Origin of the sequence: Bradyrhizobium sp. URHD0069, assembly GCF_000701345.1 — a bacterium.
Taxonomy (GTDB): domain Bacteria; phylum Pseudomonadota; class Alphaproteobacteria; order Rhizobiales; family Xanthobacteraceae; genus Bradyrhizobium.
This window is the reverse complement of sequence record NZ_JNIJ01000020.1, coordinates 1-57,671: the sequence shown is the minus strand read 5'-3', so window position 1 is coordinate 57,671 and position 57,671 is coordinate 1. Positions and strand designations below refer to the sequence as shown.

Here is a 57,671-nt window from a genome sequence, read left to right as displayed (position 1 = left end):
TGCTGCTGGCGTCGGATCGCACCGATCAGAGCACCGAATTGACCAGCATTCTGCAGTCGGTGAGCGAGGTGAACACCATCTCGACATCGGACCTTCCCGATAATCCCGCCGGTCATTTCTCAGGGATAGTCGTCGATATCAATCTGCGGTCGGCCGAGAGCGTGCAGCGGGTCCGGAACAAGCTTAGGACTGAAGCTTACCGCTCGATGCCGCGGTTGTTCGTTCTTGCCGACGCCCTTCATCATGGGTCGATGCAAGCATGGGCGTTGGGTGCAACGGATACGATATCGCGGCCGTTTGATGCCGAGGGTATTCTGCAGCGCATCCGCGCCGCATTTCCGGACACCATCAGTTTCGACACAACCGCAAGCGGCAAGGCCTTGAACAGCGGCATCGAGGCCGCGCACGCGGTGATGGTCAAGATTTTTGAAGGGCTTCCGGCGGGAGTTCCGCTGACATTTCAGGACGTCCTGCAAGCTGAAAAAAAGATTCTCAAGGCTATCAGAAAATCTTCGTTGCGTGAGTGGCTGGCGACCGTAGGCCGCCATCACACCGGCAGCTATCGCCATTGCCTCTTTGTGACCGGCTTCGCCGTTGCGTTCGCGCAGCATCTCGATATGCGCGAGGACGATCAGCGCCGCCTGGCGCGCGCCGCGCTTCTGCATGATGTCGGCAAGGCGTTCATCCCGGTGGCGATCCTGGACAAGCCGGGAAAGCTGACTGACGAGGAAACGACCATCGTCCGCAAACACCCGCGTCTGGGCTATGACGCGCTCGCGGCCGAAGGCGGCTTTCCGCCGGAAATGCTGGATGTGGTCCTGCACCATCATGAACTTCTTGACGGTACCGGATATCCCAATGGCCTGCGCGCCAGTCAGATCAGCGACATCGTGCGCCTGACAACGATCGTGGATATCCACGCGGCGCTGGTAGAGAAGCGCGCCTACCGGCTGCCATTTACGCACGCCAAGGCGTTTGCGGTGATGGAACAGATGGGCGGCAAGCTCGACCAGCATTTGCTGCAGGCGTTCCGTTCGGTGGCCTTGGGATCCTGTTGACGGTTCAGTTAGTGCGTAGGGCGGGCAAAGGCGCTTTTTGCGCCGTGCCCACCATCTTTCTCACATAGCTGTCATTGAATGGTGGGTGCCCGGAGTTATCATCGGGCGCGCATCCGCGCGACCCGGTGGCTTTGCCCACCCCACCGCACTTCGCCGCTCGGATACCGAGCGCAAGCTATACCAAAAGCTTGCGCAACTCGGCCTTGGCCACTTTTTCCAGCGTCGAGCGCGGCAGCTCGTCGACGAAGCGGATCTCGTGCGGGACTTTGAAGTCCGCCAGCGAACCGCGGCAGGCGGTCATGACGGCGTCATGCAAATCCGGCGGCGCACGTTCGACGCCCGCTTGCGGGATGATGAACACCACCGGCACTTCATCGAGCATCGGATGCTTTTTCGCGACCACCGCGGCCTCGCGCACGCCGGGCACAATGGCGACCACCTGCTCGATCTCGGAGGCCGCGACATTCTCGCCGCCGACCTTCAGCATGTCCTTGGCGCGGTCGCCGAACCGGATGAAACCGTTCTCCAACAGCGTAACGCGGTCGCCGGTGATGAAATAACCGTGCTCGTCAAAACTTTCGCGGGTGGCTTTCTCGTTGTGCAGGTATTCGCTGAATAGCGACAGCCCGGGAACGCCCTTGATCAAGAGATTGCCGGTGCCGCCGACCGCAGTCGGGGAGCCGTCGTCATTGGTGATGCGAATGGCGTATTCTGGCGCCGCGCGGCCGATCGACATTGGCGTGTTGGGCTGGTCGACCTCGCCGATGATGCCGTGGGTGATGGTTTCGGTCATGCCCCACCAGCCGATGATCTTGATGCCAAACGCGGAAAATGCCGGCGGCTCGCACACCGCCGTGCCCCAGAGCCGGAATTGATGCTGCTTCGGGATCTCGTGCTCCAGCAGGGCCTTCATGCAGAACGGGATCGTCGAGGTCCAGGTGCAGCCGTGCTCCAGCGCGACGTTCCAGAACCGGCTTGCGGAAAACCGCGGTTGAATCACGCAGGTCGAGCCCACCCACAGGCTTGCCAGCATTGAATAGGCCAGTGCATTGGTGTGAAACAGCGGCAGATATGTCTGGTGGACGTCGCCTTCGTGCAGATCTTCGTGCGCCGCGTTGATCTTGGCGCCCCACAGCGCATTGGCGTGGCTCCACAGCACCGCCTTCGGCCGCGACGTGGTGCCGGAGGTATATTGCACGCTGCACGGCGCCAGCGGGTCGGTCGCGCGGCGCGGCCGGTCGGCACTGTCGGCGAACAGCGCTTCAAATGCGTCGGCGCGCTGCGGCCGGGCGCTTTGCGCGGGCGCAGCACCGGCGTCGTGCGAAATCACCGCGAGCCACCGCAAGTTCCGGCAATGCGCCGAGATCATCTCGGCATAGCCGGGCTGGGTGATCGCGGCCACCGCGCCGCAATGATCGGCGAAATATTCCATCTCCGCCGGCGCGGAGCGGGTGTTGGTGGTGACGGCAATGGCGCCGAGTTCGACGCAGGCGAACCAGGCCAGCATCGCCTCGACGCAATTGTCCAGGTGGATCAGCACGAATTCGCCTGATTTGATCCCGCGCGCGGCGAGGCCCGCGGCAAGCGCGCCGACCCGTTCGTGAAATTCGCCGTAAGCCCAGCTCCGCGCCGGCGCTTCGAACGGCGCCCAGATCAGGAACGGATGGTCGCGGCGGGTTTCAGCCCGCATCCGCAATAGCCACGGCACGTCGAGCCCCGCGAATGGTCCCACCATGCCCGGCGCTGCCTGTGAAATCGACATTCGTCCTCCCATGCAGCCTTGGCCGGCTGCTTTGGTGCTTTTCTTGAGGGCATTACTGCCATTGGACGGCACAGCGGGCAAATCGTGTTTCGTCGCTTTCAGGTGCGGGCCGCTTCGGTGAGCCTCGAAGGATGACGGAAGGTGCAAGCGCCATCCATCGAGACGCCGCGCAAGAGCGCCTCAGGATGACGCCGGAGTACGCCTTAAGCCGCATCCTCCTCGTACGACGAAATCTCGATCAAACTGCCGTCGGGGTCGCGGCAATAGACCGACCGCAAGGTGCCGCGGGCGCCTTGTTTTGGCGCAGGGCCTTCCTCGATCGCGACGCCGCACGCGTTGAGATGCGCGACTACCTCGTCCGGCGTGACCGAGGTCAGGAAACAGAGATCGTCGCTTCCGGCGGTTTCGTGATCGGCGGTGAACCACTCGACCTTGTCGGCGTCGCGCGGCCGCACATTGATTTTCTGGTTGCCGAAGATCAGCGAGGTCCGGGGCGTCTTGCCCCCGCCCGGATCGAAGATTTTGATCTCCATGCCGAGAGCTTTTCGATACCACTCGGCGGAGCGCGCCACATCCCTGACATTGATCACCAGGTGATCGAGCGCGTGGACTTTGACAGTCATGGATTATCCTTTCGTCGCGGTTTGATGCGCGCATGCGCTACTGGTCGCACCGGAATTTGTTTGTTACAACGTGGTCGTCAACTCAAAAAGAACAACACCAGGGAGAAATTGCATGGTTTCACGTCGCACCGCGATTTGTCTGATCGCGATGGGAATTTCGGCAGTCGCTTCGATCGGCAGCGCCACGGCGCTGGACTATCCGACGCGGCCGGTTCGCTGGGTTGTCGGATATCCGCCCGGTGGTGCCACCGATATTATTGCCCGGCTGATCGGCCAGCGGCTCTCTGAACGGCTGGGCCAGCAATTTGTGATCGAAAACAAGCCCGGCGCCGGCAACAACATCGGCACCGAGGCGGTGGTCAATGCCGAACCCGACGGCTATACGGTGCTGCTGGTCAATCCCGCCAACTACATCAACGCCACGCTCTACACCAACCTGAAATTCAATGTCGTACGCGACATTGCGCCGATTGCCGCGTTCAATCGCGTGCCCAATGTCATGACCGTCGCCAAGGACGTGCCGGCCAAGACCGTCGCGGAGTTCATTGCCTATGTGAAGGCCAATCCCAACAAGGTGAACTTGGCGTCGTCCGGCAACGGCACCTCGGTGCACCTGTCCGGTGAAATGTTCATGATGATGTCGGGCGCCAAAATGCAGCACGTGCCCTACCGAGGCGCCGCGCTTGCGATCACCGACATGCTCGGCGGCCAGGTTCAATTGATTTTCGACAACATGCCGTCGATCATTCAGCACATCCGCGCCGGTTCCCTGCGCGCGCTGGCGGTGACCACGACCGAGCGTTCGGCGCTATTGCCCGATGTGCCGACCGTGGCCGACACCGTGCCGGGATACGAGGCGAGCGCGCTGTTCGGGATGGGGGCGCCGAAGAAAACGCCGAAGGAAATTATCGAGAAGCTGAACAAGGAGATCAACGCGGTGCTCGCGGAACCCGCGATCAAGGCGAAGCTGATCGACCTCGGCGGCGAGCCGCTGATTGGCTCACCCGAAGATTTCGGCAAGATGATCGTCGCCGAAACCGATAAATGGGAGAAGGTCGTCAAGGCCGCCGGCGTGCACGTGGATTAGCGTGCCGCCGGAACATTCCGGAGCCAGCCTCGTTTTGAATGCAAGGCGACGCGGAGGAAACAAGATGATGCGCAATGCGATGTTGGCTGTGTTGGCTTCATTGGCGGCGGGTGCCGCCACGTTGGTCGGCTCCGGTCCCGCGGCCGCGATAGATTATCCCTATTGCATCCAGGGCGGGGGCTGGGGCGTTCCGGGCGACTGCTCTTACCGGTCCTATGCCGAATGCATGGCGTCCGCCTCCGGACGACGGGTCTGGTGCAACATCAACCCGCGCTTCGCCTTCGGCCAGCAGCAGCAGCGCCGCGGCCGGCCCTACCGGTATTATTACTAGACCGGTCGGGGCCGTGTCGTCGGCCTCCACGCGAAAGGCGGCCGGCTGGTCGGCGCGCAAATGACAACGCCATATCGCATTCGAGCGGCGTCAGCTGACCGCTTCGTGACGATGCCGGAGATATCTTCCACACCTATTCCTGCTTCGCGCGAGGTCTCGACATGATGAATGCCGCCTATCACTATCTCGACCTGACGGCGCTCGGCCGCCACGAAGAGGGGCTGCCGTATCCGATGGACTGGGTGCGGCTGCGCGACGCATACAAGCCCGCTTCGAACGCTGCTACATGCTGCCAGACATAATTCATACTCGCGTGCGATCGTCATTGCGAGCCAACGGGTCGCGCGAATGCGCATCCGATGACAGGCTCCGCGAAGCAATCAAGTATTTGAAGTAAGCTGGATTGCTTCGTCGCTTCGCTGCTCGCAATAACGAGGAAAGAGCAAGATCCGACTCTATTTTGCTGCCACTGCGCTAAGACTCTGAATTATCATGAAAGGATGCCCATGGCCTATGTCGATGGATTTATCGTCGCCGTTCCGAAGAAAAACCTCGAGGCCTACCGCCGCATTGCCAAGAAGGCAGGCAAGGTCTGGCGCGAGCATGGCGCGCTGGAGTATCGCGAATGGGTGGCCGAGGACGTCAAGGTCGGAAAGCTGACGTCGTTCCCGCGCAGCGTCAAGCTCAAGCCGGGCGAGACCGTGGTGTTCTCCTGGATCACCTACAAGTCGCGCGCGCAACGCGACCGCGTCAACGCCAAGGTGATGGCCGACAAGCGGCTGGCGGAGATGATGGATCCCAAAGCAATGCCATTTGATGGCAAGCGGATGATCTATGGCGGCTTCGAGAGTCTAGTGATTGCGTGATGGGGCGCTGCGATAGCAGGCATCCTCGTCGCCGCATAGGGCTGATGCATGCGGTCGCGATCTCCGCGCCGTAGCTCTAGCACGCGGGTGGTTGGCGTGAAGGCTCCGAAATCAGCGCTCGCGAAATGCTCGAACGATCTGATCGGATAGAGGTTTGGTGAAATAAGACAGCACGCTGCGATCATGGGTTTTAGCAAATATCTCCGCCGGCATTCCCGGGAGCAGCTTGACGCTACCTAGTTTCGCCAACTCATCCGAATTGATGGATATCCGCGCTGTGTAGAAATTCTGTCCGGTTCGCTGATCCGACGTCACATCGGCGGAAATACGGCTGACCGCCCCTTGAATTTCCGGCGTCGTTCGTTGGTTGAAGGCGGAAAACCGCAGGCTTGCGGCCTGCCCGACGTGGAGCTGGTCGATATCCTGCGGCGAAATCTTCGCTTCCACCGAGAGAAAATCAGACTCGGGCACAATCAACATCACAGGATCGGCCGGACTCACAACGCCACCGATCGTGTGCACCCCCAATTGATGGACGATGCCGTTTTGCGGAGCGCGTATGTCCACTCGCTTGAGCTGGTCTTCGGCGGTGACCTTCCGTTCGATATATTCGCCAATCTTGCCATCTATCTCCCGAAGTTCCTTGGCGACTTCACTGCTTAAATCCTGATCGATCTGGATAATCTGTAGTTCGATTTCGGAGATTTTCCCGCGCACCTGTGCGCTGGCAGCCATCGACTGGGCGAGCTCACCCTTGAGGCGAGCTGCCTCGCGCTCGAGAACCGTAAGCCTGTTGATCTGAATCAGATTTTTTTCCCAAAGAAGCCGGACCCCCACCAATTCGCGCTGGATCAGCTCGATTTCTTCCATCTTGGCTTGCTGCAAAGCACCGTAACCCCGCACTTCATCATCGAGCTGGACGATCCGCTGGCGAAGTTGAGATTTCTGGCCCTGCCGCGCCGTCCGTCGCAGCTCGAACAATTTGCGCTCGCTGTCCATCGCGGCTGTGAAATCCGGCGACGGGGTGCGGCCAACCAACTCTGGAGCAAAAACCAGCTGACTGGCCCCATCGCGTTCGCTGACAAGCCTCGCCTTGCGGGCTCGCATCTCGTCCAGCCCTTTGGTGTAGATCGCGAGCCCGGCCTGCAGCACGGTCTCATCCAGCCGGATGAGGGTGTCGCCGGTCCGAACATGATCGCCCTCGCGAACGAAAAGCTCTCCGACGATCCCGCCGGTAAGATGTTGTACCTTCTTGACATTGGAATCGACAACGACGGAGCCTGAGGCGGTAACCGCTCCCGACACCTCCGTGGTCGACGCCCATCCGCCGATTCCAACGGTTAAAGACAGCGCAATGACCATCCCCCCGACGAGATGATTGCGCAGGGAGCGGTCTTCGCCGTCCGGCAAGCTGCTAACCATGTTTTACACTGCGTTCTGGGGAACGACCTTCAGGGGCGCCAAAGGCGCCGGCTCTCGCCTTGCCAGCCGCGCAAGCACCTCCTCTTTGGGGCCAAACGCCTGCTGTCTGCCTTGAGTCATTGTCATCATGTAGTCCACGGCGACCAGGGCGCTTGAGCGATGTGCAACGACCACAACGATGCCTTCCCTCGCCCGAACCCCGAGAATTGCCTTTGTCAATGCGTCCTCGCCTTCGGCGTCCAGATTCGAATTGGGCTCATCCAGGACCACCAGGAACGGATTGCCATAGAGCGCGCGGGCCAGCGCCACGCGCTGCTTTTGCCCGGCTGAAAGCAACGCGCCCTGCTCACCGATTTGCGTATTGTATCCTTCGGGGAGATTGACGATCAGCTGATGGACACCGGCGGCGTTCGCGGCTGCCAACACCGACTCGGTCGGCGGGTCCGGTGCAAATCGTGCGATATTCTCGGCGATAGAGCCCTCGAAAAGCTCCACGTCCTGCGGCAAGTATCCAATGTGTTCACCCAAAGCGTCAGGCGACCATTGCTCGATGGTCGCCCCATCAAGGCGCACCGCACCGCGCGAGGGACGCCAGGCCCCGACGAGTGCGCGAACAAGAGATGATTTTCCCGACGCACTGGCGCCGATGACGCCAAGCGCGCTGCCGGCCTTCAGGTGAAAGCTGACGTCCGCCACCAATACTTTTTCCGAGGCCGGTGCCGGCACGGAGAGTTTCTCGACCGAAAGTGAATGCACCGGCGCCGGCAGCAGGAGTTGGGCTGCGGGAGCCGGAAGCAGCGCCAGAAGTTTTTCAAGACGCTGCCAGCTTTGTCGAGCAGAGATGAAATTCTTCCAGTTCCCGATCGCAAGATCCACAGGAGCCAAGGCACGGCCGGTCAGGATGGAGCTGGCGATGATGATGCCGCCCGAAGCCTCCTGATGAATAACGAGATACGCGCCGACGGCAAGGACAGCGGACTGCAGCATCATGCGCAATATGCGGCCAGTGACGCCGAACCCTCCCGAGACATCATTGGCGATCTGCTGTTGACCCCGGTAGGCAACGCCAAGCTTTCGCCACCGGGCCAGCAAGCGCGCCGACATCCCCATGGATACCAGCACTTCCGCATTGCGTCGGCTGGAATCTGCCAGCCGGTTGCGGGCGGCGGCATAGCTCGACGCCTTCTGCACCGATTGGCGTGACAGGCGGTCGGTGAGGACAGTCAGCATCACAAGAACGAGGGCCCCGCCGAGGGCGGTCAGCCCGATCAGCGAATGAAAAGCAAAACAGATCGCAAGATAGAATGGCAACCACGGCAAATCGAACAGCGCGGCCGGACCCGAGCCAGACAGTACCGAGCGGATCGTGTCGAGATCACGGACTGGTTGGAGGCCGTCTCCGCTGCCCCGCGCGCGGAGTGGCAGCCGCACTACAAGGTCATAGATGCGGTCGCTCAGGCGCCAGTCTATCTGGTTGCCTATGCGCACCAGCATGCGTCCCCGGGTGATTTCCATGAGGCCCTGGAACAGGAACAGGAGCGCAGTAATAATCGCCAGTCCAACAAGGGTCGGAACGCTGCGGCTCGGCAAGACGCGGTCGTAGACCTCCAGCATGAAAAGCGAGCCGGTCAGGGCGAGCAAATTGATGAGCCCGCTGAAGACGGCGATGCCGACAAAAGCAGAACGGCATGAAGCAAGCGCGCTGGCTAACTCCGATCTTGCCGCGCCGGTTACAGAGGGGCTGGCTGCCGACGCGGCATTGGTCACGAGCGATCGCTCCGCAGGTGAAGTTCTCAAAATACTGCGTTGCCGCAGAAACGAAGTGGTTGGACCAAAACGGCCGTTGGTTGACCGGCCGGGAGCGATATAGCTACAGATCGAAAATGACAATTGTACAACAATGCCCAAACGAATGAAGGTGCCGGGCTGAAAAGCCGGCACCTTCAAACTTCGCTTTAGAAGACTAACAAGTCTATGGCTTCATACCGACCAATGACTGGCGTTACACCAGATACTGGTGGATCAGCTGGAGCTGGCCGCCCTGAACCAGTTCGCCCGGGAGCGGGTAGTGAGCCTGGATATCGGCGAGGTACACGTTCTCGCCGGCACTGCCCAGGATATGCGACACGTCGATGATACCGGACGACTCTTCGTCCTGAGTCAGGAAGTTCGCGCCGCCCGACAGGAAGCGGCTCGGATCGTGCTGCGCAAGCTGAGTGAGCGAATCATTCGACGGATCGTACTGCCAGACCTTGCCGATATGGGCATTGTTGCCAACGTCCTCCTGCAGGATGATCTTGCCCTGAGCATTGACAGTGATGTTGTCAAGCATCTGCTGGCCTTCGGTGCCGTTGAGCAGCAGCTTGATGGTGCCGCCCGCTGCCGGGTTGCTGGAGTCCGTGAAGTCTGCTGCCCACAGCCGGCTCGCTCCGTTGAACTCGTCGGTCGTCACGAAGTAGAAGCGGTTGGGATTGAGCGTGTCCCACGCGCCGTCTTCCGGACGCAGGAACGAGGTCACGCCCGCCTGTTCGCTCGCGGCGTCGATCTGAGCGCCCGTCAGTCCGCTCACGTCGCCGAGATTGACCATCGTGAACGCCGACTTTTCGTCCGAGCCAAGCGGGGGAGCAGCGTTCGACTCATTGTTCGCCAATCCCTCTAACTCCGCAACATGGATCCCGAACAGATTGCCGCCGGTCAGGCCCGCCTGCTCGATGGCGTTGCCGGTCGCCTGCTTGTCGCCGGCATAGAAGTAGACTTGGCCGTTCTGGCCATCGTCCGTCACTGCGACCACGGTCTTGTTGCCCGTGTGCGCGTTGGCGACGACATTTTCGAAGGAAAGATTGCCGAGCCACGCCAATTCGTAGGAATTGCCAGCCTGCGCGCCGGTGGCAATATGCGCGAACGCGCGGCCCTCGGTGCCGGATTCCTCGCCGTTAAGGAACAGACGGCCCCCGTTGTAGCCCAGGCCAGTTGCCGAATTGTGGAACGCACCTTGATCAGCCAGATCGGCCGAGCAGAGACGATTGAGCGCGACGCCGTTTCCGAGGGCGGCGTTGTGTTCGACATAGCTGCTGGTGGCCGCATCGTATGTGAAGACGTTCTGGATAAGATCGTGACCCGACTTCACTTCAAGGGTCGTCTTGTCAAACACCCATTCAGAAACGAATGCGCCTGCCGCGCCATGCGCGCGCTCAACGCCAGCGGTGTTGCCGATTTCGTGATTCATCAGAACGGTGAAGGTGCCGTCGCCATTGTCGAACGCGCCGAGGCCGTCCGGAATGCCCGCCATCTTGTAGCCGCCGACCCCGTCACCCACGGTCAGCAATGATTCGGTGTAGACATGTGAATCGGTGCTGACGAGGTAAGGCGTCTCCGAGCTTGACGGACCCTTGACCTCGTTCGAAATAATGAACTGTTCGGCTTGCAGGTTCGAAACGCGGGTATCCTCGAGCACAATCTTGTCGCCGCCGCCGAGATTGATGACAACGTCGTGCCCAACCTGCTGCGCGGAGTTGAGGAGCGTCTGAAAGGACGCAATATGGAAATCACGAACATCCAGGCGATCGCCGGCGTCGAGATGTTCGACGGTGTCGACGCCCATTCCCTTGCGGAACAGGAACGTGTCGTTGCCTTGGCCGCCATCGAGCTCGTCGCGTCCGGCGCCGCCGAACAGCAGATCCCGCCCCCGGCCGCCGTAAAGGTCGTCGTTGCCATCGCCACCAACAAGGGCGTCGTTGCCATGACCGCCGGCTACCGTGTCATTGCCCCGGCCAGCGAAAATTGCGTCGTCGCCGTGCAATCCGAAGATGGTATCGTTGTGGTTTGACCCAAAGATATCATCGTCTTTCTTGGTGCCCAAGACGAACTTATGAAAATGGCCCGAATGTTGATGGTCGTGTTTTTTTTCGTGATGGTCATGGCGTTGTGACATTTCAATCTCCTTGATGACTGTCAACAGCAGCGGAGGATTAACCAAACGGCTGTGACATCGACACGACGTTTCTATGAAGTGCCGCCCAATTTGCTCCGAGGCCAACAGCGCAGCCGGAGCCTTTTGCCGGGTGCGGCGTCTGCCCGCCGGACGAGCAGCCAAAATAATTCTGAGTCCGAATCGTTATGACCGTGTCGTGAAGCGAGGCAATAAGCCGCTGACATGAAACCGGACGAGGTGGCGATGATGAACGTTCGAAGCTACCGCGCAATGGGCTCGCTGTGCCGTCAGCGTGCGGTATTCGATCCTAAAAACAGCGAGGAATATTTCGGCCAAGCCGAACGGTGGGACCATCTCGCCGAGGCTGAAATCGCGGCCCATTTTGAAGAATGCAATGCCGCTGGATCGAAGGCTTCTTCAAGTCCGCCTTCAGCCACGCAATCCGTTGCGTGATCTAGCCGGGCGGCGGAGGACGGCTTTCGAGCAGCGAATCAGTCCGCGTCGACGCCATCGACCGCGCTGGTGATCGAGCCGGATTTTGATTTGTAGAAATTTTGCGGGTCACCCTTTTGCAAACCCATAGCGCGGACGTAAGCTACCCCGCGCAAGAAATGCGCTGCAATGCAGTAACCGAAGCGGCGCGGGCAGATCGAGGTCGATATCCGAAAGAGCCCCGATGGCTTTTGAAGACCTATATGGCTTACCCATTTCGACCTCGAGCGACGCGGCCGCTGATGCCTATCGCGAGGGCATCGAGCTGATGCTGTCGGCCTGGCCCGGCGCATCGCAGGCGCTGGAGCTTTCGATCGAAGCGGAGCCTGACTTCGCATTGGCTCATGCGGCGCGCTCGCGGATGCATTTGATTTATGCCGAGATGCCGTCAGCTCAGGAAAAAGCCGCGGTGGCGCGCAAGCTCGTCGAACGAAACGGTACCGAACGTGAAAAAAGCCATGTCGAGATATTGGCTCTGACGACCGAAGGCCGGTCCGCCAAGGCGCTGGAAATGACGCTCGTGCATCTCGATCGCTGGCCGCGTGATGCCCTGATCATGTCGCTGCCGCTCGGGGCCTTCGGCCTGTTTGCGTTTTCCGGTATGGCCGACCACGATCAGGCGCGGGTCGATTTGTGCGAGCGGCACGCGAGGCACTGCGGCGAGGATTGGTGGTTCCTGACCTATCTCGGCTGGTCGCACACCGAAAATGGCAGCCTCGATATTGGACGACGGATCACCCAGCGTGCCTTCGACCGAAGACGCGAGAATGCCCACGCGCTCCATGCCTTGGCTCACGCGATGTTCGAAGACGGCTCAACGGCAGATGCCGAGCAGCTGATCGCCGGCTGGCTGCCGATCTATGACCGTTCCGGATTGCTGTACGGCCATGTCGCGTGGCACGAGGCATTGCTGGCATTGGAGAACGGCGACACCGACAAGGCGTTTAATGTCTACGCCGAGCGCATCCAGCCGAAAGTAACCCAGGCCGCGCCGCTGAATGCCATGACCGATGGCGTTTCACTGCTGTGGCGGCTTCACGCGTCCGGCCTTCCGGTGCCGCAGGATGCCTGGCGTGACCTCGCCGATTATGCGGAGCGCCGGTTTCCGAGAACCGGCAATTCGTTCGTCGACGTCCACATGGCGATGCTGGCTGTCATGACGGGAAACTGGGGCGCCCTCGAACAGCGTCTGGCCGATCTTCAAGTCCGGCGCGAAAGCGGACGGCTCCCGGCAGGTTCCGTGGTGGCGGACATTTGTCGTGCGGCACATGCGTTTGCCGACCAGTCCTACCCGGAATGCGTGAAGATACTGGAGCCCGCTTCCGCGGAGGTGGTGCGAATTGGCGGCAGCCACGCACAACGCGAAATGCTCGAAGACACGCTGCTGATCGCGCTGATCAAGAGCGGCGAAGCCGCCAAGGCGCGCGACCTGCTCGATCGCCGCCTGCATCGCCGTCCCTCGTTGCGCGATGCGCGCTGGCGAGCGACGATGTCGCTATGAGGAGAGGTGAAGCCGCACCGCAGAAGTCCGTTGGTCCTGCGCGACAATGCCTCGACAAGGTTTATGCAGCCGGTGATTGATTACTGGCGCACCCGACACGATTCGAACGTGTGACCTTTGCCTTCGGAGGGCAACGCTCTATCCAGCTGAGCTACGGGTGCGTTACGGGTCATTTAGCCGATTGGCGGGGCCTCGGCAACGGCCCTGCGGGGGCTGGGAGGGGACTACGAGCAAGGCCGCAAAAGGCAAGGTAACACGCTCGAATCGTGCCGGGTGCGCCGGAAAAGCATGTGCCGAGGCTGTGGCGGTAAGGGGTCCTGCCTTCCTGGCAGGGGTCGCTGACTCGTTGGTCCCGCCGGAGCCATCCGGCGCGCAATGAACCTGCGCTGGGCGCGACTGCCTGCTTTTAAAAAAATCAGCTAAGCAGTCCGCAGCATTGGGAAGCCTGCGGGGAATGAATCGAGGTTCTCCGGCGAGTGGGATGCGGTGTCATCAACCAGCGGTATTCGCAACTCGCGCTGCAGCGCTTCCATAAAAAGGCATGGCAGCGGCGCGCCGGCGTGCCGACGCTTATACTGCTCGCCGCCAAGGCCGCCCGGCGCTAACATCGGGCCGTGTGTGATCGAACTGGGTCTCGCCCATGAACGAAGCGAGCGCGACGTTTGCGTGGGGAAACGTGTTGGAGGACTTCGCGCTGTTTCGGACGCTCAGTCCGGAACAGCGGCTGAAGGCTTTGCGCGCCATGGGCCGCCAGGACCTCATGCGCGGGCAAATGCTCGTTGCGCAAGGGGAGCCGTCGGACTCGTTGTTCATGGTGTTGCATGGTGCGCTCGCCGTGCGCAGAACCGGCGATCTCGAGCCGCTCGCCGAGCTTCGCGCCGGCGAAATTGTGGGCGAAATCGGTTTCTTCGCAAATGTCCCGCGCACCGCCGATGTGATTGCGATCCGCGACAGCAGCGTGCTGGTGCTGACGCGCGCGGCCTACCAGGCCCTTGCGGAGGACGCCCCGGCCATTGTCGAGGCACTGCTCGCGGCGCTGGCGCGGCGATTCGGCAAGGAGACGGCGCGCCTCACGCCAATTCGCGCGTCGCCAAAGGCAAGAACAGTTGCGCTGATCGACGGCGGATACCAACCGCTACCGAGCGATTTTGATCGCCGAATGCGTGAGGGGCTCTCGGCGATTGATGCCGAAATCGTCGATCCCACCCGCCTCAACGCCATGTTTCCTGGGCGGGCCCTGGATGCACCCGAAGTGGCTGACTGGCTCAATAAACTCGAACACGCCGCGCCACTGGTGGTGTACTTCGGCGGTCGCGAAGCTTCGCCATGGGCGCGCAAGGCCGTCCGCCAGGCCGACATGGTTGTGTTCGCGTGCCGTGGAGACGCGCCCGCGGCAGCTTTGACGGAAGTCGAGGCTTTCGCTTGCGAGGTGCATCCCACGTCAGCGCGCCGCCTTGTTCGCATTCACGACCGACGCAGCCGTGAAGTCAGCGGCACCACGGCCTGGCTTGCCCGGTTGCCGTGCTTCATGCATCACCATGTCGCTTTGGAAGATCAGGTTGATGTCGACAGCCTGATCCGTTTCCTCTGCGGCCGCGCGATTGGATTCGTCGCCGCCGGCGGCGGCAGCCACGGAACGGCGCATGTAGGTATCTACAAGGCCTTTCGCGAGCGCGGCGTGATGTTCGATATCTTTGTCGGCACCAGTGTCGGCTCTGCCATGATGGCCGGATTTGCAAAAAATCTCGAGGCCGAGGATCTCGAGCGCGGTACGCACGAGATCTTCGTCAGGAGTCGCAGCTTCCGGCGGCCCACCTGGCCGCGCTACGCCCTGCTGGATCACAAGGCGTTCGATCGCGCGCTTGCGGATCAGTACGGCCGCGACTGCCGGATCGAGGATTGCTGGCGGCCTTTCGCGGCGGTCGCCACCAATCTTTCGACCCATAATCTCGAATTGATCCGCTCGGGTCTGCTCTGGCAGGCGGTCCGTGCATCGAGCGCGATCCCCGGACTATTGCCGCCGTTCTACACGCCCCAAGGCGCGATGCTTGTCGACGGATGCCTGATCGACAACGTGCCGCTGGCGCCGATGCATCAACTCAAGAGCGGTCCCAATCTGGTGGTGCATTTCGGCGAACCCGCGGCCGAGCTGTTCGACGTCGACTATGCCGCGCTGCCCGGACGGCTCGAGCTGATCGCGGCAATGCTGATGCCGTTCCGCAAGAAGCTGCTTCCCGCCGCACCGAGCGCGGTCAACGTGCTGTGGCGAAGTCTCGTGGCGCATCAGCGTTACGATATTCTGCCGACGGCGCCGCTAGACATGGTACTGCGGCCGCCGCTTCCGCTCGGGGTCGAGGTGACGGACTTCGACCGTCACCCGGAGATTTTTTACGCGTCTTACCTCTGGGCCCGCGACGCCATCGCCGCGCGGGAGGCCGAGGGAAATTTGGCGATTACCGCCATCCTCGACACCGGCAAGCCGGCAGCAAAACGACCACGCCATATCGTCGATCTCTCGAGCGACGCTCTATCCAGCTGAGCTATCGGGGCGTCTGGCCGGCCTTTGGCAACGGCCCAACGAGGGGCGATTGTCCCGCCGGATGCAGGCTGTAAACTAACCTCGCGCGGCAATTGCTACCTCGCCGCGCTTTGAGGAGATCGTCGATGCGTCCGCTCGAATTTGGCTGGTATCTGCCGACGCACGGCGACACCACCGCCTATGGCGTGGTTGAGGCCCAAGTACCGGGATCGCCCGAACTCTGCGAGCGGGTGGTTCAGGCGGCGGAAGCGGCGGGGTTCGAATACCTGCTGATCCCCGTGGGCTCGGTTTGCTGGGAGGCATGGATCACCGGCGCGTTCATGGCGGCGCGCTCGTCGAAGATCAAGCCGCTGATCGCGGCGCGGCCCGGCTATATCAATCCGGTGCTGCTGGCGAAGATGATCTCGACCTTCGACCAGATGTCGGGCGGGCGCATCTGTATCAACCTGATCGCGGGCCAGAACGAAAGCGAAGTCGAAGGCGAGGGCGTGCGCTACGCCAAGGAAGAGCGCTACGCGTTGATGGAGGAGGAGGTTTCGATCCTCAAAGCCTTGTGGACCGCACGCGGTCCGCTGAATTTTCAGGGCAAATTTCACACGCTATCAGGTGCGCATATCAGGCCGCGGCCGCTGCAGCAGCCGTTTCCGAAATTCTATCTCGGCGGCGGCTCGCGTCAGGCCTGGGAAATGTCGGCGAAACATTCCGACGTGCATCTGTTTTGGGGCGATCTGCCGGAACGTATCGCTGCGAACATCGTCGAGATCAGGGAGATGGCGAGGGCGCATGGCCGCGAAAAGGACATCGGCTTTGGCATGCGCCTGCAGGTGATCTGCCGCGAGAATGAAAGCGACGCATGGGAAGCCGCCGACGTTTTGGTGCGCGACGCGACCGAACGGCAGAAGCAGGAGATGAAAACGCTGTACAACAAGTCGGTGGCTAACCAGCGCGTGCAGCAGCTCGCCCGCGAGCATGGCGATCTCCTGCTGCCGCATCTGTGGACCGGCATCACCCGGGTCCGGCCGGGCGCCGGGATCGCCGTCGTCGGCGATCCCTCGCAATGCGCCGCGACCCTCCAGCAATTCATCGACGCCGGCTGCCATTCGTTTTGCCTGTCCGGCTATCTACATGACGAGGAGGCCGAGCGCTTCGGACGGCTTGTCCGCCCCATCCTTGGCAAGAACAATCGCGGCCGGCTGGCGGCGTAACGGGGCGGCGGATCTCTGCACAGCCAGCCTGGCTTGCCGGTTGAGGCCTAATCCCGTAAGAACCAGCGGTAGAGCGCAGTTTCAGTGGATTGCAAGCCGGTACCAAAGCCGGCCAAATTTATTGTGTCAAACCCGCACCGCGTAGCCCCAGCCACTCACTTTCCCATGCCATTTTATTCGCATGCCATTTTACAGATTTCACGTTTGCGATCCGCTTAACCGTATCGACGGTCCCGGCCATGACGGCGCGGCGCTGGCAGACGATATCGATGCCATGCTGTTCGCCGCCGGCATCATTCAAAGACTCGTGCAGGAGCACCCGGCCGTTCCCAGAGACTGGGCGATCAAGATCACCCAGGACTCGCGCCAGGTGGCCGTTCTTCCGTTCGAAGCCGGTTGCAAGGTTTTGCTAAGGCCGAACTGGGCCTGCGATCAACCGAGCGAAGCCCATGAAGGTTGGCGCTAGAGCGTTTTCAAGCGAAGTGGAGCCCGGTTCGCGTCAAGAAAACGCTTCAAATCAAGAATCTAGAGCCCGTTTCGATTCTACCCAAACGGAAAAGGCTCCAGGCTTAAGCGGGAACGATGACCTTGCCGATCGGCCAGAGCGCGATGCCGGCGAGTTTTATGTGTGCCCAGGCAAAGGGAATGCCGATGATGGTCACGGCGAGCGCGAGCGCTGTAATGACGTGACCGAGCGCCAGCCACCAGCCCGCGAGCAATAGCCAGATCAGGTTGCCGATCATGCCGAGTGGTCCGGTGCCGACGTCGGAGCGGCCGGTGAGGCTGTCGCGGCGCACGGCTTTCTGACCGAACGGCAGCAAGGTATAGGCGGCGATATTGAATGCGGCCCTTGCCCAGGGCAGCCCGATGATGGTGATCGCCATGATGATCGCAGCGATCACCCAGCCGGCCGCCATCCACAAGCCGCCGAAAAGTATCCAAAGCAGGTTCAGAATGATCGAAACGGGAGGCATGCGGTTCCCTTCAAAGCCGGAATGATGCGCTTGCGCGTCGTGATTTTGCAGATCCCATTAAGCCACGATATGGACCTCGTTTTCAATTCCGCCGGCCTGCCAAAGGGCAACTCGGCCATACCCACCGCGCTTCGTTCTCAAAGTCCGAGTCGGAGTACAGCAACCGCATAATGTCATACTGCCGTCATTGCGAGGAGCGAAGCCACGAAGCAATCAAGCCCTTGTTTCTTAAACGCGGTGGAAGGCTTGAACGCGGTGGAAGGCTTGGCTGCGCGCGCAATTGCGGTTTCGAGTCAAAACCTAGGCCACGGCTGCCACGATTTCCGGTCGCGTGCCGAACAATTTCCTCACCTCGGCGCCAGGCTTCGCGGCGCTGAACAGATAGCCCTGCATCTCGGTGCAGCCGAGGGTGCGCAGCAATTCCCTTTGCTCAAGCGTTTCGACGCCTTCGGCCGTGGTCGTCATGTTGCGCGCGGCAGCGATGTTCACCACCGCCTGTACGATAGCCGACGAGCCGTCGATTTCCGCGATGTCGCTGACGAAGCCGCGGTCGATCTTGATCTTGTCGAACGGAAAGCTTCAGATAGCTCAGCGAGGAATAGCCGGTGCCGAAATCGTCCAGCGCGATGCGGACGCCGATGGCCCGGAGCTGATGCAGAATCATCAGCGCTGCCTCGTCGTCGCGGATCAGCACCGCCTCGGTGATCTCGAGTTCCAGCCGGCTCGGCGCAAGACCAGAGGCCGCAAGCGCGGCGGTGACCTTCAACGCCAAGGTGTGACATTTCAGCTGAACGGGCGAGACATTGACGGCGAGCCAGATATGATCCGGCCAGGTGGCCGCCTCGGTACAGGCGGTTCGCAACACCCATTCGCCGAGTTCATTGATCAGGCCGGTGTCTTCCGCAACCGGGATGAACTCGGCCGGAGAGATCATGCCGCGTTCGGGATGGCGCCAGCGCAGCAGGGCTTCGCAGCCGGTGACCTCGTTGCGGCGAAGATCGACCACCGGCTGGTAGTGGATTTCGAACCCGCCATCCGCGAGCGCCTGACGCAGATCCTGCTCCATCGCAAGCCGGGCTTTCGCGCTGGCACCCATCCCCGGTTCGAAGAAGCGATGGGTTCGGCGCCCGTCGGCCTTGGCGCCATACATCGCCAGATCGGCATTCTTGATGAGCTGATCCAGATCGGTGCCGTCCTGCGGAGCCAATGCAATGCCGATGCTGGCGTCGGTCGAGAGCTGGTGCCCGAGGCATTGATAAGGTTGCCGGATCGCCTCATGAATTCGGGTCACGAATTCAACGACCTCGGCGGCGTTCCCGACAGCGGTCTGAATGACCGCAAACTCGTCACCACCCAGCCGCGCGACGAGATCGGTTTCCCTGATGCAGCTCCTGATGCGGTTAGCCACGACCTTCAGTAGTTCATCGCCGACATGATGTCCGAGCGAGTCGTTGATGCTCTTGAATTCGTCGATGTCGAAATAAAGCAATGCGAACTGCTCGCCCCGGTTGGCTCTCTGAAATTGGCCTTCGATCTGTTCGTGGAACAGCACCCGGTTGGGCAGCTCGGTCAGCGAATCGTAATGCGCAAGGTGCGCGATCCTCTCGTCGGCGCGCCGGCGGTCGGTAACGTCATCGACAACATTTATGAGATAGCGGGTTTCTCCGGCCTGATCGCGAATTCCGATTCGCGTTGAAGTGAAAAGGCGATTGCCCAAGGTCTGACTTTTCCACGGAAACTCGTCCAGGAACAAGCCGTCGGCTGATTGCAGGGCTTTTTCGTCGTTTGCCGAGATTGTATCGGCTTCCGCCGTCGGCATTATGTCGAGCGCCGTTTTGCCGATGATGACGTCGCCCGACAGGCCGAAGTGTGTCTCGGCCACCCGGTTGACCAGGAGGTAGCGGCGATCGCGCCCATCTTTCACGGTGATCTGCGAGGGAATGTGATCGATGATCTGACGCAAAAATGCATAATTCCGGTCGCGTTCCTGTTCGAGATTTCGGCGCTCGGTTATATCTTCTATGGTCGCGACCCAGCCACCCTGCGCCAGCGGCGTGCTGACGATCAGATGCCAACGCCCCGCAGACTCCATGGGCGTGTGAGTGACTTTGCCTTGTGCAACGTTGCGCATGATGGTTGAACAAAATTCATCGACGTCCCCATCGAAGGTCCCCCGCTCCTTGCGGTGCTGGATGAGGTCGTAAAAGTGGCAACCCGGCTTTACGACCTCGGTCGACAGCCCATACATGCCGATATAGCGCTGATTACAGAGGATGATGCGTGCCGATGCGTCGTACAGCACGAGGCCCTGGGTCATATTGTTCAGGGCGGTCTCGAACTGGTGCTTTTGCAATTCCAGCCGTTGTTGCGATTCCTGATTTTGCCGGGTTATCTGCCGGACGATCAGGAACAGAACGAAGGCGACTACCAATGCTGACAGGACGGCGGCGGCGACCATGAATCTGGTTTGCTCACGCCAGTCGGCCAGCGCGGCCGAGACGGTCGTAGTCGCGACGATTACCATCGGGAAACGGCTCAAGGGCGCCGCCGAGCCGAGCCGGTCCTGGCTATCGACGGGACTTTGTACACGCAGTGTCTGTCGGCCTCCCTCGGTCAGGACCTTGTGTAGCAGCGGCGCGGTTTTGAAGTTTTGCCCGATCATCGAATTGGCGTGAGGGTAACGCGCCAGCATCGTTCCATCGCGATGGAACATGGAAATCGCGGCGCCCTCTCCGAGCGCGACGGATGCGAAGAACTTTTCAAAATTAAGAGGGGCGATCCGCCTCGCCATCACGCCGAGAAAAATTCCGTTCGGCCCGCTCAGCCTATGGGCGATGACAGTGGTCCAGTTGCCGGTGGAATAGCTGTGAACCGGTTCGGCTAAAATAGTTTTCGATTCAGGGTCCGATTTCAGGGCTTCGAAATAGACCCGATCGACGATGTTGATGGCCGGTAGCGGCCAGGTTCCTGATGAGTTGATCAGTTCACCCTCTGCATCAAAGATGCCGACGTCGCCGACATGGGGCACCTTGGATTTCAGCATCAGGTGCGCGTCGAAGCTCGACATCCGGCTCTTGAAAATCTCCGGCGAAGCGCTCCCGGAAAAGTCCATCCTCGAGACTAGGTCGTTTGCGATGATCTCGGCGTCGTCGAACTGCTGGTCGAAATGCCGGGTGAGCAGCAGCACGGTATTTTCAAGTTCGCGCTCGCTGTTGCTGATCGCGCGCTCGCGGAACTCGCCAACCATGGCCACAGTGCCGATGATGATCGCCACGACCAGCAGTCCGCCGCAGAGGATTAGCCAGAGGACCGGACCTCGCCGAATTGGCGTAGCAATATACTTTGACCCGACCATCCCGGTTCGAGGCAGTTCAAGCGCACCCAACATACTGTTAACCAACCTTCGCATTCCCGAACTCCCCGGGGGACACGCTTACGTTGCATAAATGGCGTCCCGGTTAGGAAATCAGGTTACTTAAGGCTTAATCGCGCGGGCTCGGGCTGCAGCAATGCGAAGCCGGGGAAGAGGCCTTCAAGACGGCTTGCGGCCCGCGTTTCGCAGCCGCCCCACGACACCGGTCGGGAAGAAATAGACGCTCGCAATGAACAGCAGTCCGAGCCACAGCAGCCAGCGATCCGGATGCAGCAAGCCCGGAAGCAAGGGCAGTCCTGCGTCGGCTGCGGCATTGGAGGCCGCGCCCATCAGCGCCTGCAGGTAGTTCTGGGCCAGGATGAAGATCGTAGCCCCGATGATTGCACCGTAGATCGTGCCCATGCCGCCGATCACCACCATCAGCAGAATGTCCAGCATGATGGAAAAACTCAGCGAGGTGTCCGGCCCGGCATAACGCAGCCACAGCGCGTTCAGCATACCAGCGCTGGCGGCGACCAGAGCGGCAAGGCAGTTGGCGTAGGTCAGATGGAACACGGTGCGGAAGCCAAGGGCTTCGGCGCGGAAGCGGTTCTCCCGGATCGCCTGCAGCACGCGGCCGAACGGTGAATTCACCACGCGCAACAGCGCCAGGATCATCGCCGCCGACCCGGTGAAAATGAGATAGTAGGTCAGCACGCGGCCGTTGAGTTCGAAGCCCAACACGCCTTTCGAAATCAGCACCGTGCCCGGCCGCAATAGTTCCGGCAGTTGAAAGCTGCGGCCGTCCTCGCCGCCGGTGAGCCACGACAGCTGCGATGCCAGCACCAGAAAGGCGGATGCCACCGCAAGCGTGATCATCGCAAAGAAGATCGCCTCGACCCGCAGCGAGAACAGTCCGATTACGAGCGCCAGCAACATCGCCAGTGGCAAGCCGACCGCGACGCCTGTCGCGACCGCCGCCCAGGTCGGCCCCATCGAGTAAAGCGCAATGGCGATGGCATAGCTGCCGATGCCGTAAAACATCGTGTGCGCGAACGACACCGAGCCGGTGTAGCCCAGCAACAGGTCATAAGACGCCACCAACGCTGCGAAAATGCAGATCTTGGTGGCGACGTTCATCGCCTTGGCGCCGGGAAAGATCAATGGCGTAATTGCCAGCGCCGCAATGATCACGACGAGCAGGACAGAGAGCACGCGGCTGCGCGGCGGATCGCCTGACAGGATCATCATCGGCAAACCTTCATCGACTTGTCACCGCATACAGCCCGCGCGGGCGCCACATCAGGATCGCGACCATCAGCAGGATATTGGAAACCAGCGCCAGCTTCGGCACCAGAAAGCCGCCGTAGTTCGCCACCATGGCGACCAGCAGCGCGCCGATGAAACAGCCGCCGATCGAGCCGAGGCCGCCGATGATCACGACGATGAAAACCAGTACCGTGAGGTCGTTGCCCATCGAGGCGTGCACCTGCTCGCGATACAGCGCCCACATCACGCCGCCCAAGCCGGCGAGACCGGAGCCCACCATGAACACCCCGAGGAACAGCCGCCGGATGCGATAGCCGAGCGCTTCCACCATCTCGCGGTTTTCGACGCCGGCGCGGATCAAAAGTCCGATCTTGGTCCTGTTCAGCACCAGTTGAATGCCTGCAAATACGACAAGGCCGACCAGCATCGCCAGCAGGCGGTATTTCGCAATCGCAATGTCGCCGATGATGAACGAGCCGCGCAAGGATGTCGGCAGCGGCAGCGGAATGATCTGCGGCCCCCACAACGCATACAGCGCCTGTTCGGCGACGATCAATCCGCCGGTCGTCATCAGGATCTGCTTGAGGTGCTGGCCGTACACCGGGAGGATCAGTACCCGCTCGACCACGAGCCCAAGCGCGCCGGAGACCGCCATCGACAGAAGCGCGGCCGGCGCCAGCACCGCGAGATTCGTCAATAGCGAGTCGGCCTGCACGTAGGGCGCGAGCGGCAACAGCACCAGGGTCGCGACATAGGCGCCGACCGCGATGAAGGCGCCGTGGCCGAAATTCAGCACGTCCATCAGACCGAACACCAGCGTCAGCCCGGAAGCCATGATGAAGATCATCATGCCCATGGCGAGGCTCGCCACCGTCAGCGTCACCCAGGAACTTCCCGATCCGATCAACGGCGCCATCGCGAGCGCCAGGATCACCGGCAGCAGCACCGGCAGGATGTCCCGCTTCGGCTTGGGTAACGCGCCTGCCGCAGCAAGCTCGGTCACTGATGGGTCTCCAGACTAAGCCCGAGCAAGCGCTCCTGCAGCGCGACGTCCAACGCCAGCAGCGCCATCTCTCCGCGATGCACGATCTTGCCGTTATCCATCACCAGAACAGTGTCGCCGAGCTCCTGTGCGGCATGGAAATTCTGCTCGACCATTAGAATCGTGGCGCCGCGGCGCTTGATTTCCGCCAGGCATTCGATCAGCGCCACAACGATGGCCGGCGCCAGACCCTTGGTCGGCTCGTCGATCAAGAGCAGCTTTCGCGGTTCGACGATGGCGCGCGCAATGGAGAGCATCTGCTTCTGCCCGCCGGACAACGCGCCGGCGCGCGATAGCCAGAACCGCCGCAGTGCCGGGAAAAATCCGAAAATCCAGTCCAGCCTGGCATCGTCGAGCGGCCCGTCGCGCGCCGCGAGCACCAGGTTTTCCTTCACCGAAAGATCCGAGAAGACCGCCATGCTTTCGGGGACATAGCCGACGCCGAGCCGCGCGATATCGGGCGTCGCGCTGCGCTCGATGCGCTGCCCGTCCAGCGAGATCTGGCCGGCGGAGGCCTGCCACAGGCCCATGATGGTTCGCAGCGTCGAGGTTTTGCCGGCGCCGTTACGGCCAAGCAGCATGGTGGTCTGGCCCTCGGCCACGCCGAAATCTATGCCCTGCAGAATATGATAACGCCCGACATGGGTGTGCACGCCGGCGAGCGAGAGAAGGTCGGTCATGCCGCGCTCTTTCCGGGTGCGATGCCAAGATAGGCCTCCTGCACGATCGGCGAGGCGATCACTTCGGCGGGTTTGCCGTCCGCGACGAGCTGGCCGTTGTGCAACACGATAATGCGGTCGGCGAGCGAACGGACCACGTCCATCTTGTGCTCGACCAAAAGAATGATCTTGCTGGCATCCCGCTTGAGCTGCCCGATCAGATTGAGCACGACCGGCACTTCATCGATGCTCATGCCGGCGGTGGGCTCGTCGAACATGAAGACTTTCGGCTCCAGCGCCATCATCAGCGCGACTTCCAGCTTGCGCTGGTCGCCGTGCGACAGCGCGGTCGCAGCCACGCTCCGCCGGCTGCCGAGCGCCACCTTGTCGAGAATAGCGTCGGCGCGCGCGATCAGGTCTTTGCGCATCATCCACGGCCGCAGCATGTCGTAATGCACGCCGCTGGCCGACTGCACGGCGAGCCGGACATTCTCTTCGACGCTGAGGTTCGGGAAAAGATTGGTGAGCTGGAAGGCGCGGCCGAGGCCGGCGCGGGTGCGCAGCGGCGCGGAAAGCTGGGTGATATCGCCGCCGTCGAACAGGATGCTGCCGTTGGTCGGGCGCAGCTGTCCGGAGATCAGATTGAAATAGGTGGTCTTGCCGGCGCCGTTAGGGCCGACAATGGCGGTCAGCTCACCCGGGCGAAACGTGCAGCTCACGCTGTTGACCGCGACGTGACCGCCGAAGCGAATGGTCAGATCGCGGGTTTCGAGGGTGCAGGTCATAAGTCCATCACGTGAAGTAAATGCCCGGCATCAAGCCGGGCATTACGAAGCAAAACGTGTCGTCGCTTACCGCTTGTTGCGGATCGGAATGTTCATATCCTCGATCTTGATCTCGCGGACCGGTTCGTTCACCGCCCACGCCAGGTTGGGATCGACCTTGACCTTGAAGTGATACATGCTTTGCAGCGCCTGATGGTCCTCTTTCCGGAACACCATCTTGCCCTTGGGCGTGTCGAACTCCATGCCTTCCATGGCGGCGATCAGCTTTTCGGTGTCGGTCGATTTCGCCTTGGTGATGGCGGTCACCGCGGCCATCGCCGCGGAAAACCCGCCCGCGGTGAAGAAATCCGGCGGCGCGTTGAAACGCTTTTGATGTTCGGCCACCAGCCAGTCGTTCACCGGGTTCTTCGGAATGTCGTAATAGTAATAGGTCGCGCCTTCCATGCCGGGCAGCCTCTTGTAGGCGGCCAGTGCCGGCAGGATGTTGCCACCGGTGGAAAGTTCGATGCCGTACCGCTTCGGATCCATATCCTGCAGCTTGGTCAGGGGATCGCCGGCGCCCGCCCAGATCACCCAGATGATCTTGCGTCCCGGCTTGTCCTTCAGCGCGTCGAACAGGCGCTGACCGGCCGCGGTGAAATCGGTTGTGGTGGTCGGCACGTATTCTTCGGCAGCGAGGGTCGCGCCGGTCTTGGCCAGCGCTTCCTTGAAGGCGGCGACGCCGTCGCGGCCGAAGGCATAATCCTGTCCCAGCGTCGCGATGGTGACGCCCGGCTTGCCGATCGCCACCGCGTTCGAGATCGCGTCCTGGGAGGAATTACGCCCGGTGCGGAAGATGTAGCGATTCCATTTCTCGCCGGTGATCTGGTCGGCGACCGCGGGCTCGACGATCAAGATCTTCTTGTTTTCCTCGGCCACCGGAAGGTCCGCCAGCGCCGCGGCTGACGATGTCGAGCCGATAGCGAGATCGACCTTGTCGTCCTGGTAGGCCTCTGCGAGGGCTGCTTTGGAAAGATCCGGTTTGCTCTGATCGTCCTTGGTGATGACGACGATCTTGCGCCCGTCGAGCATCATGGTGCCCTTGGTGGCATATTCCAGACCCATGCGCAGACCGGTCTCGGTTTGCTTGGCATAGGCTTCCAGCGGTCCGGTCTTGCCGTAGATCAAACCGATCTTCAGATCATCCGCCTGAGCGGCTGTCCCCAGCAGGACGACGGCAATTCCCTGAACGATTAACGACCTTCGCACAGCTACTCTCCCTAGGTTTCCAGCTTAGTGATAGGGGCAGGGTTCGCCTCGGGTCAAGGCAGCATTGTTGCGTAGGACGGCGGGGCGTGAGGTTTATTGGCCGCTGGCAGTGTCCTGCAAACGCGAACGGCTCGCATCAAAGCGAATGCCGGCGGCAGGCGCCGGCATTGCGCGTCTCGCGATCGGCTCAGCGCCGGTAGCGATCGTTGCGCGCATGGGCCGGGCGGCTTTCCTGCAGCGGGCGGCTTGCCGGACTGGCACGCGCTTCGCCGGCGATCGGAGTGGCGGGCTTGAGCTCTTCGAGAAAAATCGGCCTGGAAAAATAAAAGCCCTGCGCGTAGCGGATTTTGGTGGCAGCCTGCAGATAGGCGAGCTCCTCGAAGGATTCGAGACCCTCGGCAATGACGGTCATGCCAAGTGCTTCGCTCAGCGATTCGATCGCCCGCAAGATACCCTGGCTGCGCGGGCGTTTGTGAATGTCGGTGATGAAGGACCGGTCGATCTTGATCTCGTCGGCGGTGATGTCGGCCAGCGCCGACAATGATGAACAACCGATGCCGAAATCATCGATCGATATTCCAACCCCGAGATTGCGGAGGATCGGCAGGATTTCGTCCTGAAAATGGGTTTTTGCGACGAAAGCGTCTTCCGTCACCTCGATCATGAAGCGCTCGGGAAAGCCAGTCGCCTCGAGCGCGTTGGCAAACGAACGCATGAACTCCGGATTGCCCGCCTGCCTTGCCGCGACGTTGATGCTGATGCCGGTGTTGGGGCCGAAGGTTTCGTTGATGAGATCGATCGATTTGACGATCTCCGCCAGCACCAGATGCGTAAGCTCGTCGATCAGTCCGAGCTCCACGGCGAGGTTGATGAATGTGCCGGGAGCCTGAATGACGCCTTCGTCGTCGCGCAGGCGCACCAGCGCCTCGATGCCTTTGATATCATGGGTCCGGATATCGACCTTGGCCTGAAAGGCGCAGCAAAAACGTTTTTCCAGAATGGCGAGCCGCAGCGCCTGCTCGATTTTCATTCGTGCCACCGCCTCACGCTCCATGCAGGCGTCGAAGAAGGCCGCAGTGCCTTTGCCGTCGTTCTTGGCGCGATACATCGCGATATCGGCGTTCTGGCGCAGCACGTCGTAGCTGCGGCCGTGCTCGGGATACAGGCTCACCCCGATCGAGGTCGATGCGAATATTTCCGATCCGTCGATGAAGAACGGCGCCTTCAGCCGCTCGAGCGCAAACTGGATGTATTCTGCTACCTCACGCTCGCTTTGGATCGGGTTGAGCAGCAGCAGGAATTCGTCGCCGCTGATCCGCGACAGCATGTCGGATTCGCGCAAGTCGAGCCCCAGCCGCTTGGCGATTTCCACCAGCAGCGCATCCCCAATCGCATGGCCGTAATAGTCGTTGATGTGCTTGAAATTGTCGATGTCGAGAAAGGCGAGCGCGAACCGGCCGTGCGGCTCGTCGCGCTGCAGGAGGCTGTTGGCGCGGTGTTCGATCACCGTACGCGTCGGCAGATCGGTCAGCTCGTCATAATAGGCCGAACGGAATAGATGATCCTCGACGGCCTTTTGCTCGCTGATATCGGCCGAGCTCGAGAGCAAAAGATTGCGGTCGGCGATACGAACCGGCCGATGGGCCGTGAGAAACACCTGTTTGACCGCGCCTTTGGTGACGCATTCTTCCGCAACGGCGGCGCGGCCGGCGCGAAGCAATTCAAGGCCGGTTTCGCGGCGGTGGCTTAATTCCTTCGAGGGCGGCGGCGCCGGCTCGCTGACGACAATCCCAAGTTGCGCCGCGGCGGCGTCGTTCACCAGCAGGAAACGGCCATGCTCGTCCTGAACTGTCACGCCGTTCGGGAGCATTCTGAGTATATCCCTCAGGATATTCAACTCGGAATCCGCGGCGAGTGCGATATCGTGTTCGGTCGAGGTGGTGTGCAGGTCTTGTTTGCCGCGGCTTTGCATGACTGCATTGCTTGCCAAACTCTCTTGTAGTTTTGGTTAAGTCGCATCGCGAAACTTGTGGGCAAGACGGGTGGGCGGCGAAATTGCAACGACGCGCCGCGAGTTGTCATTAACAGAGTGTCAATGGCATTTCAGAATGCCCTTATGCAAAAGACTAGCTCGCCTGAAGAGCGCTTAACTCCGGGGGATGCGGCATTGCATCGTGCAATGAACGCCGGTCTTCAAAAAAGTAATCTCGGTCTTGCCGTCGAATGGCCTAAGCGCCGATTTCAACAGCTTGGTCCCAAAGCCTGGCGCCCCGATCGCTCCGACCGAAGGACCTTCGGTCTCGTCCCAGGTAATGTTGAGGCGATCATCTGACACGGTCCATGTCACCTGCAATAGACCATGCGCGGAAGAGAACGCGCCGTATTTCGCGGCGTTGGTGGCAAGCTCGTGAAGCATCAATGCAAGGCTCACGGCCAATTTGGCGGGAAGAAACAGCGGACTTCCGTTCAGCGTAAATCGAACATGACCGTAAGGTCCGAGTTCGGAGAGCAGCAGATCCTTGATATCGCAGCCGCGGCCATCGATCCGCGCGATCAGGTCGTCGGTCGCTGACAGCGCCCGCAGCCGATGATCGATAGTGGCCCAGATCTGCGGCTGGTCGTGCAGGATTTGATGGAGAACCGCGTGAATTGTCGACAATTTGTTCTTTGCCCGGTGCTGAAGCTCGTCGACGAGAAGCTTGCGGTATTCCTCCTCCTGGATCAGGCGTCTTGAAATTTCGCGCTGATGCGAGGCGATCGATCGGTAGTGCTCGACGACCCAGATCGTAAAGCCGCACACGACGAGATAGATGACCAGAAGCACCCATCTAGCAAAATCGACCGGGCTGTCGGTGAAATTGACGGCCACGCCGAGCACGCCGCCGAGAATTGCAGTCGCGATTCCGATTCGGTAGCCGCCGAACGCGGTGGCAAGAAACACCGCCGGGAAATACGGCGTGAAGGAAACGTCCGGCCGGATCAGCGAAAGACACCACCGCGCCGCAGTCGCGAAAGCGAGGCAGGATGCTGCAAAACTGATGCTAAAAAGCCGGGAGGGTTCGGATATTCCTTGCCAGCCCCGCCGAAATTCGTCGATCAATTTCACCATGGCTCAATACATCAGTCCGAAACGAATCCAGAATAAGGCCAAGCCGGGGAATACGCGTCTATCGGGACTTCCTACGGTGGAAAGCAAGCATGGCTTGCGTTGTTCCGTCAGGCCGCAGATTATGTTTAAAATCAACATCGCCAAAACGGGGAGAACGCTATGGGACGGCTAGACGGCAAGGTCGCGGTCATCACCGGTGCGACCAGCGGCATCGGGCTGCGCACTGCGGAAATATTCGTGGCCGAAGGCGCCAGGATCGTGATTGCCGGACGCCGCGTGCCGGAGGGTGAGGCACTCGCCAAAAAGCTCGGCGCCAACTGCGTCTTCCGCCAGACCGATGTCACGGTCGAGGAACAGATGCGGGCGGTGATCGAACAAGCGATCGAAAAATTCGGCCGCATCGACTGTCTGTTCAACAATGCCGGTGGCCCGGCGCAGACCGGCGGCATCGAAGGTCTGGACGCCGCGCGCTTCGACCTCGCGATGGCGACGCTGGTGCGCAGTGTGATGCTCGGCATGAAACACGCCGCACCCCATATGCGCCGGCAGGGCTCCGGCAGCATCATCAACAACGGCAGCATCGCGGGAAGGCTCGCCGGCTTTTCGTCGTCGCTGGTCTATGGCGCGGCCAAGGCCGCCGTCATTCATCTCACCAAATGCGTGGCGATGGAGCTCGGCGAATCCGGCATTCGGGTGAACAGCATCTCGCCAGGCGCGATCGCCACCGGCATTTTCGGCAAGGCGCTCGGCCTTTCGGTCGAGGCTGCGGAGAAAACGCCGGACGTGATGCGCGAGATCTACAAGACCGCGCAGCCGATTCCCCGCGCCGGGCTGACGGAGGATATCGCCTACGCCGCGGTGTTTCTCGCCAGCGACGAATCCTCCTTCATCAACGGGCATGATCTGGTGGTCGATGGCGCCATCACCGGCGGCCGCAACTGGACGCAGCAGCAGCAGGGCTATGTCGCGATGCGCAAGGCATTCGATCAGGGCGCGGGGTAACGCTCGCCGTTATCCAACCGGTGACAGCGTTACGCGCAATCCGTCCCGCGGCTTCGGGATCGGCCACATCTGCCAATCCGGCGTGTAGCCCGGCTCCAGCGACACCGAGAGATTCTGCAGGAAATGCCGGGCGAAGCATTTCGCCTGCATATAGGCGAAGTGCAGCCCGAGGCACATATGCGCGCCGCCGCCGAACGGCACCCAGGCGAAGCGGTGGCGGGTACGCTGCGCCTCATCGGTGAAGCGCGTCGGATCGAAGCGTTCGGGATCGGGCCAGATTTGCGGCATGTGGTGAGAGAACAGCGGATTGATGCCGACCAGCGTTCCCGCCGGGATCGCGTAACCCTTGAAGCTGAAATCCCGGACCGCGCGGCGCGGCATCGAGGGCACCGGCGGCTTGAGCCGCAGCGCTTCCTTGAACGCCATCTCGGTGAGCGGCATGGCTTCGAGACTATCGAATGTCGTCGGCTCGCCGGAGGTCGCGCCGAGCGCCGACACCTCGTCGCGCAATTTGTCCTGCCATTGCGGGTTGGCCGCAAGCGCCCCGATGAACGATGTCAGCGACGAGGTCAGCGTGTCGTGCGCGGCCATCATCAGAAAGCTCATATGATCGATGATGTCCTGCGTCGACAACAGCGCGCCGTCTTCATGGGTCGCGTGGCACAATTGCGAGAACAGGTCCTCGCCACCGCCTTTGGCGCGGCGGATCGGAATCTGTTCCGAGAAGTAAGCCACGATGCGTTTGCGGCCCTTGACGCCGCGCGCCATCTGCGTGCCGGGCAGTGGCCTTCGGATCACCGCGACCGAGGCGGCCACCATGTCGACGAAAGCGCGCGTGATGTCGTTGACTTCCGGACCGATGCCGGCGCCGAGGAACGAGGTCGCGGCAAGATCGAGGGTGAGCTGTTTCATCGCGGGATAGAACAGCATCGGTCCCGGCCGCGCCTTCCATTGCGTGACCCGCGCCGCGATGCCGGTATCGAGCTCCGCAAGATAGGACTTCATCGGCCCGGATTTGAAGGCCACCGACAGCGCGCGCCGGTGCACCCGGTGCTCGTCGAAATCGAGCAGCATCAGCCCGCGCGGAAACAATAGCCCGAGAACCGGTCCCCAGCCGAGCGTCGAGGAGAATTGTTTGGCCGCGTCGAATAGCACGAGCTCGTTGGCTTCGGGCCCGAGCAGGACAAGACTGGTCTCGCCGAACACATGGCTGCGATAGACCAGTCCGTATTTGGCGGCCTGCCGCTCGACCTGTCCCTTGGGATCGGCGAGTACCTCCAGCGTCTTGCCGATGATCGGCCAGCCTTCGTCGCCGGGAATATGCGTTAGCGAATTGCGCTTTGGTGGAGTGAAGGTAATCGCAGGAGAAGCCACACTATGCATCGACATGGCAGTGCTCCGGTTGGCCTCTGACCACGACCTTGTCGCCTGAGGCGTGCCATCGGGAAGACCGACACCGGAAATAGCCGGTTGTCATGGCGGTGCAAAGCCTCACGAAAACAAAATTGGTCAAGGAATTATAGCGTTTTCAAGCGAAGTGGAGCCCGGTTCGCGTCAAGAAAACGCGTCAAACCAAGAATCTAGAGCCCCGTTTCGATTCTATCGAAACGGGCTCTAGTGTATCGAGAATCCTGTTTCGTCACTATAGCCGAGTTGGTCGCACCCACTTGCCGGGAGGACTGGCGGTCAAGTCATGCACGCCGTCATGCACACTGCCATTCGCGCCGCCGCTTGCGCTCACGCCTTTCTTTTCGCGGCTTCCTTCTGCAAGTCAGGCGCGTTGACGGTCGGGATCGCGACGCGTCCCGGGCCGGTGAGGGGAAGCGCCGCGGCTGCCTTGTCGTTTTCCATGATCTTGGCCATCACGGCCTGGCCTGCGCGCTCGAACACGGCGCGGTTTTCGATCAGGAACTTTTGCGACTCGCGCAGTTTGGCGATGTGGCCGTTGATTTCCGGAATCACGTAACGCGCCACCATGTCCCAGCTGCGCCGGGTGTTTTCCGGATTGGCCCAGTCGTGCACGAAGCCGACGATGGTGCCGACGCCGCCGGAGACCTCCATCAGGCTCTTGATGGTTTTCACCAGATCGTCCGGCGTGCCGATGGTGGAGGCTGCGCCTTCGCCTCCGGCGGTCTTCTCCACGGCGTCCTCGGCCGAGCTGAACGGCTGCAGCCCCGGCCGTTGCAACGTGCCGACATTATACTCGTTGTGCCAGCGCATTAATCCGGCGCCGGCCTCGCGCCGCGCCTGTTCGCGGGTTTCCGCGATGTGCCAGCTCAGCAGCACGCGCCAGTCGGATCGGCTCACGGTGGTGCCGTGCTTCCTGGCGGCGTCCTCGGCAAAACCCCATTGCGTCGGCAGCGCCATCAAGCCCTGCGTCGACATCGAGCCGAGGGAGATGATGCCGATGCCGTATTTGCCGGCGAGCGTCATGCCCGACGGCGAAATCTGCGACGCCACCACGAACGGCATATCCTCCTGCAAGGGAAGGATTTGCAGCGCGGCGTCGTTCATGGTGAACCAGTCGCTCTTGGCGGTGACGCGCTCGCCTTTGAACAGCCGACGAATGATCGCGATCGCCTCGTCCTGACGGTCGCGCTGCGTCATCGGATCGATGCCGAGCGTGTGCGCGTCGGAGGCGAGCGCCCCAGGTCCGGAGCCGAAGATGGCGCGACCTCCGGTCATGTGGTCGAGCTGCACCATGCGCTGGGCGACGTTGAAGGGATGATGATACGGCAGCGAGATCACGCCGGTGCCGAGCTTGATACGCTTGGTGCGCTCGCCTGCGGCGGCCAGAAACATCTCGGGCGACGCGATGGTTTCCCAGCCTGAGGAATGATGCTCGCCGCACCAGAATTCATCGTAGCCGAGCGCATCGAGTTGCTCGACGAAATCGAGGTCGCGGCGGAATTGCAGCATCGGATGCTCGCCAATGGGATGATGCGGGGCGAGGAAAGCTCCAAATTTGAGGCGCGCCATTTGTTTCTCTCCGGACTGCTGTTGTTGTGCCCAAGCTACGGGGTGGTAACGGCCAAGGCAATCGCGGAGAACCGCTGCCGATGCATGGTTGTCGCGCAGACGCAGCTGACATACCGTCGCCCGGAATTTTCCGCCTCCCTCACTCTCACAGCAATGGATAGCCATGAACCGCGTTCTCGCCCACACCGGCGTCAAATACCCGATCGTGCAGGCCCCGATGGGCTGGATCGCGCGCACCCAGCTTGCCTCCGCGGTGTCACGCGCCGGTGGCCTCGGCATCATCGAAACCTCGTCGGGCGAAACCGAAGCCTGTCAGCTTGAAATCAACAAGATGAAAGCCCTGAACCTGCCGTTTGGCGTCAACCTGCCGATTCGATTCCTGCGCGACGACGCGATGCTGAAATTCGTCTGCAACTCCGGCGTCAAATTCGTCACCACGTCCGCCGGCAGTCCGGCGAAATTCATCGCGCCGCTGAAGGCCGCCGGCATCACCGTCTACCACGCGGTGCCGACGGTTGAGGCCGCATTGAAATGCGTCGAGGCCGGCATCGATGGCCTCGTCGTGGAGGGCGCCGAGGGTGGCGGCTTCAAGAATCCGGAGGAAGTCTCGACGCTGGTGCTGCTGCAGGGAATTCGCGCGCGTTCCGACGTGCCGATGATCGCGGCCGGCGGCATTTGCGACGGGCGTGGCATGGCGGCGGCGTTCGCGCTCGGCGCCGAGGCTATCCAGATGGGCACGCGCTTCGTCAGCTGCACCGAGAGCCCGGTGCATGCCAACTACAAGAGCGCGATCGTCGGCGCGAAGGAAACCGGCACGCTGGTGCTCAACAAGAAATCGACGCCGTGCATCCGCGCCCTGAAGTCCGAACGCACGCGCGCGATTCACGATGAGGGCATGATGGCGCCGGACGCGCTGAAGGGAATCCGCGACGTCTATTTCCACGGCGACATGGAAGCCGCGCCCGCGCTCGCCGGGCAATCCGCGGGGCTGATCGACGAGGTCAAGTCGGCGCAAGCGATCATCGAACAAACCGTGGCGCAGTTCTTCGCGATTACCGGCCGGCTGGGTGGTCTCTCGGCGGCGAAAGCGTTTGGATGACGGTACCCGTCTGAGCACGTAACAAAATTCGACCACGCGCCAGGTCATTCCGGCAGGCTGACCTTCCAGGTCTCCTTATTGGATTATTGGAGCTCTCCTTATTGCGGCGTTTTGGCGTCGTCGGCCCTGTTTGCGTGGTCGATCATCGCTTCCGCCGCATTTCTGTCGTGGATGCGGCGCGGCGACGTGAGTCAATCAAGATTGAGGGCGACAATATTGGGGACTGACAGCACACGGCCTTTTTATTTTGCAGTGCAGCAACTATCTGGTCTGGGTTCGGGTTAGAACAAGCCCCTCGATTAAGGAGCTGCCGGTGTCTCTCGCCAAAAATATCGAACTTCTGCGACAACTACCAAACCTCAACAAAATCAACGCCTTTGCGGATTTTGGACGAAGCCTTAAGCCAGACGACCGCAGCCCGCTCGTCGAAACCAGCGGATTCGGGTCCAATCCCGGCGATCTCAGGATGTTCTCGTACGCCCCTGTTAACCTTCAGCCCGCGCCCGCGCTTGTCGTGGTTTTGCACGGATGCGGCCAGACCGCCGCCGGTTACGATCTGGGCGCCGGCTGGTCGACGCTCGCGAAACACTACGGTTTCGCGTTGCTGATGCCCCAGCAGCAATCCTCCAATAACACCCAGGGCTGTTTCAACTGGTTCAATCCGGAGGACACCACGCGCGGCAGCGGCGAAGCCTGCTCGATCAGGCAGATGATCGCGCAGATGGTTCGCGACCACAAAATCAACGAGCGCCGTATCTTCATCACCGGGCTTTCCGCGGGCGGAGCCATGACCTCGGTCATGCTTGCAACCTATCCCGAGGTGTTTGCGGCCGGCGCTATTATCGCGGGCTTGCCGTACGGCGTTGCGACCAACGTGCGGGAAGCGTTGAACGGAATGTTCCAGTCGTCGTCGCGCCCCGCCGGCGAATTGGGAGACCGGGTGCGCAATGCCTCACCTCATAAAGGCCCGTGGCCCAAAGTCTCGGTATGGCATGGCAGCGCCGATCGGACCGTCAACCCCGCTAACGCCAACGAAATTGTCAAGCAGTGGCTCGACGTCCATCAACTCGCCTCCGCATCGACGTCGGAGAAGACAGTCGACGGCTACCCCCATCAAGTGTGGTGGAATGCCGAGGGCGAAACCATCGTCGAATCCTACACCATCACCGATATGGCGCACGGCACGCCGCTTGGTACCGCCGACAACGACGAGCGATACGGCGCGCAGGGCGCATTCCTGATCGAGGCGGGAATCTCGTCCTCGTATCACATCGCGAATTTCTTCGGCCTGACGGAATCGATTCGTTCACCCAAGGAGGCTCCCAAGGACGCTTCGAAGCAATCCGCGAAGACGGCGATTTCATCGGCACCCGCGCCGGCGCCGGATCTCGCCGCGGTGCTTTGGCCCCGGGTGACACTTAGTCACCGTACCGAGCCGTCCCATCCAGCGCGGCGTCGCGCGATCGACGTCAATGGGGTCATCACCCGTGCGCTGACCGCGGCGGGCCTTATGAAATAAGCTGCCGGTTATTTCGGTGCGAGCTAAAGATGGCCGCGGCGCGAGCCGCGGCCATCTTTGTTCCGTCCATGAAAAAATAAATCGGAACCAACGGGCGGGGCCAGAAGTTGGATGAGGGCGACAGGCGGTTAAGTTCCGGCTGGTAACGTGGGCTGAAGCCGCCGGTCTCTCATGTTGAAAATCACCAAACCGACTTCTGCGGATTTTCTCGCTGGCGGCGGGGAGATGGGCGCGTTGACGCGTGCCTACGACTGGTCGGCAAGTCCACTGGGAAAACCTGAAACCTGGCCGCAAAGCTTGCGCACGGCGGTGCGCATTTTGCTCAACACCAACCACCCGATGTTCATCTGGTGGGGTCCCGAACTCATCCAATTTTATAACGATGGCTATCGCCGGACCATGGGACCCGAGCGTCACCCGAGCGCGCTTGGCCAGCGTGGACGCGAATGCTGGGCGGAAATCTGGGACATTATCGGTCCGCAGATCGAACAAGTGATGAGCGGCGGCGGCGCCACGTGGCATGAGAACCAACTCGTTCCGGTGACGCGTCACGGCAAGCTCGAGCAGGTCTACTGGACCTACGGCTTCAGCCCGATCGACGAAGACGACGGCATCGGCGGCGTGCTCGTCGTGTGCAATGACGTGACCAAGGAGTATCTCGCAGCCGAGGCATTGCGGGAACGCGAAGCCGAGCTGGCGCGCGTGCAACAACTCGGCCGGATCGGCGGCCTCGAGGTCGACTTGCGGACCGGTTTCCGCAATCGCCGGTCGCCGGAGTATTTGCTGATCCACGGGCTGCCGCCGGAGGCGGCCAGCGAATCTCACGAGGCCTGGGTTCAGCGCATTCACCCCGAGGATCGCGAAGACACCGAGAAAAAATTCCGCGATGCCGTCGCAGGCGACGTGCGCGATTACAGCGCGCAATACCGGATCATCCGTCCCAGCGATGGCGAGACGCGCTGGATTTCGGTCAAATCCACCATCGAGCGCGATGAGAATGGAAAAGCCACCCGCCTGGTCGGCGCGCACACCGACGTCACCGAGCAGGTCGTCGCGGACCTGGCGCTGCGGCAAGGCGAAGGGCGGTTCCGCAAACTTGCGGACGAGCTCGCCGAGCTCAATGCGACGCTGGCGCAGCGCGTCGAAGAAAAGACCCGGGAGCGCGACCGGATCTGGAACGTGTCGCAGGACCTTCTGGTGGTCGCGGACCGCAAGGGCGTCTGGCGCACCGTCAATCCGGCCTGGACCAAAACGCTCGGCTGGAGCGAGGCCGAATTGTTGAACCGTACCTCGGATTGGCTGGAGCATCCCGAAGATGGCGGGTTGAGCGCCGCGGCGGTGAAAAATCTGATCGAGGGCAATCTGACTGTCAGGTTCGAGAGCCGCTTTCGGCACAAGGACGGATCATACCGCTGGCTATCCTGGACTGGCGTACCCGACCAGGATCACATCTATGCCGTTGCCCGCGATGTGACCGCGGAGAAGGCCGCGGCCGAACGGTTGAGGGCCGCCGAGGAGGCATTGCTGCAGTCGCAGAAAATGGAAGCGGTAGGGCAATTGACCGGCGGCATCGCCCACGACTTCAACAATCTGCTGACGGGAATCGTCGGATCGCTGGATCTCATGCAGACCCGGCTCAATCAGGGCCGCACCGACAATGTTGCGCGCTACATCAACGCGGCGATGACGTCGGCGAACCGCGCCGCCGCGCTCACCCATCGTTTGCTGGCGTTTGCGCGGCGGCAGCCGTTGGTCCCGAAAGGCGTCGATGCCAATCGGCTCGTGGTATCGCTGGAGGATTTGCTGCGCAGGACGATCGGCGAGACCATCGATCTCGAAATCGTCGCGTCGGACGAGTTGTGGTGCACGCTCTGCGACCCCAATCAATTGGAAAGCGCGCTGCTCAATCTCGCCATCAACGCACGCGACGCCATGCCGGAGGGCGGCAAGCTCACCATCGCTACCGCCAACGCGCGGCTCGACAGCGTGACCGCGGACACGCCGGCGCTTTCTCCCGGCGACTATATTTGCATCGCGGTCACCGACACCGGCAAAGGCATGTCCGCGGAGGTGGCGGCACGCGCCTTCGATCCGTTCTTTACCACCAAGCCGATCGGGCAAGGCACCGGGCTTGGGCTTTCGATGATCTATGGATTTGCGCGGCAGTCGAACGGCCACGCCACGATCGACAGCAAATTGGGGCGGGGGACGTCGGTCAAGATCTATTTGCCGCGGCATCATGGCGACATCGCGGCTCAGCAGGCCTCAACGGTCAAGGTCGCCAAACATGCCTCAACCGGCGAGACCGTGCTGGTGGTCGAGGACGAGCCGGTGGTACGCGGCGTGATCCTGGAGATGCTGGGGGAACGGGGGTACCGGACGCTCGAAGCCGTCGATGGACCGTCGGCCCTGCGAATCCTGCGTACGAACCAGCGGATCGATCTGCTGGTTACCGACGTCGGCCTGCCCGGCATGAACGGCCGCCAGCTTGCCGATCAGGCCCGCGAGACCCGGCCCGGCCTGAAGATTCTTTTCATCACCGGCTACGCCGAGAGCGTCGCGATCGCCGACGGCTTTCTGGAATCGGGCATGGAAATGATCACCAAGCCGTTCGACCTCGACCATCTCTCGCAACGTGTTCGCGCGATGGTTTCGCACTAGAGCGTTTTCAAGCGAAGTGGAGACCGGTTCGCGTCAAGAAAACGCGTCAAATTAAAAATCCAGAGCGTTTTCAAGCGAAGTGGAGACCGGTTCGCGTCAAGAAAACGCGTCAAATCAAAAATCCAGAGCGTTTTCAAGCGAAGTGGAGCCCGGTTCGCTTCAAGAAAACGCATCAAATCTAGAATCCAGAGCCCCGTTTCGATTTGATCGAAACGGAAAAGGCTCTAGCGCTCGAACGGCTGGTGTCGCCGACCAAACGCCTCGCGGCAAATGCCAAATGCCGGCGTTGGCGATCGCCGATCGGATTGTCACATCGCGCCGGTAAGAAACGGATTTGTCATGCGCTCCTGGCCGATGCTGGAACCCGGACCATGGCCGCAGATGAAGCCGACATCGTCACCGAGCGGCAGCAGTTTTTTGGTGATCGATTTGATCAGTGTGGCGTGATCGCCGCCCGGAATGTCGCTGCGGCCGACCGAGCCGTTGAAGAGTACGTCGCCGACATGCGCAAAGCGCATTGCCTTGCTGAAGAACACCACGCTGCCCGGCGAGTGGCCGGGACAATGCAGGATGGCGAAGCTCAGTTCGCCGATAGAAACCTGATCACCTTCATTGAGCCAGCGGTCCGGCGCGAAATCGCGCACGCCTGACATGCCGAAACGGGCGCCGCTCGTCACCACATTGTCGAGCAGGAATTTGTCGGCGATGTGCGGGCCTTCGATCGGCACCTTCAGCGCGTCGCGCAGCTCGGCGGCGCCGCCGACATGATCGATATGGCCGTGGGTCAGCCAGATCTTTTCGACGTTGACGTTGGACTGCTTGATCGCGTCCTGGATTTTCGGAACGTCGCCGCCGGGATCGATCACGACCGCCTTCTTGGTGGCTTCGCACCATAGCAGCATGCAGTTCTGTTCAAACGGCGTCACCGGAATGATGACAGCGCCGGCTTTCGCCTTGGCTTCGGTTTCCTGGGTCATGCCCGCACAATGCCGATTTTTGACGCCCCGCCAAGTGAAAGATTTGCGCATTTGCCGCGGAACAGCCGTGTCGGTTGTCATACCGGCGTCGCCAAAGACACGTTGGTGTGAACCTGTCAGCGGTTGCGGCGTTGCCCTGCGAAACACGACTTGGAGGAATGGTTTCCGGCATGAAGCAGAGCGACGAAACCTGGTGGCGGCACGGTGTTTTTTATCAAATCTATCCGCGCTCGTTTCAGGATACCAACGCCGACGGCGTCGGCGATATCGCCGGGATCATCAACAGGTTGCCCTACTTGGAGGCGCTCGGCGTCGACGCGATCGGGCTGTCGCCGATCTTTCCCTCCCCGATGGCTGATTTCGGTTACGACATCGCCGATTACACCGGCGTCGATCCGCTGTTCGGCACGATGGAAGATTTCGACGCACTGGCAGGAGCCGCGCACGCCGCCGGCCTCAAAGTGATTCTCGATCTCGTTCCCAATCACACGTCCGACCAGCATCCCTGGTTTGTCGAAAGCCGCAGTTCGCGCGATAACCCGAAGCGAGATTGGTACATCTGGCGTGAGCCGGGCGCCGACGGCGGGCCGCCGAACAACTGGTTGTCGGAATTCGGCGGCGGCGCCTGGGAATACGACGCCACCACGCGGCAATATTACTATCACGCCTTCCTGGCCCAGCAGCCGGATCTGAACTGGCGCAATCCAGAGGTGCGCCGGGCCATCTATGACATCATGCGGTTCTGGCTCCGGAAAGGTGTCGATGGCTTCCGGGTCGACGTGATCTGGCATCTGATCAAGGACGCAGAGTTTCGCGACAATCCGACCAATCCGAATTTTCTCGAGGGTCGGCGCCCGCATCAGAAAATATTGCCGCTGTACACTACCGATCAGCCCGAGGTGCATGACGTAATTGCCGAGATGCGGCGCGTGATCGATGAGTTCGGAAGCCGCGTGTTGATTGGAGAGATCTACCTTCCGCTCGAACGCCTCGTTGCCTATTACGGCAAGGATCTCTCAGGCGCGCATCTGCCGTTCAACTTTGTGCTATTGTCGGCGCCATGGCACGCGCGGTCTATCGAGAAAGTCATCGCCGATTACGAGTCTCTGCTGCCGGTCGGCGCCTGGCCGAACTGGGTGCTGGGCAATCACGATCGGCCGCGGGTCGCAAGCCGGGTGGGGCGCGATCAGACGCGTGTTGCCGCGATGCTGTTGTTGACTCTCCGCGGAACGCCGACGCTGTACTACGGCGACGAGATCGGCATGCATCAGGTCGCGATTGCACCCGAGCAGGTGCGCGATCCCTTTGAGAAAAACGTTCCGGGGGTTGGCGTCGGCCGTGACGGCTGCCGGACGCCGATGCAATGGGATGCGACTACTCACGCGGGCTTTTCGACGGCAACGCCATGGCTGCCGCTGGCCGGCGACTTTCTCCATGAGAACGTGGTCAACCACGAGGCCGACGCGCGATCGATCCTCAATCTCTACAAGGCGCTCATCCGCTTGCGAAAGAAATTGCCGCAACTGGTGTCGGGCAGCTACGTGCCGATCGCCGCACAGGGCGATGTGTTGCTTTACCGCAGGGAGAGCGAGGGAGCGGCGGTGGTGATTGCGCTGAATCTGGGAGCGGAGCCTGTGTCGATCGTGTCGGATGCCGCAGGGCTCAGCGGCGAAATTTTGCTCTCGACATTCCTGGACCGGGAGGGCGAGAAAATAGAGGGCACACTCGATTTGCGTGGAAATGAAGGCGCGATTATCAGCGGATAAAATCAGCGTCGTCCCGGCCGAGCCAACGGGTCCGGCCTCCGTCCGGCCCGGTGACAGGCTCCGCGTGTGCCGGGGCCATCTTTGCGCTTCACCGTCCCCTAAGGTCGAAAAACAAGCCGCGGTGCGTACAAATTTGCGGCTGACTTGGCGCGAGCGCTGTTGGCCGGCTGCCTGATCGGATAAGATCTCGCCAATGGAATCGCCCGCCCGCCAAATAGCTGTCGTGCCACCGCCGGATCGCCGTCAGTCGGAGACGGCGCTGGCGATCGCGCGCGGCACCGCGCGGCTGTTACGGTCGCTGGGATTTTCCTGCATCGGCGAATTGCCGCTGCCCTCGGGGCGGCGCGCCGATCTGGTGGCGCTGAACGAGCGCGGCGAGATCTGGATCGTCGAGATCAAATCATCGATCGAGGATTTGCGCGCCGACCAGAAGTGGCAGGACTATCGGATGCATTGCGACCGGCTGTTCTTCGCCTTCACCCAGGATCTGCCGTGCGAGATTTTCCCGCCAGAAACCGGCCTGATCGTTGCGGACGCCTATGGCGCGCATCTGCATTGCGAGGCGCCGGAGCACCGTCTGCCGGCACCCACCCGCAAGTTGATGACGGTGCGCTTCGCCATGGCCGCGGCGCAGCGGATCAATCGCCTGGTCGATCCGCAAGGCCACGCCGAATTTTAGGCGAGCAAAGGCGCTCTTTGCGCCGTGCCGACCATCGGTTCGTTATCCGGCGGCATGGTGGGGCACGTTTCGCTTTACCCGCCTTGCGATCTGAATTTTGAGCAGATACTAACGCGGCGCGCGTTTGGCCAGGATGCGCTGCAGGGTTCGGCGATGCATGTTCAGTCGCCGCGCGGTTTCCGAGACGTTGCGGTTGCACATCTCGTAGATGCGCTGGATGTGCTCCCAGCGCACCCGATCCGCCGACATCGGATTGTTCGGCGGCTCGGATTTTTCCGTGCTGCTCGCGAGCAAGGCGGCCACCACGTCGTCGGCGTCGGCGGGTTTTGAAAGATAATCCACCGCGCCCATCTTCACTGCGGTTACCGCGGTAGCGATGTTGCCATAGCCCGTCAGCACGATCGCCCGCGCATCGGGACGCTTGCGTTTCAGAGCCGACACCACGTCAAGGCCGTTGCCGTCGCCGAGCCGCAAATCCACCACGGCGAAGGCCGGCGCGGCCTTGCCGATCTGCGCCAACCCGTCGGACACGCTGTCGCAAGATGTCACCGTGAAGCCGCGGGCTTCCATGGCGCGCGAGAGGCGCTCCAGAAACGGCTTGTCGTCCTCCACGATCAGGAGCGAGGGATCGGCGAGATCATTCAATTCGGGGCTGGCGTTCAAGGTTTGGGTATCCTCGTATCAGATAAGAAATATATGGGGTGCATATGGCGTGGCAAGGCGGCGATGCCAAGGCCGTAAAAGGCCGCATGGAGTCGATCTTGGTACCCGTGTTAACATTAAAAGCGGTTCCGGGCGCGGTCGAGATAAGGAACTATTCTCCCGGGGTTCAGGCGGGGCATTGTAGTGTATTGTAGAGTTATGGATTTTCGCGACGAGTCTTCAGGCGATCATAAGGCTATTCGACACCTGCTTCTGGCTTCATTTCCAGGGCCCGGAGAAGCCGATCTGGTGGAGCGGTTGCGCGGGGACGGCGACGCAGTCACATCGCTTGTGGCGATCGAAGGTCGCGTGCTGACGGGGCATGTCATGTTTTCGAAAATGGCGGCACCGTTTCGCGCGCTTGGCCTTGGGCCGGTGTCCGTGCTCCCGGATTGGCGCAGAAGAGGAATTGCTGCAACGCTAATTCAGCAGGGGATCAAGCGTGCCACGAAGGACGGCTGGGCAGGCGTCTTCGTCCTCGGCGACCCTGATTACTATCAGCGCTTTGGCTTCAAGTGCGAGCATGCGGAAAGCTTCGAATCTCCTTATTCCGGTCCCTATCTCATGGCCCTGCCGCTGAACGATGACAGGCTTCCTATACGATTTGGCCGGCTCGACTACGCGCCCGCCTTCTCAGCGCTCGGTTGATCATCAGCGCAACTGATGAGGCAATCCGTCGCGCAACAGGGTCTAAGACGATGGTTCGGCTGCGGTTTCGTTCTCCTCGAAGCGGGCACGCGGCCAGGCGATCTGAACCACGGCGCCGTGGTCCGGAAAGATCCGGTTGGTGAAGGAGACCTTCGCGCCGGTACGCTCCAGCAGCGTGCGGGCGATAAACACCCCCAAACCGAGACCCCTGCGCCCGCTTTGGGCTTCGTCGGTGCGCCGCCGCGATAGATAGGGTTCGCCGATCCGCTTCAATATGTCGGGTGCGAAACCCGGACCATCGTCGGAAATGACGATCTCGACGGTCTCGGTATTCCACCACGCGTTCACCTCCACCGCGGTCCGCGCGAAATCGACGGCGTTTTCCAGGATGTTGCCGACGCCGTAGAGGATCGCCGGATTGCGCGTGCCGGCCGGCTCGACGGCGCCGGCGACCGCAATCCGCACCTTGATCGCGACGCCGAAATCGCGATGCGGCGCCACCGTTTCCTCAATCAGCGTCGACAACGGCATGCGGTCGAACGGCGCGCCGGCTGCGGAAAGCTGGGTGATCTTGGCCAGAATATCGCGGCAGCGTTGCGCCTGTTCGCGCAAGGTTTTGATGTCGCCGGCTAGCTGCGTGTCTCGTAGGGCGTGCTCCAGCTCGCGTGAAATCAGAAAGATCGTCGAGAGCGGCGTGCCAAGCTCATGCGCTGCGGCGGCCGCAAGACCGTCCAATTGCGTGAGATGTTGCTCGCGGGTCAGCACCAGGTCGGTCGCGGCCAGCGCGTCCGACAGCTTGCGCGCCTCCTCGGTAACCTGGAACGAATAAAGACCGGTGACGCCGATTGCGAGCACGATGGAGAGCCAGACGCCGAACAGGTAGATCGGCGGCAATATCAGAGGATCCTCGGGATCCCACGGCAGCGGCAGATAGAAGAACACCAGCAAGGAGGCACAGGCGACCGCCAGGAAACCGAGTGCCATCGTCAGCCGGACCGGCAGCGCCGTCGCCGAAATCAGGACCGGGGCAAGAAACAAAAATGAAAACGGATTTTGCAGCCCGCCGGTGAAATACAACAATCCCGCCAGCTCCACGATGTTCAAGGCAAGCAGCGCCGCCGCATAGACCGGCTCCAGCCGCTGCATCGGGTTGAAGACGATCTGCAGCACGAGGTTGAGCAGGGCGGACACGCCGATGATGGCAACGCAGGGGATCACCGGGACGTCGAATTCGAGCCCCTGCAGCACGATGAAAATGGCGGTGAGTTGGCCGAGCGCAGCGAGCCAGCGCAGCCGCAGGATCGTATCCAGACGGACATAGCGGCGCGGATGGCGAAAATCGGAGGCTGCAACGTCGGTCATGTCATCGAGTTTAGCCGTGCAGGCTCCCGACCACAAATTTGCTCCCCAAGCTCTGCGCTGGAGCGTCCAAAGTCTTGCGCTTGCCGCCGCGATGGCCCAATGAACGGCCCGCATGACGAATTACCGCGCAGTCACGCCCTTGTTGCCCGCGGCCGATCCGGCAGGATCGGCGGCGATCGAGGTTGCGCGCCTCGTCAAGCTCTACAAGACGACCCGCGCCGTCGACGATGTGTCGTTTCGTATTGCGCGCGGCAGCATCACCGGACTGCTCGGCGGCAACGGCGCCGGCAAGACCACGACCATTGCCATGATCATGGGGCTGGTGCTGCCGACCTCAGGGCGCATCCAGGTGCTGGGCTGTTCGATGCCCGACCAAAGCGCTGACGTGCTGGGCCGGATGAATTTCGAAAGTCCCTATGTCGATATGCCGATGCGGCTGACGGTGCGGCAGAACCTCACGATCTTCGGTCGCCTCTACGCCGTGGAGAGTTTGCGCGAGCGCATCGAGCAGCTTGCCGCCGATCTCGACCTCGGCGACTTCCTCGACCGCGCCAACGGCAAGCTCTCCGCCGGCCAGAAGACGCGGGTGGCGCTGGCGAAAGCGCTGATCAACCAGCCCGAATTATTGCTGCTGGACGAGCCGACGGCGTCTCTCGACCCCGACACCGCCGACTGGGTCCGGCGGCATCTCGAGAACTATCGCAGGACGCGCGGCGCGACCATCCTGCTGGCGTCGCACAACATGCTTGAAGTGGAACGACTGTGCGACCGCGTTATCATCATGAAAAGCGGCCGCATCGAAGACGACGATACGCCTGATAACATCATGGCGCGCTACAACCGCGCGACGCTGGAGGAAGTGTTTCTCGACGTCGCCCGCGGCCGCGTTCGGGAAAGCACGTCATGAGCAGGCTCGTCTTGAACGGGGAGATCGCGCCCTGGGGGATCGCGCCGCATCGTATCGGGGCGATGATTTTGCGCTACTGGTATCTCCTGCTCTCGTCATGGCCGCGGCTGCTCGAGCTCGTCTACTGGCCGGCGCTGCAGATCATCACCTGGGGCTTTCTGCAGAATTACATCTCGCAGAATGCCGGGTTTTTCGCGCAAGCCGGCGGCACCCTGATCGGCGCCGTGATCCTGTGGGACATCCTGTTTCGCGGCCAGCTCGGCTTTTCGATCTCCTTTCTGGAGGAGATGTGGGCGCGCAATCTCGGCAACCTGATGATGAGCCCGTTGAAACCGATCGAGTTTCTGATCGCGCTGATGATCATGAGCCTGGTCCGGCTCGCGATCGGCCTCATTCCGATGACGCTGCTGGCGATGGTGTTCTTCGATTTCAATTTGTACAGCTTTGGGCTGCCGCTGGCCGCCTTCTTCTGCAATCTGATCTTCACCAGCTGGGCTTTGGGGATTTTCGTCTCTGGACTGGTGCTGCGCAACGGCCTGGGTGCCGAGAGTATCGTCTGGACGCTGATGTTCGGCCTGATGCCGCTGGCCTGCGTTTATTACCCTGTGACGGTGCTGCCGGATTGGCTGCAATACGTCGCCTGGGCATTGCCGCCGACTTACGTATTCGAGGGAATGCGGGCGCTGTTGATCAGCCATGTATTTCGGGTGGACCTGATGATCGGGGCGCTGGCGATCAACGCTGTGCTTTTTATTGCGTCTTTTGCGATATTTCTTGCGCTTTTGCGCAGCGCGCGCCGTCTTGGCTCGCTGATCCAGAGCGGCGAATAAGCCAGTTATCCCATTAATTTGAGGGTCTTCCACTGGTCAGGCCGGTAGATATACCGATCTGTGCATTGACGCTCTATTACGCATTCGGCAATATGCTGCGATGCAAAAGGGACTTGAGGATTAAATGCCGATTGGTGAGTTTGGCGCACCGCCACTGGTAGCCGAAGGCAGTCCGGCGCTTACCACGCCGATGTACTGGATGTACGAAATGGCGCATGCCTCGCTCAATCCAGCGCGAGCCGTAACCGACGCCACCAAAATCCTGTTTCAGAATCCGCTTAATCCGTGGTCGCACACCGAGTTTGGCAAATCCATCGCCGCCGGTTGCGAACTGTTCGAGCGCACCACGCGCCGTTACGGCAAGCCCGAATGGGGCCTCAACGACACCGAGGTCGGCGGCGTGCGCACGCCGATCGAAATCCGCTCGATCTGGGAAAAGCCGTTTTGCCGCCTGTTGTATTTCGATCGCAAGCTGACGCGACCGTTGCGCGCCCCGCAGCCGCGTGTGCTGATCGTGGCGCCGATGTCCGGCCACTACGCGACGCTGTTGCGCGGCACGGTCGAAGCCTTTCTGCCGACCCATGAGGTCTACATCACCGATTGGTCCGACGCCCGGATGGTCCCCCTGACGGAGGGCCGCTTCGATCTCGACGACTATATCGACTATGTCATCGAGATGCTGCACGTGCTCGGCCGCAACGTGCACGTGATCGCCGTGTGCCAGCCTTCGGTGCCGGTGGTGGCGGCCGTCTCCATCATGGAAGCCGACCAGGATCCCTTCGTTCCGGTCTCGATGACGCTGATGGGCGGGCCGATCGATACCCGCCGCAACCCGACGGCAGTCAACAATCTCGCCGCCGAGCGCGGCATCGACTGGTTTCGCAACCATGTCATCACCAAGGTGCCGTTTCCGCATCCAGGGGTCATGCGCGACGTCTATCCAGGGTTCCTGCAGCTCAACGGTTTCATCAGCATGAATTTCGATCGCCACATGGACGCGCACAAGAACCTGTTCAAGAATCTTGTGAAGGGCGACGGCGATCTGGTCGACAAGCACCGCGACTTTTATGACGAATATCTCGCGGTCATGGACCTGGCCGCGGAGTATTATTTGCAGACAGTCGACACCGTATTCGTCAAGCACGCGCTGCCGAAGGGCGAGATGACCCATCGTGGCAAGCCGGTCGATCCCTCAAAGATCAGCCGCGTTGCGCTGATGACGGTAGAGGGCGAGAACGACGATATTTCCGGACTTGGCCAGACTGAGGCGACGCACGAACTATGCAGTTCGATCCCGAACCATCGCCGGATCCACTACGTACAAAAAGGCGTCGGGCACTATGGGGTCTTCAACGGCTCCCGCTTCAAATCGGAAATCGTGCCGCGCATCTCCGATTTCATGATCTCGGCGGCAAATCCGAAAGCCGCATTGGCATTCGCGGCGGAATAAGCGCGGGATCAGGCACTCCTCGGCGAATGATCACGTCGATATCGCCGAGCCAGCGTCGATTCGCTGGCCCGCTAACGCCTAAAACGGCCCAAGATGATCGGGATTCGGCGGCTCCCGAAAGAATGAATTGGTTCTCAGTCCTTGCAAGGCGTGCCGGGGCGCTGTTCCAGCCTAATTTTTTTGTTCCAACCCCTTCCTGTAGGGCCGGATAGAGGATCAGCCCCTGTATATTGGGCAAATGATTTGTTTTTGCGCCGAGCGATTTCACTGGCGGCGGATATGGCAGAATCCGGGCGAACTCTTGCTCCCCGGACTGTCAGATATGGCCACTCGCGCCCTCCTCTATCGGCGGCCTGCCGAACCCGCGACCCTTCTCGTCAAGCACGGCTCTCAAATCTACTCGATTCGACTGCGCCGGCACCGTCGCGCGCGGCGCTACACCTTGCGCATTCATCCGAGCGACCGCGAAGCGATCCTCACCATGCCGCCACGCGGCACGATCCTCGACGCCAAGGACTTCGCGCAGCGTCACGGCGGCTGGATCGCCGCGCGTCTCGGCCGATTACCGAAGGCGGCGCCGTTTCTTCCGGGCACGGTGGTTCCGCTGCGCGGCGTGGCGCACAGGATCGTGCATCGCGCCGGCGCGCGCGGCACGGTGTGGACGGAAATGCGCGAAAGCGGTGAGCGGATCCTGTGCGTGGCCGGCGGGCCTGAGCATATCGAACGGCGGGTCCACGATTATCTCAAGCGCGAAGCGCGCCGCGAACTGCAGAAGGCGGCGCAAGCTTATGCAGAGGCGCTGGGTGTCAGGGTGAAGCGGCTTTCGATCCGCGATCAGTCGAGCCGCTGGGGTTCCTGCACTTCCGCGGGCTCGCTGTCGTTCTCGTGGCGGCTGATCCTCGCTCCCCCTTACGTGCTGGATTATCTCGCGGCCCACGAAGTGGCGCACCTTGTCGAAATGAATCATTCGGCGCGCTTCTGGAAGATCGTCGCCAGGGTCTGCGGCCATGTCGATCGCGCCAAGACCTGGCTCGACACCTGCGGCAACGACCTGCATCGCTACGGCATTCAGGATTGAGCTAGCCGCCACGCCCGGCTGTCATGGTTATCTGATCTACGTTATCCCATCTACGCTCGCTGCAGCGTTAAGGGATTCACGACCAGCGTTTACCGTCCGAACAGCCGCTCCATCAGCCAGCCATCGAGGCCGGCTGCCGCTTCCGGGCGCACCGAGGTCCTGGTCGGCGCCGGTCTGCCGGCGGCGCCTGCGGCGGAGGGAGCGCCAGCCGGCGCGCCGGCTTGCGAGGTGGCCTGCACGAAGTTCGAGAAGAAGCCGCCCGCTTGCGAGCCCGGCAATGCCGCAACCGGCACGCCCTGATGGGCCGCGCGCATGAAACGGGTCCAGACCTCCACCGGCAACCCGCCGCCGGTCGCCTTTTTGGTTGGTGAATTGTCGTCATTGCCGAGCCACACGCCGGTCACGAGATGGGTTGTGTAGCCGATGAACCAGGCATCGCGGAAATCCTGGCTGGTGCCGGTCTTGCCCGCGGCCATCCAGCCTGGAATCTCCGCCTTGCGCGCGGTGCCGCTGAGCAGCGTCTCCTGCATCATGCTGTTCATCATCGCGACATGGCGCGGGTCGATCATCTGGCCGAGCCGGTCGGCGGGCCGTGCGTACAGCACCTTGCCCTCGCTCGTTCGGATCTTGGTCACGACATGCGGGGAGACGCCGAGACCGCGATTGGCGAACGGCGCATAGGCGCCGACCAGTTCGGTCAGCGAGACCTCCGAGGTGCCGAGCGCGATCGAGGCATTGGCGTCGAGTTTCGATGAAATGCCGAGGCGGTGCGCGGTGCGCACCACGTTCTTGGGCCCGACTTCCAGTCCCAGCCGGACCGCGACGGTGTTGAGCGACATCGCCAGCGCCTGCGTCAACGTCACCGCGCCGAAATATTCATGGGTGTAGTTCTCGGGCTTCCAGCCCTTGACGTCGAGCGGCGCGTCCTGCCGGATCGTCTCCGGCGTCAGGCCGGCCTCAATCGCGGTGAGATAGACGAACGGCTTGAACGCCGAGCCCGGCTGGCGCTTGGCCGTCACCGCGCGGTTGTATTGGCTCTCGGCATAATTGCGCCCTCCCACCATGGCGCGCACGGCGCCATCCGGGGTCATCGCCACCAGCGCGCCCTGGTTGACATTGAACTTCACGCTCTTGGCCGCGAGTTCGTCGATGATCGAGGCTTCCGCGACGCTCTGCAATTTCGGGTCGATCGAGGTTTCGACCACGATGTTCTGGTCAATCTCGCCTATGAGATCATCGAGCACTTCGCCGATCCAGTCGGCGACATAATTGATGGTGCCGGCGCCCACCGCCTTCACATTGTAGGAGGGATGCCCGATCGAGGCCTGCGCTTGCGCGTCGGTGATGAATTTGGCTTCCGCCATCGCGGCAAGCACGGTCTGGGCGCGCTTCTCGGCACCCTCTGGGTTGCGGTTCGGCGCCAGCCGTGACGGCGATTTGACAAGGCCCGCAAGCATCGCGGCCTCGGCCAGCGTGACATTCTTCGCGGATTTTCCAAAATAGCGTTGCGCCGCGGCCTCGACGCCATAAGCACCGGAACCGAAATAGACCCGATTAAGGTAGAGTTCGAGAATCTCGGTCTTGGAATGCTTGCGCTCCAGCCAGAACGCGAGTTCGACCTCCTGCAACTTGCGCTGGAGCGTGCGCTCCTGTGTCAGGAACAGGTTCTTGGCGAGCTGTTGCGTCAGCGTCGAGCCGCCCTGCGAAACGCCGCGGTGCAGCACGTTGGCGACCGCCGCGCGCGCGATACCGAAGGGGTCGATCCCGTAATGCGAGTAGAACCGGCGGTCTTCGATGGCGATGAAGGCCTTCGGCAGATAGGGCGGCAGCTGCTTCAGCGAGACATTGGCGCCGGCCATCTCGCCGCGCGTCGCCAGCACGCTGCCGTCGAAGCCGACGATCTGAATCGTCGGCGGCCGTTTTGGAATTTCAAGCGACTGGATCGCCGGCAGGTGCGCACCTACCCAGACCACCACGCCAACCACCGCGATCGCGGCCCACAGGCCGAGCACGGCGCCCCAATAGAACAGGCGAAACAGGCGGCTGCGCGAACCGCCCCTGGATCGGCGCTTGCTGCCGCTGCGCGTCGCGCGCGCCTTTCGCTCGCGCGGAGCATCGTCGTCGGTCTCGGCGGCCTTGGGTTTCGGTGATGGCTTCTTTGGCTTTTCGTCGGCGGCGGGGGCGATGCGATCCTGCGGGCTGAGGCGCAATTCCGAAAGCGCCGCGGCGAGCCCGAATTGCGGCTCCTTGCGTCCGCCGCTCTTTTTTCGTCCCCACGCCATACGCAAACGCCCAGCCCCCGGCGCGTATTCCGCAAAAGTGGATATCGGTTTTGCGAAGAGAATACGCGCAACTTACAACAGAGCATTTTGCTTGGCCGCAAAATGCTCGGCGGCAGACTAGCGAGCGGGGTTTAAAGGCCCGTTAAGCGGGAATTAAGGCTGACGCTGCGCCAGGTGAGCAAGCCACTGAAAAACAAAGGTTTCAGCGCTCTTTAACCCCGTCGGGGAGCGTCCTCATCCTCCGGCCATCGTTCCGTCATGGCGAGGCGCACAGCGACGAAGCCATCCAGCGCTACCAGGCTCTGGATCGCTTCGCCGAGCCTGTCATCGGGCGCGCATTCGCACGACCCGCTGGCTCGCAATGACGATCCCATCAGCCGCTGGCGGCGGTATCCTCGATGATCGGTCCAAACAGTTCCCAACGCTCGCCGTTGAACCTCATCATCTGCAACTGCTTGTTGACGCGATAATCGGTCGGCGACGTGCTGCCGACGATCCCGGGCAAAGATAGATCGAGCTGAACGTTCTTCAGGCTGGTGGCCTGCTTCATGACGTTCTCGCGGGTCAGCTCGTCGCCACAACGCTTGAGCACCTCGACCAACAGCTGCGTGGTGGAGTAGCCATAGGTGTTGAAGCTCGAATCCTTGTCGCCCTCGGGATAGTACTTCGCCATAAAGGCGAAATACTTTTTCATGCCGCCGTCGTCCTTCCAGGTCGGATCGAGCGGATCCTTGCCGTAGTTGACGCTGATGACGTCCTTGGAGTTATCCAGCCCGGCAGGCTTCATCACGGCGCCCACCGACGTCGCGTTGATGTCGAGGATATGCACCGGCTTCCAGCCGAGATCGGCGATCTTCTTGATCGCCTGCGCGGCGAATTTCGGCGTCGAGGCGTCGAACACCAGATCGGCGCCGGCGCTTTTCAGCTGAACGATCTGCGAGTCGATGGTCGGATCGGTGAGCTCGTAGGATGTTTCGGCGACGATCATCTTCGCGGCCTTGTCGCCCAGGCCGGCTTTCAGGCCGGTGAGATAATCCCTGCCGAGATCGTCATTCTGATAGAGAATGCCGATCTTGGCGTTCGGATAATTCTTCAGAATGTATTGCGCATAGATGCGTCCTTCGGTCTGGTAGTTGGGATTGAATCCCATCGTCCAGGGGTAGTTCTTCGGGTCGGTGAATTTGGAAGCGCCGGTGGCGGCGAATAGCTGCGGCACCTTCTTTACGTTGAGATATTTCTGAACGGCGGCGTTGGACGGCGTGCCGATCAGCTGGAAAGTCAGCAGCACTTCATCGCTTTCAACCAGCTTGCGAACCTGTTCCACGGTCTTCGGCGGGCTATAGGCGTCGTCATACTGAATCAAGTTGATCTTGCGGCCGTTAACGCCGCCCTGATCGTTGACCATCTTGACATAGGCCGCCTGGGCCTTGGCGATGGTCGCGTAGGCAGAGGCTGGTCCGCTGAACGGCGCCGTCTGGCCGACCTTGATCTCGGTATCGCTCGCTCCGGTATCGTATTTTTTTTGCGCTGATGCCGGCGCTGCTGACAGCGCGAGCGCAACCGCGGTCCCGGTGACCAGATGAAAAATGCCGTTCCTCATATTGCTGCTTTCCTCCGTGATTGGCCGATGGTCTTGTTCATTGGTCTTTATTGAGACCTAGCGGCCGCCGTCGCTCACAAGAATACTGGATGAACGGATGTGGCATTGCAAGACAATGCCGGAGCGGGAAGGGTGAACGACTTCACGCCTAGCCGATCATGGGTGATGCGGCGATGAGAACCAACGATCTCAGCGGACAAGAAATGCGCCCTTTGGTCAAGAAATGCGCCCTTTGGTAAGGGCCACGATACCTCTCGGGATGGATCAAGTGTCAGCATCGCTGACGTGCCTCGCCAAAAAATCCTCCGTGGTTCCAAGGGCAAATGCGTAGCCGACCCTAAGAAATCGGTCTACTCTCCCCGACGCTCGGTCGAAATTCGATGATGACCTGGAGCCACCTCATGACCAAAACGCCAATCGCTATTGCTGCTGCGGCCGCGGTGGGATTTGCGTTTGCCTGACCGGCGTTGGGACAATCAGACTTGAGCCCGACTTCCATGGGTTGACGAAGGTTGACATCGTTTCACGCGGACCGCAGGCGGCCTGTCGAGAAACAGGATCAAACTCGGCGAACTTGAACGGGAGAAACGTCGATGGGTAACAACTTGAGAAGCGCATGTGACGGGATTTTGCAAAGGACTGCGACTGGTGTTCCCGGCGTAGTGGCGATGATCACCGACCGCTCGGGCAACATCTACGAAGGCGCCGCCGGCAAGCGCAGCCTTGGCGGCGGCCAGCCGATGACGACCGACACCGTGTTCGCCATCTACTCGACCTCAAAAGCAATCACCGGCACGGCGATCCTGCAATGCGTCGAGGAAGGCAAGCTCGACCTTGATGCTCCGGCCAAAAACTACGCCCCCGACATCGGCAAGCTCGAAGTGCTCGACGGGTTCGACGCAGACGGGAATCCAAAGCTGCGGGCGCCGAAGCGCGACATCACCACCCGCATGCTGATGCTGCACACCGCTGGTTTTGGCTACGACTTCTTCAATACCACTTACTTGCGCCTGGCGCAGGAGCGCGGCCAACCCAGCGTGATTACCTGCTCGAGGGCATCAATTATGACGCCGCTGCTGTTCGATCCCGGCGACAAATGGGAATACGGCAGCAACATCGATTGGTGCGGGCAGGTTGTCGAGGGCATCCGCGGCAAGCGGCTGGGCGAGGTTCTGGCTGAGCGGGTCTTTGCACCGCTCGGCATCGCGGACATGGCCTTTTCGCTGAGCCCCTCAATGCGCGAGCGCCTCGCCACCATGCACCAACGCGAGGCCGACGGATCACTGACTCCCCTTCCCGACATGCAATTGCCGGCTGATCCGGAAGTCGATATGGGCGGCCACGGACTCCACGCCTCGATCGGCGAGTACATGAAATTCATCCGCATGTGGCTGAACGACGGAGCGGGGCCGCACGGCCGCGTGCTCAACACAGAGACGGTCGAGGCTGCTGTCCGCAACGGCCTGCAAGCGCATCAGACGGTCACGGTGCTGCCCGGTGTCATTCCGACCATATCGAACGATGCCGAGTTCTTCCCCGGACTCAAGAAATCCTGGTCCTACACCTTCATGGTGAACGACGAGGACGCACCGACCGGCCGGCCGGCCGGGGCACTCGGCTGGGCCGGGCTCCCCAACCTGTTCTACTGGATCGATCGCAAGAACGGGTTCGGCGGATATTGGGCGACGCAGATCCTGCCGTTCGGCGATCCGATTTCGTTCGGCGCCTATATGGATTTCGAGACGGCCGCCTATGCGGCTCGTGAGGCGCGCGCGGCAGCGTAATGCCGGGAGCGCCTTTTTGCGCCACGGCGCCTCCCGGCTTTCGAAATGGAACAAGTCGAGGGGCGTCGCGAGCGCGTGGTTTGCGATATTGCCGGCAGACGTCGGTCTGCTTGCCATTCGCACAGGCTGGCTGCGGCTAGCGCATAGCGACAAGACACTGAACCGAAAATGCAAGGAGAAGGCTTACAACAGGAGACTGTCATGATGAATGTGCAAGGTGAGTCGCAAACGGCTGGTGTGAAAGCCGATTTCGATGCAGTCATCATCGGCGCCGGCTTCTCCGGCATGTACATGCTGCATTCGTTGCGCGACAAGCTCGACCTGAACGCCACCGTGTTCGAAGCCGGCGACGGCGTCGGCGGCACCTGGTACTGGAATCGCTATCCCGGCGCGCGCTGCGACTCGGACAGCTACATCTACTGCTACACGTTCGACAAGAACCTGTTGCAGGAATGGAACTGGTCCGAGCGCTATCCGGAGCAGGACGAGATCCTGCGCTACCTCGAGCATTGCGCCGAGCGCTTCGACCTTAAGCCCGACATCCAGTTCGGCAAGCGCGTCGTTGAGGTCGTCTTCGACGACAACACCGAGCTTTGGACAGTGCGCACCGACAAAGGCGACGTCGTCAGGGCGCGCTTCGTCATCACCGCGGTCGGCGCGCTGTCGACCGCCAACATGCCGCCGATCAACGGGCTGAGCTCTTTTGGGGGCAAGTGCTACCACACCAGCCAGTGGCCGCATGATGGCGTCGAATTCACCGCCAAGCGTGTCGGCATCATCGGCACGGGTGCCACCGCGGTGCAGGCGGTCCCGGAGATCGCGCAGCAGGCCAAGCACCTGACGGTGTTCCAGCGCACGCCGAACTTCTGCGTGCCTGCGCGCAACGGCCGTGTCGATCCCGAGGTGACCAAGGCGCGCAAGGCCGATTACGACGGAGTCCGCCAGCGCATCAAGGATTCGTTCTTCGGTTTCGAATTGAACTTCATACCGAAGCCGGTGCTCGAGACAGCGCCCGAGGAGCGCGAGCAGGAGTTCGACAAGATGTGGGACGCGGGCGGCTTCTCGTTCTGGCTGGCCAACTACCAAGACATGTTCTTCTCCAAGGAGGCGAACGATGTCATTGCCGATTACCTCAAGCGCAAGATCCGTTCGATCGTCAACGACCCCGTGACCGCCGAGAAGTTGACCCCCAAGACTTACCCCTACGGCACCAAGCGCCAGCCACTGGACACCAACTACTTCGAGACCTTCAACAAGAAGAATGTGGAACTGGTGGATGCGAGCGCCGACGGCCCGATCGAGGAGATCACGCCGAACGGCATTCGCGCCGGCGGCAAGGAGTACCCGCTCGATATCATCGTTGTCGCCACCGGCTTCGACGCGCTGACCGGCCCGCTGAAGAAACTCGGCATCAAGGGTCGCGGCGGCAGGGCGCTGGCGCAGGAGTGGGAGGACGGCCCGCAGACCTACCTCGGCCTGGCGATAGCCGGCTACCCCAACCTGTTCACGATCACCGGACCGCAGAGTCCCTCGGTGCTGTCGAACATGCCGGTGTCGATCGAACAGCACGTCGAGTGGATCACCGAATGCATCGCCCACATGCGAAGAAATAAGCTTGCAACGATCGAGGCGACGCCGCAGGCGCAGGACACGTGGGGCGCCCATGTCGCCGAGGTCGTGAACTCGACCCTGATGCCGGTCGCCAATTCCTGGTACATGGGAGCCAACATCGCCGGCAAGGCGCGGCGCTTCTTGCCCTACCTAGGCCCGGAAGGCGTCGGCGGGTACCGCAGAAAGTGCGCCGATGTCGCCGAGAAGGGCTACGAGGGCTTTGCGTTCGCGAGCGAAGGTCAGGGCGGGACCGTGCGCACAATCGCGGCGTAATAAACTTGACGAGACTTGAGCGGGGGCTGCGTCCAATGTCGCGGCTCCCGGCATGCGACGCCGGGCGCACTTCGAGAACTTTGCGGAAAGCTCACGGGCTCATGCGCGCGGGGCCAATGGACCAAGCCGCGTCTTGACATGACCTTGTCCTGATCGCGGACAAATGTAGCCTCGCTGAATTCATTGCGCTGTCGAACGCCGCCAGACCCACAGTGCCGTGAGCACGATCAGCGATCCGGCGATGGCGGCGACGATGTCGCGCAGGGAAACTGCGATCTTGTCGAGGTTGGGAAACCACCCGAACAAATTGAACAGCCATCCGCCGATCAGCGCCCCGGCGAGACCCAGGCCGAGATTGCGGAGCAGGCCGAATCCCTCGCGGTCCCAGGTGATTAGCCGAGCCGCAAGGACGCCACCCAGCAGGCCGACAACGATCCAGACAATCAGTCGATCGATGGACGGCATAGCACCCTCCCGCGCGCCAACTCCGCTGCTAGAATCGTAGGTGCGTTGGCGAGCCCCGCGATGCCGACCGCGCGGTCAATAGCGGCCGGCGGAAAATGCAGAATAGGCACGCCGGGTGAAGCAGTCGCCATGATCGACGAGATAGGCGTCGGCAGTACCTGTTTGTGCAGAGCAAATGCTTTGTGCAGAGCAAATGCCATGAACGACCCCAAGCGTGATCAATCTATATGAACATTACGCCCGGCGTACCGGGGCGACAAGGCGCTTTCAACCTCGTTCACCCGCGACCCGCAAGGGAGTTGGCGAGGACTTGCGAGTCAAGCCGGGTGAATTTGTTGAACCGGATCAATCTGATTTGGGTAGTCCAGTCCTGTTCGCAAAAATATTCCTGTTCCCGTCTGACCCAAATCACTTCATAAGCTTCGCCGTCTCACCCCATGAGAGCAACTGTGCTGAAGGTAGACCGGTGAATCGGCCGGGCTCAAGGCTGGCGCTGGGCGCCACCGCCTTCGGCGGCTGACGGCCTTGACCCCGCCCGCTCACCGGTCTGTTGGCTTTACATCGCGCTCGGTCGAGGATCGAGCGCGATGTAGACGCGCTCATTAGGCGACGGCGTAGCGGCTGGGATCCCATTTCTGTCGACGTGCGATCAGGATATTGAGGATGACGATCAACTTGCGCATGCAAGCGACGAGCGCAACCTTCGGCTCCTTTCCTTTGGCAATCAGGCGGTTGTAAAAGG

General features: G+C 61.4%; 43 protein-coding genes, 1 tRNA gene and 3 pseudogenes (1 of these 47 running past the window's edge). 23 read left to right on the top strand and 24 right to left on the bottom strand.

Going from position 1 to position 57,671, the window contains the following annotated elements; genetic code table 11:
- A protein-coding gene (locus N554_RS0113620) for an HD-GYP domain-containing protein (RefSeq protein ID WP_029583971.1) crosses the window boundary here: on the top strand, window positions 1-1,058 show its 3' portion. 40 nt of this gene lie to the left of the window's left edge; only the last 1,058 of its 1,098 coding nucleotides appear in the window; the start codon falls outside the window, past its left edge; its stop codon occupies window positions 1,056-1,058.
- 175 nt (window positions 1,059-1,233) lie between these two features.
- Here the strand turns inward: N554_RS0113620 and N554_RS0113615 are convergent, their stop codons facing one another.
- Window positions 1,234-2,820, bottom strand: coding sequence for an AMP-binding protein (locus tag N554_RS0113615; RefSeq protein WP_029583970.1), 1,587 nt, complete (start codon window positions 2,818-2,820; stop codon window positions 1,234-1,236).
- Window positions 2,821-3,023: 203 nt separating this feature from the next.
- Window positions 3,024-3,443, bottom strand: coding sequence for a VOC family protein (locus N554_RS0113610; protein ID WP_029583969.1), 420 nt, complete (start codon window positions 3,441-3,443; stop codon window positions 3,024-3,026).
- Window positions 3,444-3,555: 112 nt separating this feature from the next.
- Here N554_RS0113610 and N554_RS0113605 point away from each other — a divergent pair, with 112 nt between their 5' ends.
- From N554_RS0113605 to N554_RS0113590, 4 genes and pseudogenes are all read left to right on the top strand, one after another.
- Entirely contained in the window at window positions 3,556-4,530 is a 975-nt protein-coding gene (locus N554_RS0113605; RefSeq protein ID WP_029583968.1) for a Bug family tripartite tricarboxylate transporter substrate binding protein, read from the top strand.
- Between the two features lie 67 nt (window positions 4,531-4,597).
- The gene (locus N554_RS0113600; protein ID WP_036053140.1) at window positions 4,598-4,861 is read left to right on the top strand and encodes a DUF3551 domain-containing protein; all 264 of its coding nucleotides are present in this window, start codon (window positions 4,598-4,600) and stop codon (window positions 4,859-4,861) included.
- Between the two features lie 116 nt (window positions 4,862-4,977).
- Window positions 4,978-5,163, top strand: a pseudogene (locus N554_RS39905) (DUF899 family protein); the annotation flags it as partial.
- 204 nt (window positions 5,164-5,367) lie between these two features.
- The gene (locus N554_RS0113590) at window positions 5,368-5,727 is read left to right on the top strand and encodes a DUF1428 domain-containing protein (protein ID WP_029583966.1); all 360 of its coding nucleotides are present in this window, start codon (window positions 5,368-5,370) and stop codon (window positions 5,725-5,727) included.
- A gap of 111 nt (window positions 5,728-5,838) precedes the next feature.
- On the opposite strand, the gene N554_RS0113585 is transcribed toward N554_RS0113590, so the two are convergent.
- The 3 genes from N554_RS0113585 to N554_RS0113575 all read right to left on the bottom strand — a co-directional run bounded on the left by N554_RS0113585 (window position 5,839) and on the right by N554_RS0113575 (window position 11,185).
- Window positions 5,839-7,149 carry an HlyD family type I secretion periplasmic adaptor subunit gene (locus N554_RS0113585; RefSeq protein ID WP_029583965.1) on the bottom strand — a complete coding sequence of 437 codons (1,311 nt, stop codon included), beginning with the start codon at window positions 7,147-7,149 and terminating at the stop codon, window positions 5,839-5,841.
- 3 nt (window positions 7,150-7,152) lie between these two features.
- A complete protein-coding gene (locus N554_RS0113580) occupies window positions 7,153-8,916 on the bottom strand; it encodes a type I secretion system permease/ATPase (protein WP_029583964.1) in 1,764 nt (587 codons plus the stop codon).
- 235 nt (window positions 8,917-9,151) lie between these two features.
- Window positions 9,152-11,185, bottom strand: coding sequence for a calcium-binding protein (locus tag N554_RS0113575; RefSeq protein WP_156041920.1), 2,034 nt, complete (start codon window positions 11,183-11,185; stop codon window positions 9,152-9,154).
- A gap of 117 nt (window positions 11,186-11,302) precedes the next feature.
- Here N554_RS0113575 and N554_RS0113565 point away from each other — a divergent pair, with 117 nt between their 5' ends.
- Together N554_RS0113565 and N554_RS0113555 are read left to right on the top strand one after the other, a co-directional pair.
- Window positions 11,303-11,533, top strand: coding sequence for a hypothetical protein (locus N554_RS0113565; protein WP_245283594.1), 231 nt, complete (start codon window positions 11,303-11,305; stop codon window positions 11,531-11,533).
- A 223-nt stretch (window positions 11,534-11,756) separates the two neighbouring features.
- Window positions 11,757-13,073, top strand: coding sequence for a tetratricopeptide repeat protein (locus N554_RS0113555; protein WP_029583962.1), 1,317 nt, complete (start codon window positions 11,757-11,759; stop codon window positions 13,071-13,073).
- An 84-nt stretch (window positions 13,074-13,157) separates the two neighbouring features.
- Here the strand turns inward: N554_RS0113555 and N554_RS0113550 are convergent.
- A tRNA-Arg gene (locus N554_RS0113550) sits at window positions 13,158-13,234 on the bottom strand.
- A 479-nt stretch (window positions 13,235-13,713) separates the two neighbouring features.
- On the opposite strand from N554_RS0113550, the gene N554_RS0113540 reads away from it, so the two are divergent.
- The 3 genes from N554_RS0113540 (at window position 13,714) to N554_RS0113530 (ending at window position 17,283) form a co-directional block, all read left to right on the top strand.
- Window positions 13,714-15,612, top strand: coding sequence for a patatin-like phospholipase family protein (locus N554_RS0113540; RefSeq protein ID WP_029583961.1), 1,899 nt, complete (start codon window positions 13,714-13,716; stop codon window positions 15,610-15,612).
- A gap of 125 nt (window positions 15,613-15,737) precedes the next feature.
- Window positions 15,738-16,817, top strand: a complete 1,080-nt coding sequence (locus N554_RS0113535) for an LLM class flavin-dependent oxidoreductase (RefSeq protein WP_029583960.1) — start codon at window positions 15,738-15,740, stop codon at window positions 16,815-16,817.
- 181 nt (window positions 16,818-16,998) lie between these two features.
- On the top strand, window positions 16,999-17,283 hold the full coding sequence (locus N554_RS0113530; protein WP_029583959.1) for a DUF6894 family protein: 285 nt from the start codon (window positions 16,999-17,001) through the stop codon (window positions 17,281-17,283).
- Window positions 17,284-17,386: 103 nt separating this feature from the next.
- Here N554_RS0113530 and N554_RS0113525 read toward each other — a convergent pair whose 3' ends face one another.
- The 9 genes and pseudogenes from N554_RS0113525 to N554_RS0113485 form a co-directional block, all read right to left on the bottom strand.
- Window positions 17,387-17,791 carry a YccF domain-containing protein gene (locus N554_RS0113525; RefSeq protein ID WP_029583958.1) on the bottom strand — a complete coding sequence of 135 codons (405 nt, stop codon included), beginning with the start codon at window positions 17,789-17,791 and terminating at the stop codon, window positions 17,387-17,389.
- A gap of 300 nt (window positions 17,792-18,091) precedes the next feature.
- A pseudogene (locus N554_RS35810) lies at window positions 18,092-21,146 on the bottom strand (EAL domain-containing protein).
- Window positions 21,147-21,323: 177 nt separating this feature from the next.
- Entirely contained in the window at window positions 21,324-22,394 is a 1,071-nt protein-coding gene (locus N554_RS0113515; RefSeq protein ID WP_029583957.1) for a branched-chain amino acid ABC transporter permease, read from the bottom strand.
- A 10-nt stretch (window positions 22,395-22,404) separates the two neighbouring features.
- The gene (locus N554_RS0113510; protein ID WP_029583956.1) at window positions 22,405-23,415 is read right to left on the bottom strand and encodes a branched-chain amino acid ABC transporter permease; all 1,011 of its coding nucleotides are present in this window, start codon (window positions 23,413-23,415) and stop codon (window positions 22,405-22,407) included.
- Window positions 23,412-24,134 carry an ABC transporter ATP-binding protein gene (locus N554_RS0113505; RefSeq protein WP_029583955.1) on the bottom strand — a complete coding sequence of 241 codons (723 nt, stop codon included), beginning with the start codon at window positions 24,132-24,134 and terminating at the stop codon, window positions 23,412-23,414. The genes N554_RS0113510 and N554_RS0113505 overlap by 4 nt, the downstream gene beginning before the upstream one ends.
- Window positions 24,131-24,898: an ABC transporter ATP-binding protein gene (locus N554_RS0113500; RefSeq protein WP_029583954.1), complete on the bottom strand. Its 768-nt coding sequence runs from the start codon at window positions 24,896-24,898 to the stop codon at window positions 24,131-24,133. Before N554_RS0113500 ends, N554_RS0113505 begins: the two co-directional genes overlap by 4 nt.
- A gap of 66 nt (window positions 24,899-24,964) precedes the next feature.
- A complete protein-coding gene (locus tag N554_RS0113495; protein ID WP_029583953.1) occupies window positions 24,965-26,146 on the bottom strand; it encodes a substrate-binding domain-containing protein in 1,182 nt (393 codons plus the stop codon).
- Between the two features lie 187 nt (window positions 26,147-26,333).
- Window positions 26,334-28,118, bottom strand: coding sequence for a putative bifunctional diguanylate cyclase/phosphodiesterase (locus N554_RS0113490; protein ID WP_051677483.1), 1,785 nt, complete (start codon window positions 28,116-28,118; stop codon window positions 26,334-26,336).
- 174 nt (window positions 28,119-28,292) lie between these two features.
- Entirely contained in the window at window positions 28,293-29,255 is a 963-nt protein-coding gene (locus tag N554_RS0113485) for a sensor histidine kinase (protein WP_029583951.1), read from the bottom strand.
- A gap of 159 nt (window positions 29,256-29,414) precedes the next feature.
- On the opposite strand from N554_RS0113485, the gene N554_RS0113475 reads away from it, so the two are divergent.
- The gene (locus N554_RS0113475; RefSeq protein ID WP_029583950.1) at window positions 29,415-30,257 is read left to right on the top strand and encodes an SDR family NAD(P)-dependent oxidoreductase; all 843 of its coding nucleotides are present in this window, start codon (window positions 29,415-29,417) and stop codon (window positions 30,255-30,257) included.
- Between the two features lie 9 nt (window positions 30,258-30,266).
- Here the strand turns inward: N554_RS0113475 and N554_RS0113470 are convergent, their stop codons facing one another.
- Window positions 30,267-31,646 (bottom strand): cytochrome P450, encoded by a 1,380-nt coding sequence (locus tag N554_RS0113470; RefSeq protein WP_029583949.1) that lies wholly within the window; start codon window positions 31,644-31,646, stop codon window positions 30,267-30,269.
- 348 nt (window positions 31,647-31,994) lie between these two features.
- Window positions 31,995-33,236 carry an LLM class flavin-dependent oxidoreductase gene (locus tag N554_RS0113465; RefSeq protein ID WP_029583948.1) on the bottom strand — a complete coding sequence of 414 codons (1,242 nt, stop codon included), beginning with the start codon at window positions 33,234-33,236 and terminating at the stop codon, window positions 31,995-31,997.
- A 163-nt stretch (window positions 33,237-33,399) separates the two neighbouring features.
- Between N554_RS0113465 and N554_RS0113460 the strand changes: the two genes are divergently transcribed.
- The 3 genes from N554_RS0113460 to N554_RS0113450 all read left to right on the top strand — a co-directional run bounded on the left by N554_RS0113460 (window position 33,400) and on the right by N554_RS0113450 (window position 38,515).
- A complete protein-coding gene (locus N554_RS0113460; RefSeq protein WP_029583947.1) occupies window positions 33,400-34,335 on the top strand; it encodes an NAD(P)H-dependent flavin oxidoreductase in 936 nt (311 codons plus the stop codon).
- Window positions 34,336-34,648: 313 nt separating this feature from the next.
- Complete coding sequence (locus N554_RS0113455; RefSeq protein WP_029583946.1) at window positions 34,649-35,854, top strand: extracellular catalytic domain type 1 short-chain-length polyhydroxyalkanoate depolymerase; 1,206 nt, start codon at window positions 34,649-34,651, stop codon at window positions 35,852-35,854.
- A gap of 171 nt (window positions 35,855-36,025) precedes the next feature.
- On the top strand, window positions 36,026-38,515 hold the full coding sequence (locus tag N554_RS0113450; protein WP_029583945.1) for a PAS domain-containing hybrid sensor histidine kinase/response regulator: 2,490 nt from the start codon (window positions 36,026-36,028) through the stop codon (window positions 38,513-38,515).
- 308 nt (window positions 38,516-38,823) lie between these two features.
- On the opposite strand, the gene N554_RS0113445 is transcribed toward N554_RS0113450, so the two are convergent.
- Window positions 38,824-39,492: an MBL fold metallo-hydrolase gene (locus N554_RS0113445; protein ID WP_029583944.1), complete on the bottom strand. Its 669-nt coding sequence runs from the start codon at window positions 39,490-39,492 to the stop codon at window positions 38,824-38,826.
- A gap of 170 nt (window positions 39,493-39,662) precedes the next feature.
- On the opposite strand from N554_RS0113445, the gene N554_RS0113440 reads away from it, so the two are divergent.
- Complete coding sequence (locus tag N554_RS0113440) at window positions 39,663-41,258, top strand: alpha-amylase family glycosyl hydrolase (protein ID WP_029583943.1); 1,596 nt, start codon at window positions 39,663-39,665, stop codon at window positions 41,256-41,258.
- A gap of 193 nt (window positions 41,259-41,451) precedes the next feature.
- Complete coding sequence (locus N554_RS0113435) at window positions 41,452-41,937, top strand: MmcB family DNA repair protein (protein WP_029583942.1); 486 nt, start codon at window positions 41,452-41,454, stop codon at window positions 41,935-41,937.
- A gap of 108 nt (window positions 41,938-42,045) precedes the next feature.
- Here N554_RS0113435 and N554_RS0113430 read toward each other — a convergent pair whose 3' ends face one another.
- On the bottom strand, window positions 42,046-42,600 hold the full coding sequence (locus N554_RS0113430; protein ID WP_029583941.1) for an ActR/PrrA/RegA family redox response regulator transcription factor: 555 nt from the start codon (window positions 42,598-42,600) through the stop codon (window positions 42,046-42,048).
- Window positions 42,601-42,798: 198 nt separating this feature from the next.
- Between N554_RS0113430 and N554_RS0113425 the strand changes: the two genes are divergently transcribed.
- Window positions 42,799-43,287: a GNAT family N-acetyltransferase gene (locus N554_RS0113425; RefSeq protein WP_029583940.1), complete on the top strand. Its 489-nt coding sequence runs from the start codon at window positions 42,799-42,801 to the stop codon at window positions 43,285-43,287.
- Window positions 43,288-43,329: 42 nt separating this feature from the next.
- Here N554_RS0113425 and N554_RS0113420 read toward each other — a convergent pair whose 3' ends face one another.
- The gene (locus N554_RS0113420; RefSeq protein WP_029583939.1) at window positions 43,330-44,649 is read right to left on the bottom strand and encodes an ActS/PrrB/RegB family redox-sensitive histidine kinase; all 1,320 of its coding nucleotides are present in this window, start codon (window positions 44,647-44,649) and stop codon (window positions 43,330-43,332) included.
- Between the two features lie 112 nt (window positions 44,650-44,761).
- Between N554_RS0113420 and N554_RS0113415 the strand changes: the two genes are divergently transcribed.
- The 4 genes from N554_RS0113415 (at window position 44,762) to N554_RS0113400 (ending at window position 48,914) form a co-directional block, all read left to right on the top strand.
- On the top strand, window positions 44,762-45,556 hold the full coding sequence (locus N554_RS0113415) for an ABC transporter ATP-binding protein (protein WP_029583938.1): 795 nt from the start codon (window positions 44,762-44,764) through the stop codon (window positions 45,554-45,556).
- Entirely contained in the window at window positions 45,553-46,386 is an 834-nt protein-coding gene (locus tag N554_RS0113410) for an ABC transporter permease (protein ID WP_029583937.1), read from the top strand. Before N554_RS0113415 ends, N554_RS0113410 begins: the two co-directional genes overlap by 4 nt.
- A gap of 124 nt (window positions 46,387-46,510) precedes the next feature.
- On the top strand, window positions 46,511-47,836 hold the full coding sequence (locus tag N554_RS0113405; protein ID WP_029583936.1) for a polyhydroxyalkanoate depolymerase: 1,326 nt from the start codon (window positions 46,511-46,513) through the stop codon (window positions 47,834-47,836).
- Window positions 47,837-48,074: 238 nt separating this feature from the next.
- Window positions 48,075-48,914, top strand: coding sequence for a M48 family metallopeptidase (locus N554_RS0113400; protein WP_029583935.1), 840 nt, complete (start codon window positions 48,075-48,077; stop codon window positions 48,912-48,914).
- 89 nt (window positions 48,915-49,003) lie between these two features.
- Here the strand turns inward: N554_RS0113400 and N554_RS0113395 are convergent, their stop codons facing one another.
- The gene (locus N554_RS0113395; protein ID WP_029583934.1) at window positions 49,004-51,196 is read right to left on the bottom strand and encodes a transglycosylase domain-containing protein; all 2,193 of its coding nucleotides are present in this window, start codon (window positions 51,194-51,196) and stop codon (window positions 49,004-49,006) included.
- A 373-nt stretch (window positions 51,197-51,569) separates the two neighbouring features.
- Window positions 51,570-52,796, bottom strand: a complete 1,227-nt coding sequence (locus tag N554_RS0113390) for an ABC transporter substrate-binding protein (protein WP_029583933.1) — start codon at window positions 52,794-52,796, stop codon at window positions 51,570-51,572.
- Window positions 52,797-53,389: 593 nt separating this feature from the next.
- Here N554_RS0113390 and N554_RS0113380 point away from each other — a divergent pair.
- Together N554_RS0113380 and N554_RS0113370 are read left to right on the top strand one after the other, a co-directional pair.
- The gene (locus N554_RS0113380) at window positions 53,390-54,580 is read left to right on the top strand and encodes a methyl acetate hydrolase AcmB (RefSeq protein ID WP_029583932.1); all 1,191 of its coding nucleotides are present in this window, start codon (window positions 53,390-53,392) and stop codon (window positions 54,578-54,580) included.
- Window positions 54,581-54,784: 204 nt separating this feature from the next.
- On the top strand, window positions 54,785-56,464 hold the full coding sequence (locus N554_RS0113370) for a flavin-containing monooxygenase (RefSeq protein WP_156041923.1): 1,680 nt from the start codon (window positions 54,785-54,787) through the stop codon (window positions 56,462-56,464).
- Between the two features lie 180 nt (window positions 56,465-56,644).
- Here N554_RS0113370 and N554_RS0113365 read toward each other — a convergent pair whose 3' ends face one another.
- Entirely contained in the window at window positions 56,645-56,929 is a 285-nt protein-coding gene (locus tag N554_RS0113365; RefSeq protein WP_029583929.1) for a GlsB/YeaQ/YmgE family stress response membrane protein, read from the bottom strand.
- Between the two features lie 602 nt (window positions 56,930-57,531).
- Window positions 57,532-57,671: pseudogene (locus tag N554_RS39900) on the bottom strand (IS110 family transposase); the annotation flags it as partial.

Bases quoted from the DNA above. Each gene is read 5' to 3' on its own strand.
- N554_RS0113615 (WP_029583970.1), bottom strand. From the start codon at position 2,820: ATGTCGATTTCACAGGCAGCGCCGGGCATGGTGGGACCATTCGCGGGG.
- N554_RS0113610 (WP_029583969.1), bottom strand. From the start codon at position 3,443: ATGACTGTCAAAGTCCACGCGCTCGATCACCTGGTGATCAATGTCAGG.
- N554_RS0113605 (WP_029583968.1), top strand. From the start codon at position 3,556: ATGGTTTCACGTCGCACCGCGATTTGTCTGATCGCGATGGGAATTTCG.
- N554_RS0113600 (WP_036053140.1), top strand. From the start codon at position 4,598: ATGCGCAATGCGATGTTGGCTGTGTTGGCTTCATTGGCGGCGGGTGCC.
- N554_RS0113590 (WP_029583966.1), top strand. From the start codon at position 5,368: ATGGCCTATGTCGATGGATTTATCGTCGCCGTTCCGAAGAAAAACCTC.
- N554_RS0113585 (WP_029583965.1), bottom strand. From the start codon at position 7,149: ATGGTTAGCAGCTTGCCGGACGGCGAAGACCGCTCCCTGCGCAATCAT.
- N554_RS0113565 (WP_245283594.1), top strand. From the start codon at position 11,303: ATGAAACCGGACGAGGTGGCGATGATGAACGTTCGAAGCTACCGCGCA.
- N554_RS0113555 (WP_029583962.1), top strand. From the start codon at position 11,757: ATGGCTTTTGAAGACCTATATGGCTTACCCATTTCGACCTCGAGCGAC.
- N554_RS0113540 (WP_029583961.1), top strand. From the start codon at position 13,714: ATGAACGAAGCGAGCGCGACGTTTGCGTGGGGAAACGTGTTGGAGGAC.
- N554_RS0113535 (WP_029583960.1), top strand. From the start codon at position 15,738: ATGCGTCCGCTCGAATTTGGCTGGTATCTGCCGACGCACGGCGACACC.
- N554_RS0113530 (WP_029583959.1), top strand. From the start codon at position 16,999: ATGCCATTTTACAGATTTCACGTTTGCGATCCGCTTAACCGTATCGAC.
- N554_RS0113525 (WP_029583958.1), bottom strand. From the start codon at position 17,791: ATGCCTCCCGTTTCGATCATTCTGAACCTGCTTTGGATACTTTTCGGC.
- N554_RS0113515 (WP_029583957.1), bottom strand. From the start codon at position 22,394: ATGATGATCCTGTCAGGCGATCCGCCGCGCAGCCGCGTGCTCTCTGTC.
- N554_RS0113505 (WP_029583955.1), bottom strand. From the start codon at position 24,134: ATGACCGACCTTCTCTCGCTCGCCGGCGTGCACACCCATGTCGGGCGT.
- N554_RS0113500 (WP_029583954.1), bottom strand. From the start codon at position 24,898: ATGACCTGCACCCTCGAAACCCGCGATCTGACCATTCGCTTCGGCGGT.
- N554_RS0113490 (WP_051677483.1), bottom strand. From the start codon at position 28,118: ATGCAAAGCCGCGGCAAACAAGACCTGCACACCACCTCGACCGAACAC.
- N554_RS0113485 (WP_029583951.1), bottom strand. From the start codon at position 29,255: ATGGTGAAATTGATCGACGAATTTCGGCGGGGCTGGCAAGGAATATCC.
- N554_RS0113475 (WP_029583950.1), top strand. From the start codon at position 29,415: ATGGGACGGCTAGACGGCAAGGTCGCGGTCATCACCGGTGCGACCAGC.
- N554_RS0113470 (WP_029583949.1), bottom strand. From the start codon at position 31,646: ATGTCGATGCATAGTGTGGCTTCTCCTGCGATTACCTTCACTCCACCA.
- N554_RS0113465 (WP_029583948.1), bottom strand. From the start codon at position 33,236: ATGGCGCGCCTCAAATTTGGAGCTTTCCTCGCCCCGCATCATCCCATT.
- N554_RS0113460 (WP_029583947.1), top strand. From the start codon at position 33,400: ATGAACCGCGTTCTCGCCCACACCGGCGTCAAATACCCGATCGTGCAG.
- N554_RS0113450 (WP_029583945.1), top strand. From the start codon at position 36,026: ATGTTGAAAATCACCAAACCGACTTCTGCGGATTTTCTCGCTGGCGGC.
- N554_RS0113445 (WP_029583944.1), bottom strand. From the start codon at position 39,492: ATGACCCAGGAAACCGAAGCCAAGGCGAAAGCCGGCGCTGTCATCATT.
- N554_RS0113440 (WP_029583943.1), top strand. From the start codon at position 39,663: ATGAAGCAGAGCGACGAAACCTGGTGGCGGCACGGTGTTTTTTATCAA.
- N554_RS0113435 (WP_029583942.1), top strand. From the start codon at position 41,452: ATGGAATCGCCCGCCCGCCAAATAGCTGTCGTGCCACCGCCGGATCGC.
- N554_RS0113425 (WP_029583940.1), top strand. From the start codon at position 42,799: ATGGATTTTCGCGACGAGTCTTCAGGCGATCATAAGGCTATTCGACAC.
- N554_RS0113420 (WP_029583939.1), bottom strand. From the start codon at position 44,649: ATGACCGACGTTGCAGCCTCCGATTTTCGCCATCCGCGCCGCTATGTC.
- N554_RS0113415 (WP_029583938.1), top strand. From the start codon at position 44,762: ATGACGAATTACCGCGCAGTCACGCCCTTGTTGCCCGCGGCCGATCCG.
- N554_RS0113410 (WP_029583937.1), top strand. From the start codon at position 45,553: ATGAGCAGGCTCGTCTTGAACGGGGAGATCGCGCCCTGGGGGATCGCG.
- N554_RS0113405 (WP_029583936.1), top strand. From the start codon at position 46,511: ATGCCGATTGGTGAGTTTGGCGCACCGCCACTGGTAGCCGAAGGCAGT.
- N554_RS0113400 (WP_029583935.1), top strand. From the start codon at position 48,075: ATGATTTGTTTTTGCGCCGAGCGATTTCACTGGCGGCGGATATGGCAG.
- N554_RS0113395 (WP_029583934.1), bottom strand. From the start codon at position 51,196: ATGGCGTGGGGACGAAAAAAGAGCGGCGGACGCAAGGAGCCGCAATTC.
- N554_RS0113390 (WP_029583933.1), bottom strand. From the start codon at position 52,796: ATGAGGAACGGCATTTTTCATCTGGTCACCGGGACCGCGGTTGCGCTC.
- N554_RS0113380 (WP_029583932.1), top strand. From the start codon at position 53,390: ATGGGTAACAACTTGAGAAGCGCATGTGACGGGATTTTGCAAAGGACT.
- N554_RS0113370 (WP_156041923.1), top strand. From the start codon at position 54,785: ATGAATGTGCAAGGTGAGTCGCAAACGGCTGGTGTGAAAGCCGATTTC.
- N554_RS0113365 (WP_029583929.1), bottom strand. From the start codon at position 56,929: ATGCCGTCCATCGATCGACTGATTGTCTGGATCGTTGTCGGCCTGCTG.